General features: G+C 30.3%; 44 protein-coding genes and 1 riboswitch (1 of these 45 only partly in view). Of the genes, 18 read left to right on the top strand and 26 right to left on the bottom strand.

Translation table 11 applies throughout. From position 1 onward, the window contains the following. Positions 1-465: Na+/H+ antiporter NhaC family protein (locus QZ286_RS09045; RefSeq protein WP_291256638.1), on the bottom strand; the 465-nt coding region annotated here is incomplete at its 3' end. Positions 466-563: 98 nt separating this feature from the next. Further along, positions 564-738: riboswitch (Lysine riboswitch) on the bottom strand. 167 nt (positions 739-905) lie between these two features. On the opposite strand from QZ286_RS09045, the gene QZ286_RS09040 reads away from it, so the two are divergent. Further along, the gene (locus QZ286_RS09040; RefSeq protein ID WP_291256637.1) at positions 906-1,592 is read left to right on the top strand and encodes a Crp/Fnr family transcriptional regulator; all 687 of its coding nucleotides are present in this window, start codon (positions 906-908) and stop codon (positions 1,590-1,592) included. A gap of 35 nt (positions 1,593-1,627) precedes the next feature. Here the strand turns inward: QZ286_RS09040 and QZ286_RS09035 are convergent, their stop codons facing one another. From QZ286_RS09035 to hpt, 10 genes are all read right to left on the bottom strand, one after another. After that, on the bottom strand, positions 1,628-1,906 hold the full coding sequence (locus QZ286_RS09035; protein WP_291256636.1) for an HU family DNA-binding protein: 279 nt from the start codon (positions 1,904-1,906) through the stop codon (positions 1,628-1,630). A 100-nt stretch (positions 1,907-2,006) separates the two neighbouring features. Continuing rightward, positions 2,007-6,356: a PolC-type DNA polymerase III gene (locus QZ286_RS09030; RefSeq protein WP_291256635.1), complete on the bottom strand. Its 4,350-nt coding sequence runs from the start codon at positions 6,354-6,356 to the stop codon at positions 2,007-2,009. A gap of 18 nt (positions 6,357-6,374) precedes the next feature. Further along, positions 6,375-6,938, bottom strand: coding sequence for an RNA methyltransferase (locus QZ286_RS09025; protein ID WP_291256634.1), 564 nt, complete (start codon positions 6,936-6,938; stop codon positions 6,375-6,377). Positions 6,939-6,947: 9 nt separating this feature from the next. Then, the gene (locus QZ286_RS09020; protein WP_291256633.1) at positions 6,948-7,466 is read right to left on the bottom strand and encodes a gamma carbonic anhydrase family protein; all 519 of its coding nucleotides are present in this window, start codon (positions 7,464-7,466) and stop codon (positions 6,948-6,950) included. Next, complete coding sequence (gene trmD, locus QZ286_RS09015; RefSeq protein ID WP_291256632.1) at positions 7,466-8,191, bottom strand: tRNA (guanosine(37)-N1)-methyltransferase TrmD; 726 nt, start codon at positions 8,189-8,191, stop codon at positions 7,466-7,468. Before trmD ends, QZ286_RS09020 begins: the two co-directional genes overlap by 1 nt. Before the next feature lies 1 nt (position 8,192). Then, a complete protein-coding gene (gene rimM / locus QZ286_RS09010) occupies positions 8,193-8,744 on the bottom strand; it encodes a ribosome maturation factor RimM (RefSeq protein ID WP_291256631.1) in 552 nt (183 codons plus the stop codon). A gap of 8 nt (positions 8,745-8,752) precedes the next feature. Then, positions 8,753-8,992: a KH domain-containing protein gene (locus QZ286_RS09005; protein ID WP_291256630.1), complete on the bottom strand. Its 240-nt coding sequence runs from the start codon at positions 8,990-8,992 to the stop codon at positions 8,753-8,755. Positions 8,993-9,002: 10 nt separating this feature from the next. Beyond that, positions 9,003-9,263 (bottom strand): DUF4911 domain-containing protein, encoded by a 261-nt coding sequence (locus QZ286_RS09000; protein WP_291256629.1) that lies wholly within the window; start codon positions 9,261-9,263, stop codon positions 9,003-9,005. A gap of 47 nt (positions 9,264-9,310) precedes the next feature. Next, positions 9,311-10,105, bottom strand: a complete 795-nt coding sequence (rsmA, locus tag QZ286_RS08995; RefSeq protein WP_291256628.1) for a 16S rRNA (adenine(1518)-N(6)/adenine(1519)-N(6))-dimethyltransferase RsmA — start codon at positions 10,103-10,105, stop codon at positions 9,311-9,313. A gap of 11 nt (positions 10,106-10,116) precedes the next feature. Next, on the bottom strand, positions 10,117-10,638 hold the full coding sequence (hpt, locus tag QZ286_RS08990) for a hypoxanthine phosphoribosyltransferase (protein ID WP_291256627.1): 522 nt from the start codon (positions 10,636-10,638) through the stop codon (positions 10,117-10,119). Positions 10,639-10,803: 165 nt separating this feature from the next. Here hpt and QZ286_RS08985 point away from each other — a divergent pair, with 165 nt between their 5' ends. From QZ286_RS08985 to QZ286_RS08955, 7 genes are all read left to right on the top strand, one after another. Next, the gene (locus QZ286_RS08985) at positions 10,804-11,514 is read left to right on the top strand and encodes a PASTA domain-containing protein (protein ID WP_291256626.1); all 711 of its coding nucleotides are present in this window, start codon (positions 10,804-10,806) and stop codon (positions 11,512-11,514) included. A 37-nt stretch (positions 11,515-11,551) separates the two neighbouring features. Next, positions 11,552-12,418 carry a ribosome small subunit-dependent GTPase A gene (rsgA, locus tag QZ286_RS08980; protein WP_291256641.1) on the top strand — a complete coding sequence of 289 codons (867 nt, stop codon included), beginning with the start codon at positions 11,552-11,554 and terminating at the stop codon, positions 12,416-12,418. Continuing rightward, on the top strand, positions 12,411-13,049 hold the full coding sequence (gene rpe / locus QZ286_RS08975; protein ID WP_291256625.1) for a ribulose-phosphate 3-epimerase: 639 nt from the start codon (positions 12,411-12,413) through the stop codon (positions 13,047-13,049). The genes rsgA and rpe overlap by 8 nt, the downstream gene beginning before the upstream one ends. A 12-nt stretch (positions 13,050-13,061) precedes the next feature. Then, positions 13,062-13,736 carry a MarR family transcriptional regulator gene (locus tag QZ286_RS08970; RefSeq protein WP_291256640.1) on the top strand — a complete coding sequence of 225 codons (675 nt, stop codon included), beginning with the start codon at positions 13,062-13,064 and terminating at the stop codon, positions 13,734-13,736. A gap of 15 nt (positions 13,737-13,751) precedes the next feature. Continuing rightward, positions 13,752-15,380, top strand: a complete 1,629-nt coding sequence (locus QZ286_RS08965) for an NFACT family protein (protein ID WP_291256624.1) — start codon at positions 13,752-13,754, stop codon at positions 15,378-15,380. Positions 15,381-15,490: 110 nt separating this feature from the next. Then, positions 15,491-16,489, top strand: a complete 999-nt coding sequence (locus QZ286_RS08960; protein WP_291256623.1) for a hypothetical protein — start codon at positions 15,491-15,493, stop codon at positions 16,487-16,489. Between the two features lie 5 nt (positions 16,490-16,494). Continuing rightward, entirely contained in the window at positions 16,495-16,749 is a 255-nt protein-coding gene (locus tag QZ286_RS08955; protein WP_291256622.1) for a hypothetical protein, read from the top strand. 386 nt (positions 16,750-17,135) lie between these two features. On the opposite strand, the gene QZ286_RS08950 is transcribed toward QZ286_RS08955, so the two are convergent. From QZ286_RS08950 to QZ286_RS08905, 10 genes are all read right to left on the bottom strand, one after another. Next, positions 17,136-17,570, bottom strand: a complete 435-nt coding sequence (locus QZ286_RS08950) for a globin domain-containing protein (protein ID WP_291256621.1) — start codon at positions 17,568-17,570, stop codon at positions 17,136-17,138. Between the two features lie 89 nt (positions 17,571-17,659). Beyond that, on the bottom strand, positions 17,660-20,122 hold the full coding sequence (locus QZ286_RS08945) for an AMP-binding protein (protein WP_291256620.1): 2,463 nt from the start codon (positions 20,120-20,122) through the stop codon (positions 17,660-17,662). A gap of 331 nt (positions 20,123-20,453) precedes the next feature. Continuing rightward, complete coding sequence (locus tag QZ286_RS08940; protein WP_291256619.1) at positions 20,454-22,946, bottom strand: AMP-binding protein; 2,493 nt, start codon at positions 22,944-22,946, stop codon at positions 20,454-20,456. A gap of 12 nt (positions 22,947-22,958) precedes the next feature. Beyond that, positions 22,959-23,105: a hypothetical protein gene (locus QZ286_RS08935; protein WP_291256618.1), complete on the bottom strand. Its 147-nt coding sequence runs from the start codon at positions 23,103-23,105 to the stop codon at positions 22,959-22,961. Between the two features lie 16 nt (positions 23,106-23,121). Beyond that, positions 23,122-23,799: a response regulator transcription factor gene (locus tag QZ286_RS08930; RefSeq protein ID WP_291256617.1), complete on the bottom strand. Its 678-nt coding sequence runs from the start codon at positions 23,797-23,799 to the stop codon at positions 23,122-23,124. 79 nt (positions 23,800-23,878) lie between these two features. After that, positions 23,879-24,628, bottom strand: coding sequence for an ATP-binding protein (locus QZ286_RS08925; protein ID WP_291256616.1), 750 nt, complete (start codon positions 24,626-24,628; stop codon positions 23,879-23,881). A gap of 2 nt (positions 24,629-24,630) precedes the next feature. Continuing rightward, positions 24,631-25,428 carry an ATP-binding protein gene (locus QZ286_RS08920; protein WP_291256615.1) on the bottom strand — a complete coding sequence of 266 codons (798 nt, stop codon included), beginning with the start codon at positions 25,426-25,428 and terminating at the stop codon, positions 24,631-24,633. Positions 25,429-25,554: 126 nt separating this feature from the next. Next, on the bottom strand, positions 25,555-26,175 hold the full coding sequence (gene udk / locus QZ286_RS08915) for a uridine kinase (RefSeq protein ID WP_291256614.1): 621 nt from the start codon (positions 26,173-26,175) through the stop codon (positions 25,555-25,557). 248 nt (positions 26,176-26,423) lie between these two features. Then, positions 26,424-29,630 (bottom strand): carbamoyl-phosphate synthase large subunit, encoded by a 3,207-nt coding sequence (gene carB, locus QZ286_RS08910; RefSeq protein WP_291256613.1) that lies wholly within the window; start codon positions 29,628-29,630, stop codon positions 26,424-26,426. A gap of 54 nt (positions 29,631-29,684) precedes the next feature. Next, complete coding sequence (locus tag QZ286_RS08905) at positions 29,685-30,719, bottom strand: carbamoyl phosphate synthase small subunit (protein WP_291256612.1); 1,035 nt, start codon at positions 30,717-30,719, stop codon at positions 29,685-29,687. Positions 30,720-31,079: 360 nt separating this feature from the next. Between QZ286_RS08905 and QZ286_RS08900 the strand changes: the two genes are divergently transcribed. Beyond that, entirely contained in the window at positions 31,080-31,481 is a 402-nt protein-coding gene (locus QZ286_RS08900) for a GrdX family protein (RefSeq protein WP_291256611.1), read from the top strand. 13 nt (positions 31,482-31,494) lie between these two features. After that, entirely contained in the window at positions 31,495-32,130 is a 636-nt protein-coding gene (locus QZ286_RS08895) for a hypothetical protein (RefSeq protein WP_291256610.1), read from the top strand. Positions 32,131-32,238: 108 nt separating this feature from the next. Here the strand turns inward: QZ286_RS08895 and dtd are convergent, their stop codons facing one another. Continuing rightward, on the bottom strand, positions 32,239-32,697 hold the full coding sequence (dtd, locus tag QZ286_RS08890) for a D-aminoacyl-tRNA deacylase (RefSeq protein ID WP_291256609.1): 459 nt from the start codon (positions 32,695-32,697) through the stop codon (positions 32,239-32,241). Positions 32,698-32,833: 136 nt separating this feature from the next. Between dtd and QZ286_RS08885 the strand changes: the two genes are divergently transcribed. The 8 genes from QZ286_RS08885 to lepA all read left to right on the top strand — a co-directional run bounded on the left by QZ286_RS08885 (position 32,834) and on the right by lepA (position 41,227). Continuing rightward, complete coding sequence (locus QZ286_RS08885) at positions 32,834-34,345, top strand: nicotinate phosphoribosyltransferase (RefSeq protein WP_291256608.1); 1,512 nt, start codon at positions 32,834-32,836, stop codon at positions 34,343-34,345. 24 nt (positions 34,346-34,369) lie between these two features. Further along, positions 34,370-35,272, top strand: a complete 903-nt coding sequence (locus QZ286_RS08880) for a phosphatidylserine decarboxylase (protein ID WP_291256607.1) — start codon at positions 34,370-34,372, stop codon at positions 35,270-35,272. 3 nt (positions 35,273-35,275) lie between these two features. After that, on the top strand, positions 35,276-35,671 hold the full coding sequence (locus tag QZ286_RS08875) for a NusG domain II-containing protein (RefSeq protein WP_291256606.1): 396 nt from the start codon (positions 35,276-35,278) through the stop codon (positions 35,669-35,671). 9 nt (positions 35,672-35,680) lie between these two features. Then, positions 35,681-36,775 carry an AI-2E family transporter gene (locus QZ286_RS08870; RefSeq protein ID WP_291256605.1) on the top strand — a complete coding sequence of 365 codons (1,095 nt, stop codon included), beginning with the start codon at positions 35,681-35,683 and terminating at the stop codon, positions 36,773-36,775. Continuing rightward, complete coding sequence (locus QZ286_RS08865; protein ID WP_291256604.1) at positions 36,768-37,922, top strand: class I SAM-dependent RNA methyltransferase; 1,155 nt, start codon at positions 36,768-36,770, stop codon at positions 37,920-37,922. Before QZ286_RS08870 ends, QZ286_RS08865 begins: the two co-directional genes overlap by 8 nt. Next, positions 37,903-38,574, top strand: coding sequence for a hypothetical protein (locus QZ286_RS08860; protein ID WP_291256603.1), 672 nt, complete (start codon positions 37,903-37,905; stop codon positions 38,572-38,574). The genes QZ286_RS08865 and QZ286_RS08860 overlap by 20 nt, the downstream gene beginning before the upstream one ends. Positions 38,575-38,718: 144 nt before the next feature. After that, positions 38,719-39,243, top strand: a complete 525-nt coding sequence (locus QZ286_RS08855; protein ID WP_291256639.1) for a peptidylprolyl isomerase — start codon at positions 38,719-38,721, stop codon at positions 39,241-39,243. A 181-nt stretch (positions 39,244-39,424) separates the two neighbouring features. Beyond that, the gene (lepA, locus tag QZ286_RS08850) at positions 39,425-41,227 is read left to right on the top strand and encodes a translation elongation factor 4 (protein WP_291256602.1); all 1,803 of its coding nucleotides are present in this window, start codon (positions 39,425-39,427) and stop codon (positions 41,225-41,227) included. 33 nt (positions 41,228-41,260) lie between these two features. Here the strand turns inward: lepA and QZ286_RS08845 are convergent, their stop codons facing one another. The 4 genes in view from QZ286_RS08845 to QZ286_RS08830 are tightly spaced (at most 11 nt apart) and all read right to left on the bottom strand, a layout consistent with a single transcriptional unit that may run on beyond the window. Beyond that, on the bottom strand, positions 41,261-42,019 hold the full coding sequence (locus tag QZ286_RS08845; protein WP_291256601.1) for an ABC transporter ATP-binding protein: 759 nt from the start codon (positions 42,017-42,019) through the stop codon (positions 41,261-41,263). Position 42,020: 1 nt separating this feature from the next. Continuing rightward, positions 42,021-43,058, bottom strand: coding sequence for an iron ABC transporter permease (locus QZ286_RS08840; protein ID WP_291256600.1), 1,038 nt, complete (start codon positions 43,056-43,058; stop codon positions 42,021-42,023). Continuing rightward, complete coding sequence (locus QZ286_RS08835; RefSeq protein WP_291256599.1) at positions 43,033-43,932, bottom strand: ABC transporter substrate-binding protein; 900 nt, start codon at positions 43,930-43,932, stop codon at positions 43,033-43,035. The genes QZ286_RS08840 and QZ286_RS08835 overlap by 26 nt, the downstream gene beginning before the upstream one ends. Positions 43,933-43,943: 11 nt before the next feature. Further along, positions 43,944-44,216, bottom strand: the 3' portion of a protein-coding gene (locus tag QZ286_RS08830) for a TonB-dependent receptor (RefSeq protein ID WP_291256598.1). Its footprint extends 1,662 nt past the window's final position; the window shows 273 of its 1,935 coding nt (coding positions 1,663-1,935); its start codon lies beyond the right edge, outside the window; the stop codon is at positions 43,944-43,946.

Below are 44,216 nucleotides of genomic sequence, written 5' to 3'. Positions count from 1 at the left end.
ATCCCCAAAACAAGCTCCTCCAGCTATAGCTCCCATAGTTAACATAATATTTCCCCCAACAATATGATTTAACCATAAGAATATTGGAGCACAAGCAGCAAAAGTACCCCAGCTTGATCCAGTAGCTATTGAAAGAATAGAGGTAACAACAACTCCAACCAAAGCAACTGTTTTTCCTGTAATTCCCAATCTCAAAGCCACATTGATGATAGCAGCTCCAACTCCAGTAGCCATAAATACCTCAGCCATAGCATAAGCCAACATCAGAATAAATAGAGCAACAGTAATCTCCCTCACATTTGCCAATGCTGCATCTACCACCTCTGAAAAGTTTCTTTTTTCTGTTACCATAGCAACTATTGCTGCAGCAACTGTTGCTAGAGGTGTAGCAAGTAAAGCATCAAACCCTGACATCATAAGTGCCGCTAAGATAAAAACCGGCATTAATTTAATAAATTCAACCATTTTAATTTTCCTCCTAAAACTTTTTTGATTTAATAAAAAAAGCACAGTCTTGAAAAGACTGTGCTATAAATTTACAATACAAAAAAACATTGTATAAAAACACAGATAGCTCTCCATTGACTCTTATCAATGACAACAATATGAATATTCTTCATATTGCCAACAGAAAAATTTAGCATTTTTTTCTATTTCGGCAAAATCCCCTTTCTAACTGTTTCATTGCCTGCAAAACTCCACAGTTATAATCTTGTCATTTGCTCCTCTATCATTTTTTATTCGGTTTATTTTACTTCAATTTTTTATTTTTGTAAAATATATATTATATATACTTTTTAAATTTTCCTTATTTTCTATATTCTTTATCTCTTTACTAAAAAATTTATTGTAAAATCTTTTGCTTTCCTATATAATATATTATCAATATGTAAAAGGTGGTGTAAATGAAAAGAGCATTAAATAAAATTGCTTTACTTGACAACTTAGATAAAGAAACAAAAGATAGCTTATCTGCTATCTCAAAAATAAAGGAGTATAAAAAAGGTGATCTTCTATACTCACATAAGGAGAAGATAAATACTATTTATTTTATTTTAGAGGGTGTAGCTGGACTTTATAAAGCTAATGATGATAATTCAAGGAAAGTTATCTTTCTTTTAGGAGAGGGAAATCTTATAAATGAGGTAATCCTTTTTGAAAACGTTACAACTTTAAGCTGTGAGCTATTAGCTCCTACAAAGCTTCTAGAGATACCTAGATTAGAGTTTGTTAAGATTTTAGAGAGCAGTCACTCATTATCTAAGGCTGTTATTGAATCTTTAATCAAAAAAAATAAAAAATTAACTCATCAATTAAAAAATATCTCTAACTCAATCACTGTTGATAGACAGATAGCTTTCAAACTTTGGAAATTGGGAAGAGATTTTGGAAAAGAGACTCCAGAAGGAATTTTAATTGATTTTGATCTTCCAATAACATATTTAGCTGAGATGTTAGGTGCTAAGAGAGAGACTGTTTCAAGACAGGTTAAACTTCTTACTGAATTGGGATTGATAAGTGTTAATAAAAAGAGATTCACTCTTCATAAATACTCTGAATTATTGGATTATTTTCATAAAGATAGTAAATAGATTAAAAAAAACTCCCAAAAGGGAGTTTTTTATTACTATTTATTTACTTTTTCAGATAAAGCTTTTCCTGGTTTGAATTTAACAACTTTTTTAGCCTCAACTTTCATCTCTTCACCAGTTTGAGGGTTTCTACAAGTTCTAGCAGCTCTTTCAGATACTTCAAATTTTCCAAATCCTAAGAATGATACCTCTTCTCCTTTTACTAAAGCCTCTTCTAAAACATTAAGAAATGCCATAGCTTTTTTCTCAGCATCAACTTTAGTTGTAAACTCTCCCTTTTCACAATATAAATCTACAAATTCTTTTTTAGTCATTTGATTATCCTCCTTAATCTTTATAGCAATTACTATAAGTACTCATACTATCTTTTATACCACATCACTGCTAATTTTACAACTATTTTTATTTTTTTTTCTAAAAAAGAGAAATTTGGTTTGTTTCACTCAATGAATCAATAGCCTTTAAACTTTTTAATTTATCAACTATTGTCTGAGAAACCTTTGTTCTTCTCTTTAGATCTTCAAAAGATAAGAATTTACTCTCCTCTCTCTCCTTTATAATATTATCAATAACAGCTCCTCCCAAACCTGCAAGTGCAATTAAAGGAACTCTAATCTTTCCATCTTCAATTGTAAATTTAATACCACCAGATTTATATATATCTATTGGCAAGAACTCCAATCCTCTAGCATACATCTCTACAATAATCTCACAAATAGCCATTTCAGCCTTCTTTTTAACATCCAATTTTGGCTCTTTATTTAAGATCTCTAGATGTGCCTTAGCTGTTTCTGGATTTCCCATAATCTCATAATCAAAATCCTCTGCTTTTCTAGATAGATATGCAGCATAGAAAGCCAACGGATAGTGAACTTTAAAGTATGCTATTCTCATTGCCATCATTACATAAGCCACAGCATGTCCCTTAGGGAACATATATTTTATTCTTCTACAAGATTCTATATACCACTCAGCTACATTATGTTCTTTCATCAAGTCTGAATATGCTTGCCAACCTTCAGGATTTTTTGTAGGTTGTCCCTTTCTTACAAACTCCATTATCTTAAATGATGTTCCTTTCTCTATACCTTGGTCAATAAGATAGTTCATTATGTCATCACGAACTGTTATAACTTGAGAAAGTGTTGCTTGTTTCTGCCTTATAAACTCCTGAGCATTGTTTAACCAAACGTCTGTTCCATGTGATAGCCCTGATATTCTAACTAATTCAGCAAAAGTCTTAGGCATTGTATCTATCAACATCTGACGTACAAATGGAGTTCCGAACTCTGGTACACCAAATGTTCCTACAACTGAATTTATCTGTTCTGGAGTTACACCTAGTGACTCTGTACTTGAGAATATCTTTAGTGTCTCTGGATCTGCAAGTGGAATTGAGTATATATCCACTCCTGTATACTCCTGTAGTAGCTTTATAGTAGTCGGATCGTCATGTCCTAGTATATCTAGTTTTACAAGCTGTTCGTCCATTACGTGATAGTCAAAATGAGTTGTGATTGAGTCATTTTTCTCATCATTAGCTGGTTTTTGTACTGGGCAAAACTCATAGATTGTATGGTCTCTTGGTACTACTACCATTCCTCCTGGGTGCTGTCCTGTTGTCTTTTTAGCTCCCTCACACTTCTTAGCAAGTCTAATTATCTCAGCTCTGTTATTTTTCATATCATGTTCTTCAAAATACTTTTTAACATAACCTTCAGCATTTTTTTCTGCTAGTGTAGAGATTGTTCCTGCTTTAAATACATTCTCTTTTCCAAACATCTGCTCACAATATCTATGTATCTCAGATTGATACTCTCCTGAAAAGTTAAGGTCTATATCTGGAACTTTATCTCCATTAAATCCCATAAATACTTCAAATGGTATTGAGTATCCATCTCTTTTATACATCTGTCCACACTTTGGACATACCTTCTCTGGTAAGTCAATCCCCACTCCCTCTCTCTCTATAAATTCAGAGTGTTTACACTCTGGATTGGTACAGATATAGTGAGGATAAAGGGCATTAACCTCTGTTATTCCCATCATAAAAGCTACAAGTGAAGATCCTACTGATCCTCTTGACCCTACTAGATAACCACTATCTAATGATTTTTTTACCAGCTTTTGTGCAGAGAGATAAAGCACTGAGAATCCATTTCCTATGATGGCATTTAACTCTCTTTCCAACCTTGCTGCAACAATCTCTGGAAGTGGATCGCCATAGATTCTATAAGCTTTTTCATACGTCATCTCTTTTACTATATTCTCAGCATTATCTATCTTAGGAGGATAAAATCCATCTGGAACTGGTTTTATCTTCTCTATTCTATCAGCTATAAGATTAGTATTCTCTATAACTATCTCCTTAGCCACCTCTTCTCCTAAATAACTGAATTCTTGTAACATCTCATCAGTTGTTCTAAAGAAAAATTTATTATCTATCATATATTGATTTTTTCTAAAAACTGTTCCACTACCATATAGTAAAATACTTCTAATCTTGTAATCTTCCTCTTCTAAATAGTGAACATTCGAACTAGCTGTAACCATAATTCCTTTACTCTTTGCCAATTGATAGAAATAGCTGTTCATACTTTCAATAGCTGTAAAAGATGAGATACTTCCCGTTCCATCCTCTTCATATAGTTCAGCATAAGCTCCTTTAGGTAACAGCTCTATATAATCATAAAACTCTATATTTTTTTCTATATTTTCATAATCATATCTCATATAGTAATCAGATAACTCACTATCATTAGAAAAATGTACAGTCAATGAGTTTCCAACTATCAAGCCCTCTCTATATTTTTGAAGATGTGACTTTAAAACTCTTGGTTTTTTATTTCCATAGTTATCTATATGAGCCTCTGAAACAAGCTTATACATATTCTTTAATCCAGCTAAGTTCTCCACTAACACCATTACATTATGTGTATCCTGCTTCTTCAAATTTATTGGAAATGCTCCTGTTATCTCATTTAGATTAGTAACTCCCTTATCCAAATATCTCTCCATAAAGATGATAAACATATTTGCAGTAGCTTGTGAGTCATCTACAGCTCTATGGTGACTCTCTAAAGATAATCCTAAGACCTTATTTAAGTTTTTCAACCCGAAGCTCTTTAAATCTGGATAAAGATCCCTGGCCATCTGAAGTGTATCTATTACTGCAGGAGTATAATCATAGCCTAACAATCTCTTTACATCTCTTCTTATAAATCCCATATCGAAAGCTGCATTGTGAGCTACCATAGTTGCATCTCCAACAAACTCCATAAACTTTGGTAACACCTCTTCTATAGTAGGCATATTGTCTACCATATCCTGAGTTATATTGGTAAGCTCCTGTATCTTTTGTGGTATAGCTTTCTTTGGATTTACTAGCTGTGAAAATCTATCTATAATTCTATTTCCTTGTAATTTCACTGCTCCTATCTCTATTATCTCATGCTCATGTGAGTTAAGTCCCATTGTCTCCAAGTCGAATACAACAAAATATTCCTCCATAATAGGTGAGTCCTTACAACTTCTTACCATCTCTGCCTCATCATCTACCATATACATTTCACAACCAAGTATTGGCTTGATATCCTTTCCTTTAGCTGCTTTATATGCAAATGGAAAAGCATGAACAACAGAGTAATCTGTAATTGCAACTGCTTGGTGTCCATAGGCAATAGCTTGTTTGATTATATCAGATATATCCGCTACCCCTACCATCTCACTCATTTTACTATGAGTGTGTAATTCTACCATTTTTAATTCAGATTTATCTACTCTTGTTTCCTTAACTCTATCCAATTTATTTATAGAGTTTATCATCATTATCTCTTCATTATCTGAAAATCTATCTGTCTGTTTCTTTCCACTTATCTTTACATAGTCACCTATTTTTATCTCAAGAGGTTTATCCTTTTCTAAAAATATCTTTGTAGTTAGAGATGTCTTATTGTCAGTTACTCTAATAGTCATAATTACCCTATCATTTTTTATATCTCTTGACTCCAGTGCAAATATCTCTCCTTCAACTACACAAGTATCATCATCATATAGTTCAAAAAACTCCTCTAATGGTATCGATTTCCCTTTAATCTCCTTTGTCTTATTAGCAGAGAATCCACCTTTTGAGAATCCAGCACTCTTTACAAATACCTCTTGCGATCTATTTTTATTAATATTTTGCTGAGCATTCTTTTGATTTTCCATATCTATTTTAGCTGATAAAGTGATAATCTCATTCTGTTTCTCTTTTTCAATTTTAGAAACCTCTTGAGTAAAATCTCCCAATACAAAATTTACTCTAAAATTATATATTCCAAAGTTCTCTAAAATACTCTCTAACTTCTCATCAATTTGTGAGTTTTTTAATATATCTATAGCACTCTGTTCAGCTAATGTTATATTTATACGTTCATCTTCAATAGTTATTCTATATAGATATAAAAAAGATTTAGAGATAGCATTTCTAGCTTTCAATCTTATGATTGCTCTCTCTACTATCTCTATCAACTGCTCTTTTCTTATATCTTTCTCTAAAAAGCTTACTGTAAAATCAACTTCCAGCTCTTTTCCAAAATTTTTCTTTATATTCTCATAGATGACATCTAATTCATTTAGATCATTAACTGAAGGAACAGAACATTTAAATCTCATTTTTTTATTTCTTTGTGAGAATACAATCTCTGCAACATCTACATTTTTTATTCCCATCTTCCTAAAAATTCCATCTTGTGGTTTTATTCTTATCTCATTTCTATCCATTTGTTCCTCCAAAATAGACTATTTTTCTCCTAATAATCTATCCAATATTATAGCCACAGCAGCTCTAACTGATAGGTGATTATATTTTGTATTTCCTCTAATTGGCTCTAATATATAATCTGACATATCCATTACTTCATCAGTTAAGCCCCAACCTGTTCCAAATAGTAATAAGTATGGTCTATCATCTTCAAATATCTTCTGAGATAACTCTCCATATCCTACTGTATTAGGAAATATTCTTGCTGATGTAGTTATAATTACAGGCTTTTGTCCCTCTTTTGCCTCTATCTCAGCTATTGTATCCTCTATGCTGTTCATCACTCTAGTTATTGAGAAAGCATCCTCTCTATCCTTATTAAATTGTCCTCCTGTACCCTCTTGCCAGTACCCTATAATTCTCTCTGTTAACATTTTTTGAGCATCTACAGGAACTACTAATCTATATCCTGCTAGATCATATGTTCTACAACTTCTAGATATATCATGAATATCAAAATTTGTAACAGATGTACAAACTACACTATTATTTTTATTATAAACAGGATAGTGAACTAATCCTAAATAAACTTTTTCTCTCATTTTTTTCTCCTAAATTTCCTCTAAATTTGACTTGTATTTTTCTATATCTTCAACATAAACCTTATAGGCATATTTTAAATACTCTCTATTCTCCTCTGTGAGAGTTCTAACTACTCTAGCTGGAGAACCAGCTATGAGATCTCCCTCTTTTGCTTGAAGTTTTGGAGTGACAACTGATCCTGCTGCTACTAGACAGTTATTAGGAATTACACTACCATTTAAAATAGTGCTTCCCATTCCTATTACACACTCATCTCCAATAACACATCCATGAATAATACAGTTATGTCCTATAGTTACTCTCTCTCCAATTGTCACTGGATATGGTGTATCTCCATGTACAGTTGAATTATCTTGAATGTTTGAATCTCTTCCTACTGTCACCCTACTCATATCAGCTCTTACCACTGCTCCAAACCATATAGAAACATTCTCTGAAGTAACTACATCACCTATTACAGTGGCATTATGAGCTATATAATTATTTTTTCCCAGTTTAGGGATCTTCTCTCCAAATTTATATATCATTATCTTTCCTTCCCAAGTTCCTTTTTTATCTCAGCTAGGAGCTTTTTCTCTACTTTAGTTAATTCTCTTCCCTCTAGTAAATCTTTTCTTCTGATATATGTTCTCTTCAAACTCTCTTTTAATCTCCAAGTCTCAATATTTTTATGATGCCCTGATAGCAATACAGCTGGAACTTTTAATCCTTCATACTCCGCTGGTCTCGTATACTGTGGATAATCTAGTAGTCCATTGAAGAAAGAATCATTCTCATAGGACTCTTTCTTTATAACTCCAGGAACTAATCTAGCTATACAATCAGCCATCAGCATAGCTGGTAACTCTCCTCCAGTCAAAACAAAATCCCCTATTGAAACTTCTAAATCAACTTTATTCTCCACTACTCTCTCATCTATTCCCTCATAATGTCCTGCTATAATCGTTATCTCCTCTTCCTGTGATAAGGATATAGCTAACTGCTGATTAAATTTAACCCCTTGAGGAGTGGTATATATAACCTTTCCTTTTACTGTTTCTAAAGCTCTAAATAGTGGCTCTATCTTCATAACCATTCCAGCTCCACCACCAAATGGCATATCGTCAGCCTGCTTATGTTTATCATAACAAAAATCTCTAATATCGATTATGTTTATCTCAAGCAATCCTCTCTCTAAAGCTTTACCTATTATACTTTCACTTTTAAATCCTGAAAACATCTCAGGAAAAAGAGTAAGAATATTTATTTTCATACTATTCCTCGTCCATTCCATCATCTTGTTGATATTTTTTACCTTTTTCCTCTTTCATTCCTTCAATTAAATGGATATATATCTCTCTTTTATCAAAGTCTATTCTCTTTACAAACTCATCTATATCTGGAACCATTATCTCTGTCTTCCCTGATTCTATAACAAGAATATCGTGAGCAGCTGTTTCAAAAATATCTACAACTAATCCTAACTCCTCATTGTTATCCACATCTATAGCCTTCATATTCAATAGATCGTTTAAAAGATACTCATCTTCTCCTATTCCTAATAGCTCTCTTCTAACCTTTATAAAACCATTTTTTAACTTTCCAGCCTCTGTTTTATTAGTTATCTCTTCAAACTCTAGAACACACTTATTTCCAACTAAATGTGATGCTGATTTTACTGTAAGGATTCTCTGATTATTAGAGTCGCTCTCTATAACTATTCTATTTCCTAAAAGTATCTCTATATTCTCTATATTTGATACAACTTTTACAGCTCCTTTTAAATGATGAGTTCCTGATATTTTTCCAATTGTTAAAAGTTCCATGCACCCTCCTAATCTAAAAACTCAACGTTTACATTAAGTTTATCTTTTACTCCAGCAGCTTGCATAACTCCTCTTATAGCATTTGCTGTCAATCCATTTTTTCCAATTACTTTTCCCATCTCCCCTTGAGCAACGTTCACTTTAAATACTACAGTATCATCTACCATATCATATGTAATTCTTGTTTCTGAATTATTATCCACTAACTCTTCTATGATGTATCTAATTAATTTTTCTAATTTCTCCATTTTTTCCTCCCTATTTTTTATTTATATAAAGTGATCCCTTCCAGGCTCCCTCTTCAATTATTTTTGCTTCTACTCCATAGTTTTTATCCAAATCTTCAATAATAGTTCTTGCATAATCTTTGAAATCATCAGTTGAGATCACATTTAAAAGTCCTGCATTAGCATCCACTGTTCTCACAACTCCTATTCCCTCATAGGCTTCTATTATCTTATTGATAAAATCTATGTCCTCTTTTCTACTTTGAATTAAAAATTCGTAGCTTGTTAACATAGTTCCTCCAATATTTTAAAATAGAGAGTGATGCCACTCTCTAAATTCTATTTATTTTCAAAAATTGAAATCAAGTTTAAGAAATCATCAATTGATAGATTCTCTGCTCTCTCATTTTCAGCTATTCCAGCTTTTTCTAAAACAACTCTTAACTCATCTTTAGAATATCCTAGACTTGAGAAGTTGTTCAAAAGATTTTTTCTTTTGTTAGCAAAAGCTGCTTTAACATATTTAAAGAAAATTTCCTCTTGAATCTGATTTTCATATCTCTTATCTTTATATAGTTTAATTGACATAAAAGCTGAATCCACTTTAGGAACTGGTGTGAAAAACTCCTTAGGGATAGTGAAAAGATACTCAGCCTCACCATAATATTCAACTGCTAAAGTTAAAACACTTCTCTCTTTTCCTTTTTTAGCACAGATTCTCTCTGCCACTTCCTTTTGAACCATAATATATATCTCATCTATTATCTCTCTATTTTCAATCAACTTATTGATTATAGGTGATGTTATATAATAAGGTATATTGGCAACAACCTTTGTCCCTTCTCCTACACACTCTCTTAAATCAGTCTCTAGTACATCATTCATTACAAGAGTGTACTTAGGATTTCCATCAAATTTTTTTCTTAATATTTTTTCTAAATCTCTATCTATTTCAACAGTTACAACCTTTTTAGCTGTGTCCAAAAGTAGTGCTGTCAATGCTCCTTCACCAGGCCCTATCTCTAAAACAGTATCCTCAGCTTGAACATTTGAAACTTCCATAATCTTTCTCAACACTTCTCTCTGATCAGTTAAAAAGTTCTGTCCAAATTTTTTCTTATGTTTAAAGGACATTTTCCCTCCAATTAATTTTTTACAACTACTCCTATATAAGGTAAATTTCTATAATATTGATCATAGTCTAATCCATATCCTATTACAAATTCGTCAGGGATTTCAAATCCTACATACTCACCTTTCATCTCAACAGTTCTTCTACTAGGCTTATCTAATAGAGTACAAACTTTTAGAGATTTAACTCCTCTATCTTGGAATAATTTTTTTACGTGACTTAAAGTTAATCCAGTATCAATTATATCTTCAACTATTAAGATATCCTTATCTTTTAAATCAATAGTAGTATCTTTTGAAACTTTGATTACACCAGTACTTGTTGTTCCAGAGTAACTAGAAACACTCATAAAATCAATTACAAGAGGTAGGTTTATCTCTTTTATAAGATCACTCATAAAAACTATAGAACCTTTTAATAGTCCAATAACTACTAATTCTTTCCCTTGATAATCCTTTTCAATCTCTTTAGCTAATTCTTTGATTCTTTTTTCAACCTCTTCTCTTGTTAAAAGAGTTTTAATAGTATAATCCACTCCATATCCTCCTTTTAAAATACAACTTTGGGAAGTTATATTTTAATAAAATCAATTACGATATATTTTATCATTTAATCTAGAAATTATCAAGTAGTTATTGATATTTTATGTATCTTATGATATTATCATTATTATAAAGAAATTAAAATTATGGAGGAATTAATGGATAAAAAATTAATCTCTATTTGGGGTGGAATAATTTTAGGATTCATTTTATTGGGGATATTTTTTCTAAATATCTTTCAAATTATCTACTTTAATGAAAAATATTATAAGGTTCCTGACCTAAAAACATACACTTTAGAAAGAGCTCAAGAGATGTTAAAAGGGAGTGAACTTCATATCAGAGAGGTTGGAGAGGAGTTTTCTGATCTCCCAATAGGTGAGATATTTTTGCAAGAGCCTGAAGCTGATGCTATTGTCAAAAAAAATAGAAATATTAAGGTTTGGGTGAGCAAGGGATCTGCTCTTATTGACGTTCCCAATCTAACAGGAATGAACTTTTTAGATGCAAAAGTTATTGCTGAACAAAAAGGACTTATTGTTGATAAAGTTGTATCTATAAAGACTCAAGGTATGTATAATGAGGTGGTGGCAACTGATCCTCCTACTAATACATTGATGACAAAAGGACAAAAAGTATCATTTCTTGTAAATGGCTCAGAACAGGTAGCTGAGATTAGAATGCCTGATATAATCGGTAAGAGTTTTGATTCAGCTTTAGAACTTCTTACCAAAAATGCACTTATAGTTGGAAATGTTGAATTTTCTTCTGTACCTGAAGTTAAGAAAAATGTTATAATAAAGAGTAGTGTAAGTGCTGGAACTAAAATTCCTGCTGGATCATCTATTGATTTAGTTATAAATAATTAAACTACTTTAGGAGGTATTAAAAATTAAAGGAAGAGTGATCAATAAAATACAGGGTTTTTACTATGTTAAGTGTGAAGACAATATTTACGAATGTAAACTAAGAGGTATTTTAAAAAGAAAAGAGAGTAAAGATAACTGTGTCGTTGGAGATATTGTAGAGATTTCTGAAGACAATTCTATTGTAAATATCTATGAAAGAAAGAATTTGGTTGAAAGACCTTTAGTAGCAAATATAGATTATCTTGTGATACAATTTGCTGGAAAGGATCCAGATATTGACTATGAAAGATTAAACATTTTACTTTTGAGAAGTTTTTTCTACAAAATAAAGCCAATAGTTATCATCAATAAGATTGATCTGCTCACTGATGAGGAGTTAGATGAGATAAAAGAGAGATTAAGATTTTTAGAGAAATTAAACATAAGATATTTTTTAATCTCACAGAAAAAAAACATTGGAGTAGATGAGTTAAAACTATTCCTAAAAGATAGAATTACTGCCTTTGGTGGTCCGAGTGGTGTTGGAAAATCAAGTATTATAAATCTCTTGCAAAATGAGAAAAAACTTGAAACAGGTGAAACTAGTAAACGTCTGAGAAGAGGAAAGCATACTACAAAGGATACTAATCTCCTTGAGTTGGAAGATGGTGGTTATATAATTGATACACCTGGTTTCTCTTCAGTAGAACTTCCAGATATAAAAGATGCTCAGGAATTGATAGCTCTTTTCCCAGAGTTTGAAAATAGAGGTGCTTGTAAATTTAACAACTGTCTACATCTGAATGAACCCTCTTGTGGAATAAAAAATGCTGTAGAGAGTGGAGAAATAAGCAAGGAAAGATATGAGTTTTATAAAAAAGTTTATGATAAATTAAAATATGAGAGGTGGAATAGATATGAGTAATATAAAAATAGCTCCTTCTATATTATCTGCTGATTTCAGCAAATTAGGAGAAGAGGTTATAGCAATTGATAAGGCTGGTGCTGATTATGTACACATTGACGTTATGGATGGGATTTTTGTTCCTAACATCACTTTTGGTGCTCCTGTTATAAAAGCTATAAGAAATAAAACTGAATTAGTTTTTGATGTTCATTTAATGATAGATAAACCTGAAAGATATATTGAGGATTTTGTTAAGGCTGGTGCTGATCTAATTACTGTTCATGCTGAGTCAACTACACATCTACACAGAGTTATTCAACAGATTAAATCATTTGGAATTAAAGCTGCTGTTTCTTTAAATCCTGCAACTCCTGTTGATGTTCTTAAATATATAATTGATGAATTAGATATGGTTCTTGTTATGAGTGTTAACCCTGGATTTGGTGGACAAAAATTTATAGAGAGTTCTATACAAAAAATAAAAGATGTTAGAGCTTTGAGCAAAAATATTGATATCCAAGTAGATGGTGGAATTACTGATGCTACAATCGGAAGATGTATAGAAGCTGGTGCCAATATATTTGTAGCTGGTTCTTATGTTTTCTCTGGAGACTATAAAGAAAGAATAGAAAATTTAAAGAGAGGTTAATATATGACTGTGATGACTGAAAATATTAATAAAGTAAATGAGATATTAGAAGACTTTTATAAACTATTTTATAAAACTGAAGATATGGCTCTTAAAAGAGGTATAAAATGCTTAACTCACACTGAGTTACACCTAATTGAAGCAATTGGTGGAGAATCTCTTACTATGAATGAACTTTCTGATAAGATTGGAATAACTATGGGAACTGCTACTGTGGCTGTATCTAAGCTTACAGAGAAGGGATTTATCACTAGAATCCGTTCAAACTCTGATAGAAGAAAGGTATATGTTTCTTTAACTGATAAGGGAAGTAAAGCTTTAACTTATCACAATAACTATCATAAAATGATTATGTCTAGTATAACTGAAAATATAGCTGATAAAGATCTAAGTCATTTTATTGAGATCTTTGAACTAATTCTTGGTGCTTTACAAGAAAAAACTGATTACTTTAAACCACTTACAATCGTTGATTTTGCTGTTGGTGAAAAAGTATCAATAGTAGAGATAAAAGGAACTCCTATTGTTCAGAAATACTTTGCTGGTCACGGAATTGAAAACTTTAGTGTTGTAGAGGTTATGCCTCACTCATCTAAAGAGGTGTTTGTTATAAAATCTCCTACTGGTGAGATTGTTGAATTAGATATTTTAGATGCTAAAAATCTAATTGGTATAAAAGCTGACTAAAGATGGTGATATATAATGTTTTATATTGATGGAGTATCTTTAAATAAGATAAAAGATGAACTAAAAGATAATCTTACTGGAAAAAAAATCAATAAAATTACAAAAAATACAGAGACTTCTCTATCAATATACTTTGGTAAAATGGAGCTTGTATTTTCATGTAATCCAAATTTTCCAATATGTTACATTACAAATTCAAAAGAGGGAGTTCTTGAAAGTAGTGCTGGTTTGGCAGCCAATATGAAGAAACACCTTCTCAATGCTATGCTAACTGATATCGTTCAATTGGGATTTGATAGAATACTTAATTTTAAGTTTTCTAAAATAAATGAACTTGGTGAGATCAAAAACTATAATATATATTTTGAAATTATGGGAAAATACTCAAACTTTATCTTTACAGATGAAAATGATAAGATAATTGATCTTCTTAAAAGATTCTCTCTTGAAGAGAACAGATTGAGAGCACTGTTCCCAGGTATCAGTTATGAACAACCAATTATTGAGAAAAAAATATCTCCTCTTGAACTAGATGAAAAAAGATTTGTAGAGTTTTCAGAAAATGGAACTCTTTTAAAGAGTGTAGAGGGTGTTGGAAAAGTTCTTTTACAAAGTCTCAACAGCTTTCAAGATTTTAAAGATATTTTAAATAGCAACTTAGCTCCAAAAATATTTTTAAACAGTAAAAGAATTGTCCTAGCTACTGTTCTTAATATCACTCCAAAATCTAAATATGATGAGGTTTTAGAGTTTGAATCATTCAGAGAGATCATCAACTATTACATCTCTTCTGAAAATCTTTCAAGTAGTTTTGATTCTTTAAAAAGTCAACTTATGGATAATATCATAAAAAGAGTTAAAAAGGATGAGAAAATACTTAAAGTACTAGCTAAAGAGAAAGAGGATAAAATCGATTATGAAAAATATAAGGAGCAAGGAGATATTCTAGCTTCTTGTATATACTCTGTAAAAAAAGGTATGTCTTCAGTAGATGCCTATGATTTTTATAACGATACTATGATAAAGATACCTCTAGAGCCACAACACACACCTCAAGAGAATCTTGAAAAAATCTATAAAAAATATAATAAATTAAAAAGAGGACTTGAAGCTAACTCTAGAAGAGTAGTTGAGGTTTCTCAAGATTTAGATTATCTAAACAGTATCAAACTTTTTATTGAAACAAGTAATGATATTAGTAATTTAAGGTTGATACATGAGGAACTTATATCTCAAGGATATTTAAAACAAAATAATAAAAAAGGAAAATCTAAAAAACAAAGTAAAGAGATTGGTTATGGAGTAGTTGAAGGGGAAAACTACAAAATTTTATATGGTAGAAACAATATAGAAAATGACAATCTGACTTTTAAAGTCGCTGATAAAAATGACATCTGGTTACATAGTAAAAATATTCCAGGTTCTCATGTCATTATAAAGTGTGAAGAGTTAACTGATGATATACTTTTTAGAGGGGCTGAAATTGCTGCTTTTTATAGTAAGGGCTTCACTGGAGATAAGATAAGTGTTGACTATACTCAAAAAAGATATATCAATAAACCAAAGGGTGGTAAACCTGGTTTTGTTACCTATATCAATGAAAAAAATATCCTTGTTGTAAAACCTGAAAAACTATCAGATTGAAATAATCAAAAATAAAAAACTGCTCTTAACTGAAATGAATAAAATCGTTATAATATAAAAGAGAGGTTGAAAAATGGATATGTTAAATTCAATAAAGTAGGAGGTAGTTTGTGAAAAGTTTATCTAAATTTAAAAAGATAGAGATATATGAATATGAAACTGATGAGAGGACAAGTTTTAAAATTATAAATTTTGATGGAAGTATTTTTTTAGAATTAGATTATAAAGATATTCAAGATATTTCTTTAGATTTGAAATGCGGTACTGTGATATTGAAAGGAAAAATGTTAAGTGTACCAAAAGAATTGGAACTGTCTAAGTGGAAGAATAATAAAAATGAGTTAATAAAGAAACTAGAAATAAAAATAGTTAGAAATGGTTTTGCAAAACATTATATTCTAAATGCTGGTATTCAAAGAGTACAAGAGTTTTATTCTGATTTATCATATATTGCAGTTTTTAAGCATGATTATAATATGTCAAGTCTATATTACACAATGGATTTTTTATCAAGTAATTTAAGATTAGATTATAAGGTACATATTCCAGATATAAGAAATGTTTCAAATGGAACTTTATTAGGTCTTGGATTATCAGGATTGGGGTTAGTGTTATCAACTGGAGGAACAATTACAATTCCAGTAGGAATAAGTATTATTGTAGGTGGAAGTACATTTGGTTCTGTTCTTTATGATTTTATAATGGAATATAATGGTGTCTATGAATTAAAAGGACAAGGAGATATTTTACAAAAAATTGTTGGACAAATTGTAAGTGTTTTTGTGAACAATGAAGAAATGAAAAAAACAATGAGGCAAGAAGGAGAAAACATGTATTCTAGAGTTGTTTTTATATATGGGTTAATTTCTTCTAGAGAAGCAGTTAAAAGGTTATTTAAATTTAAAAATTTTAGTCAACTTTCAAAAAGTTATGAAAATGGATATTTTAAAATTAAGAATATTAAATTAAAATCTTCAACGAATGGAACTGTTATTCAAGGAGCTAAAAGAAATTTTGAATCTAAAGTATTTATTAATGATGTTGCTAATACAATTGGAGCAGGGCAGTCAATATATGATAGAAAAAATTTTATAAAAATAGAGGACTGATTATTATGATTAAGAAGATATTAATTTATTATTTTATTTCTTTTTTATTTACAATATTTGATGTGTTAATTGTTAGAAAAGTAGATTTAGCTTTAAAAAATATGTTGGTATTATCACTGATTCCAGGAATGTTAATTTCGATTTTATTAGTTTATTTTATAAAAAAAATAATTGAGGATATTAAAAATAAAGATTATTTAGTTGTTTTTTTTACAATTATAATTGGAATTATTTTTGCTAAATATTATTTTAAATTATGAGGAGTGCTAATAGAATTTTATAGGAAGAAATATAATAAGAAGAGGTTTTAGTATAAAATGTTTATAGTTACTCTATGTTTGTTTATGTAGTTTATCATGGCTATTTTCTGCTAAAACTTTACTTAATACTAAAAGCTTTAAATAAGTATCAAACCTTGTAACTGCTTAGTTATAAGGTTGTACAAAAAATAAAAAATAGCTAAATAAAGGGAGTTTTCAATATTTTTATTGAAGGCTCCCTTTATGTTCAACTATTGGTAACATAGTTGTACATAAATCAAATATCTTCTTTAGCACTACATATTTTTAACCATACATAAAAAAAGACCCTCTTCAAAATTTTTGAAGAAAGCCTTAAATTTCTACATCAAACCTTAGTAATTACTCTATTTTTTATTATACATATCAGTTTCAACTTTAATAAATATATCTGCTATTACACCATAAGCTTCTCCCCAAGCTGTTAAGATCTCATCTGTTGCTGCATCTCCTAACACCTCTTTAATTGCACCTAACAAATACTTTCCAACTATTGGATAATGCTCTGGTTTAACATTTAAATTTACGTGTGTCTTTCCTATTTTCTCAACAGCAGGCATTAAAACTCCTAAGTTCTCAATGTTTTGAGCAGCTGCTAAAACTGTCATAGCCAGTGCTTTAGGCTGTGATCCATCCTTTTGCTTATCTTGATCAAACATAGCTTTTATCTCTGGATTCTCTCCCAACATATTTTTATAGAAAACTTGAGTTATCTCTACACCTCTTTCCTTCAATACAGGTACTGTTGATTTTATTATATCTATTGTTTTTTGTGATAACATATTAATCCTCCTCTAAATAGTTTACTAATATAGTATACTATATTTTTCAGAAAAAGTCTGTAACATATGTTACCAAATTTCAATTTTTTTTATTTTTCTACCCAGTTTACTAAAACTTCTCTAGTTTCATCTACTATCTCATCATAGCTTTTATCCTTTGGAGATATAGGAGGGAAGAATTTTATCTCAACCTTAGCTGGTTTAGGGAATTTTGAGTTGCTTGGGAAGGCTTCATAAGCTCCTTTTATTCCAAAAGGTAATATATCCACATTCAACTCTTTAGCTAAAATAGCAAAAGATTTCTTAAACTCCAACATCTTTCCATCTCTTGATCTAGCTCCCTCTGGGAAGATAACTATATTTTTTCCATCTTTTAACACTTTTGCCATAGTTTGTAATACTTCACCTAGATTTTTATTTATATCTACTAATATTACATTGGAATGGTTTGCTAAAAATTTCATATGCCCTTTATTAAAGTGCTTTATCTTAGCTAGTGAGTATGAGTTCATCAAGTTTTTAAATGGTGTAGCATAGCCAAATACAAAAGCATCTAAAAAGCTTTGGTGATTTCCAGCAAAAATAACTGGTCTGTCATTCGGGATATTCTCAACACCATATTTTTTTACTCTTACATAGATAGTTAAAGGTAGCCACAATATAGTCTTTATTATATGAATAGCTATACTCGAAGCTGGAAGATTTATCTTTCCTGCTTTATTCAAATACTCTTTCCAGTTTAACTCTTCAAAGTTTCCTGTTCCTCTATTCTCCTTTATATAGAGAGCTAATTTTTCTACAGTTGCATTATTTACTATTATACTCTCTTCACTCTTTATTCCATAGTTAGTCTCTAAATATGTAAGTAACTCTACCATATCAAGTGAATCCAAACCTAAATCTAACTCTAAATGAGCCATTGGAGTTATCTTTTTATTTTTTATCTTTTCAAGATAGGTTTTCAACTCTTTATACTCTACATAATTAGGTTCTTCAATAGTTATATTCTCCTCCTCTTTTTTATTTATTATGGAGTTTAACATAAATCTTCTAATTTTTCCTAATTTAGTTTTTGGTAGTTCCTCTTGAACCACTCTTATATCCAGTATCTTTCTATAGTTTGGAGCTTTTCCATTATATTTGTCTATTACTCCCCACTTCAATGTCTCTTTTATATTACTAATCTTTTCATCTACTATTTTTTGGAAATTTGGGTAAACAATAGCTGTTAATACTGAGTCAACCTCAGCTATAGCTATCTCCTGTATTAAGTTTGTATTAGCCATTACCCATTGTTCAATCTCAACAGGATTGATATTTTTTCCATTGGATAGAACGATCATCTCTTTTTTACGTCCTGTTACATATAGATATCCATCTTTCATCTCTCCTAGATCTCCAGTATGTATCCAACCATCTTTATCTATTGTCTCTGCAGTTGCTTCAGGTCTTTTATAGTAACCTGCCATTACATTTCTACCCTTAGCTAGTATCTCCCCATCATCTGAAATTTTTACCTCTACACCTGGTAGTATCTTTCCAGCTGATCCTGGAACTATCTCATTTATTGGAGTAAAAGCAATCATTGGGGCAGTCTCAGTCATTCCATATCCTTCACATATTTGAATACCAAGTGTTAAAAAATCTTTTGATATTTGTGGATCTAGTTTTGAACCTCCAGATACAAAAAATCTTATACTTCCACCGAATCCTTCGTGAACCTTCTTAAATATTCTCTTTCTTATTGAGATACTATCTATCTTTTCTGCTAATTTAAAGATGCTCTTAGTTAGTTTAGAAGAGTTGATCTTCTCCATAATTTTTTTATGTAACATCTCCCAAAGTCTTGGAACTCCTATCATCATTGTTACCTTATGCTCTTGCATTGCTGTCAACATAGCTTGTGAAGACAGTTCTTTTAAAAATATGATAGTAGCCCCTTCTGATAGAGGTACAACTCCAGCCCCTAGCAATGGAAATATATGGTGCATAGGTAAAAGAGCCAATACTATATCCTCTTGTAAAAACATCTTATACTTATCAATTCCCTCTATATTTACCAAAATATTATCAAATTTTAACATTACTCCCTTAGGATTTCCTGTTGTTCCTGAAGTGTATAGCATCAGAGCTATATCCTCTCTCTCAGGAGCTTTTAGAACATACTCATCTATCTCTATGCTATTACACTCAATCTCATCTACAACCACTATCTCTATCTCTTTGCCACTTAAAGCTATAGCTGACTTAGTAGCTTCTAGATTATTTTTTGAAGTATAGATATACTTAGCATCTGAGTCATTTAGATAGTATACTAACTCCTCGCCACTAAAACTAGCATCTAAACATACACAAGTTCCTCTTCTATCCCAAATTCCTAAAAAACTATATAGTAACTCAGGTCTATTTTCCATAAAGATAATTACCTTATCTTGTACTCCTATATCCACCTTTTTTGAAAAAATCTTACTCTTTTCAATTACCTCTCTATAACTAATTTTATTTCCGTCATAAATAATAGCTGTCTTATTATAATCTTTTACAAAATTCACTAAATCCCCCTTGAGATACTAAATCTCTGTTACTTCAATATTCAATAACATAACTTTGCTAAAAACACTAAATAATCTACTTATCTTAATTCCACAAATCTTGTCTAAATTTAGATACTCAGGGATAAACACTTTTATCCCCTCAATATCTTCTATACTGTATCTAATATTTTTTATATTTAAAACTGAACTATCTTTTATAAATTCACCCTGAATTATATCTCTACAACCAGCTCAGCCAAAAGATTGTATCTCTCTTTTCAAGATAATCCCTTCATAGCTATTTATTTCAATATAATTTCTTACTTTATCATCAATTTTAATTTGCATACTAGCTCTCTTTTAACCAGTCATTTATATCTTTTCTAGCATCATTTACTATCTCATCAACAGTTAGTTCCTCTGGCTCTATCTCATCAAAGAATTTAATATCTATTGGTGACGATTTTGGCATCTTACTTCCATATGGCATAGACTCGTAAGCTCCTCTTATTCCAAAAGGAATAACAGGAATATTTAGCTCTTTTGACAAAATTGCAAATGTCTTCTTAAACTCTTGTAACTCTCCATCTCTAGTTCTAGCTCCCTCTGGGAAGATAACTAAATTTTTACCCTCTCTCAATACTTTAGCTGATATTTGTAGAGTCTCCTTCAGATTTTTATTTATATCTATTATTATAATATTTCCCTTATCAGCTAAATATCTTCTCATAGGTGTATCAAAGTGTGTTGCCACAGCTATAAAATATGTATCTTTCAATTTTTTATTTGGCATAGCTTGGTTAAATATTAAAGCATCTAAGAAACTTTGGTGATTTCCTACATAGATACTTGGTGCTTCTCCAATCTTCTCTGTATCCAATTTACGTAGACGGAAATATAGAGCAAATATTGGTTTTAATATTAACTTTGTAAATCTTGTCATAAAACTTGAACTAGGTAGCTCTAGATCTATATCTTGATTTAGAATGCTCTTCCAATCTATATTTTCCTCGTGGAACTCTCCGCCTTGCTCCTTTATAAATTTAGCTATATCTAAAATATTTTTTAGGTTACTAAACTCCTCTTCATTTATCTTTACACCAAAACTTGATTCTATAAATGAAAGAATCTCAACTATATCTAAAGAATCCAAACCTAAATCTAATTCTAGGTGAAACTGTGGTTCTACCTCAACATTGAAGCTCTCTTCAATATATTTTTTTAGCTTTCCATACTGTAAACTTATATCTTCTGGAATAGTAGCACTCTCTTTCTTTATCTCCTTGTTCTCTTTTACATTTTCATCAGCCTTATTAAGAAAATCTTTTAACATAAATCTTCTAATTTTTCCAAGCTTAGTCTTAGGCAACTCCTCTTTTACTACCTTAACTTCCAAGATTTTTCTATATTTTGGGGCAGTTACATTGTATTTATCAATGATCTCCCATTTTAAAGTCTCTTTGATATTAGCTATCTTTCTCTGCTTTATCAGATCAAAATCTGGGTATACAACAGCCATTAAATGGTTGTTATACTCCATTATAGCTATCTCTTTTACCAAATCTGTTTCCTTTAATATAGAAGATTCTATATCTCCTGGGTTTATATTTTTTCCATTAGATAAAACTATCATCTCTTTCTTTCTTCCAATTATGAATAGAGAATCCTTTTCAAATTTTCCTAAATCTCCTGTGTGGAACCACCCATCACTATCAATAGCCTCAGATGTTGCTTTTGGATTCTTATAGTAACCCTTCATTACATTGGCTCCCTTTACTAATATCTCCTCATCTTCTGCTATTTTAACCTCAATATCTGGAATCAATTGTCCAACAGAGCCGATAACATTGTTATTTGGACGATTAAAAGCTATTATAGGAGATGTTTCAGTAAGTCCATATCCCTCTATTATTGGTAAGCCTAATGCTTTGAAATTAGCTGAAATATCTGCATCAAGCTTTGCTCCACCTGATACTAATACTCTCATTGAGCCACCTAGCTCATCTGAAACCTTTTTAAATACCTTTTTACTCAAAGCTAAACTGTCCACTTTTTTACATAAATTAAATAATTTATTGATTACATAGCTCTTATTTATTTTTCCCATTATCGCCTTATGCAACATCTCCCATACTCTTGGAACACCTATTATTACACTTATCTTGTGTTTCTTCAAAGCTGTTTTTAACGCTTCGGAAGATAACTCCTCCAATATTACCAAGAATGTCCCAAAATACATAGGCATAAGCATTGTCAAGTTCAATGGTAGTATGTGGTGATATGGAAGTATTGCTAGTACTCTATCCTTATCATTTACCAATTCTATCTCTCTTACAGCCTTAATATTTGATTCAATATTATTAAAAGTTAACATTACCCCTTTAGGATTTCCTGTTGTCCCTGAAGTGTATAGCAATAGTGCTATTTTCTCCATATCTGCTATATCCACCTCATAACTATTTGGTTCAAAATCCTCTGGAACAACTATATCATCAACTGTAATTATCTCTATCTCTCTCTTAGAAAGTTCAACTCCCTCTTTAACTCTCTCATATATTTTTTTAGATGTAAATATATAACTAGGTTCAGAGTCTGAAAATGCATAGGCAAACTGTTCACCAGTATATCCTGAATCTAGAACTACTGCTGTATTATCCCTATCCCACACTGCAAAAATAGAACAGATCATCTCTGGTCTATTCTCCATTGTAACTACAACTCTTCCCTCTGTAACATTCAACATTGTTGAGTAATACTTTATTCTACGAATAATATCTCTGTAACTATACTCCTTCTCTCCAAATATTACAGCGGTCTTATTCCTATCATATATAAACTTCATTTTTCCTCCTGATTATAGACTGTCGATTAGCTCCTCTAGCTCTTTTTTATCCTGTGTACTCAAGTCTATTCCCGATTTTAATTTTTTTAGTATCTCGCTATCCTGTGCTGACATACTTTTTTCTAAAACTTTTATTAACATTCTTTCATAAAAACTCATCTCTTTTTCTCCTTAATCACCTTAATACATAGCCAGCTCCTCGAACTGTATGAAAAAGTTTCTCTTCAAAATTTTTATCAATTTTATTTCTTAGGTGAGTTATATATACATCTACTATATTTGTATCTGATATAAAATCTATCCCCCAAATCTTCTCCTTTATCATAGTACGAGTCAAAACTATATTCCTATTTCTCATAAAATACTCTAGTAATATGTACTCTCTGGTTGTCAACTCAATTGTTTTATTCCCTCTTTTAACCTCTCTAGTTAAACAATTTAGAGATAAGTCTTTTACAACTAAAATATTATCTTGAGAATCTCCTGTTCTGTCAGAACTTCTTCTCACAACTGCTCTTATTCTTGCAAGTAGCTCAACAAAAAGAAATGGTTTGACTATATAATCATCAGCTCCGCTATTTAATACTCCTATCTTAGTCTCTATATCTGTATCACTAGATACAAATATCATTCCAATTCTTTTATCTATACCTCTTATATACTTACAAAACTCAATTCCTGAGATATCTGAAATAATAGTATCAGCTATAATAAAATCATAACTTGCTATTGAAAAAAAGTGTTGTGCCTCCTCATAATTACAAGTATAATCTGCACTATACCCTGATTCCTTCAAACCTTTTGCTATATACTCTCCCTGTCTCTCATCTCGTTGAATAATTAGGATATTCATATTTTCTCCCTGTTTTCTTCATAAAAAATAATATTACACTTATAATTATACCATATTCTAAAAAAAATAGTAGTTAATTTTAGTTTAACATATCTTTTATACTATTAAATATTACACTTCTAACATCTTTATTCTCTAATGATAACTCTTTAACTAGGTTTTTAACTCTCAATCTCTTTGAGTTTTCACTAGTTTCATATGGGCAATCAGATTGCACAACTGGTAATTCCTGTTTTTTTACATATCTTATTATATCTTTTTCCTCAACATATGCTAATGGTCTAATAACTCTTACCCCATACTCCTCTGAAATATAACTAGGTTTCATCATCTTCATGTTACCTTGATAGAATACATTCATCAAAAAAGTTTCAATTATATCATCTTTATGGTGTCCTAAAGCAAGTTTATTAATATTTTGCTCCTTCATTATTCTATATAATATTCCTCTTCTAATTCTTCCACATAAAAAGCAAGGATTTTTTACCTCCTTTTCTCCAAATAGTAGATCACTTAGATTAGTAGGCTCTACCTGTAATTTAAGCCCAAGCTCATTACAGTACTTTTCAATTTTTTCATAAGATGATTTATCAGTATTTGGATGTATGTGTATTGGAATTATCTCAAAATCTATCTGAGCTATCTTCTTTATTCTCACTAGAGCATTTAAAGTGGTCAAGCTATCCTTTCCTCCTGAGATTCCAACTGCTATTCTATCTCCCTCTTCAACCATATTATAGGTATGCATAGCTCTACCTATTGGACTCCAGATAGTTTTTCCAAACCCCTTTCCCTCAATATTTTTTAAGATCGAGTTCTTCTTTTCCATTACTATATCTCACCCTTATCTTTATTTCCTTTAGTATATCCCATTACATAATCTATATTTATATTTTTCAGCGAATTGAAAATACTCTGTTTTACATTTGAGTTTGTCTTCTCTAACTCTGCTAATAGGTTTTTTATCTCTCTTCTTTTTGAGTCCACTTTTCCAGACTCAATTGGACATCCACAACTCATTGCCTTTATCTCATTTCTTTGAGTATATGAGATTATATCCTTCTCTTTAATATAGACAAGAGGTCTAATTACAGCCATTTTTCCACTTGTAGAACTAACCTTAGGTATCATAGTTTTCACTGTTCCTGCATAAAACATATTTATCATAGCTGTCTCTACAACATCATCAAAATGGTGTCCTAAAGCCAATTTATTATATCCTAACTCTTCAACCTTGTTATAAAGTACACCTCTTCTCATCTTAGCACATAGGAAACACGGACTATCTGGATCCTCTCTAAAAGCTACCTCCCACACATTTGCATCAAATATTTCACAAGGAATATCCAGCTCCTCTAGATTTTTTTTAAATTGTTCCATATCCATAGAACCAAATCCTGGATTCATAGAGATAAATGCTACCTCAAAATTCTTACTTCTATCCTTTTTTAACTCTTGAAATAACTTACATAACAGTAGACTATCTTTTCCTCCTGACACACCAACTGCTATCTTATCCCCATCTTCTATCAAATTAAAATCTTTTATTCCCTTTATAAATTTACTCCATATTTTCTTTCTATATGTCGTTCTAATACTTTCTAAAACTAATTCTCCTTTATTGCTCATTTGCCCTCCTAAAAATATAGTAAATACAATACATTATAATATTTTTTACTATTTATGTCTACAATTTTAATTTTATACAATATAAAAATAAGAACACTTCAAATAAAGTGTCCTTACTATTATACTCTATTTATTTAGATGTCCTCTTAAAGTGCTTAAAATCATATCAATAGCCACTTTATTCTCTCCACCTCTAGGAATTATTATATCTGCATAACGTTTGCTTGGCTCACAAAACTCTAAATACATTGGTTTTACTGTTGTAAGATATTGATTCTTTACTGATTCAAAACTTCTTCCTCTCTCGTTCATATCTCTCTCTATTCTTCTCAATATCATCTCATCTGCATCTGTATCAACATATATCTTTACGTCAAATAACTCTCTTATTTCAGGTACTGCAAAAATTAGTATCCCTTCAACTATAATTATCTTTGACGGATTGATCTTTACAACACCATCTTTTCTAGAGTGAGTTGTAAAATCATAAATAGGTCTCTCTATAACTTCACCATTTTTTAAAGCTACTAGATGTTTTCTTAATAAATCAAACTCTATTGAATCAGGATGATCAAAATTTACCTTTGCTTTTTCCTCTAAAGTCATATTTGTTAATTCTCTATAGTATGCATCTTGCTCTACTAAAGCTGCATCATCAGCTTTAAAAGCTTTTACTAAATTGTTTGCAACAGTTGTTTTTCCACTTCCACTTCCTCCTGCTACTCCAATTAAAATACAATCTCTCATATTTTATTTCCTCCCATATCAATATACTGTTTTTTTCTTATTTTTATTATTATATCATATTTTTATATAAAAAATAAATAATTATCTTTATTAAGAAAAAAATAATAATTTAAAACCGAGGTAAAGAAAAAGGGAAAAATCACTGTAATCAGTATTGTCTAAACACTAATTTTAAAAGTAACTTTTTCCCTTTTCTAAAGATTATTTCAATAATCTCAATTTAAATTTTTAATATCTACAATCTCAAATTAGATTTTACTTACATCAAATACATCTAATTTATTCTCATCAATATGGCTATCTTGCATTCTTAAGATTGCATTGATTGTATCTAATGAAGTAAGTACATCTACACCATATTCAATAGCAGCTCTTCTCATTTTAAATCCATCTCTTTGAGCGTCATTTGCTTTTGTAGGTGTATTGATTAATAGATCTACTTGTCTATTTTTTAATACATCATCAATGTTAGGTGAAGCCTCTCCCATTCTATTGATTAAAGTTGATTCAACTCCGTGTTCAGCTAGGAATTTTTGTGTTCCCTTAGTTGCAAATAGAGTAGATCCATGTCTTACTAAGCTCTTAGCTATTGGTAAGAACTCCTCTTTATCTTTATCTCTAATAGTTACTAATATCTTTCTATCTTGAATTAAGTGAACTCTCTTAGCTCCTAATAATCCCTTATAGATTGCCTCATCTACATTATTTCCTACTCCTAGTACCTCTCCTGTTGATCTCATCTCTGGTCCTAATGATACCTCAACACTTGATAATTTTTCAGTAGAGAATACAGGTACTTTTACAGCTACTAAGTTAGGTTTCTTATAGATTCCTGTTCCATAACCTATCTCTTCTAATGACTCACCTAAGATTATTCTTGTTGCTATCTCAATTACAGGAAGTCCAGATATTTTTGATATATATGGAACTGTTCTTGAAGATCTTGGGTTAACTTCTATTACATATAACTCATTTTCATAAGCTATAAATTGAATATTCATCATACCCTTTGTTTCTAAAGCTTGAGAAATCTTTTTAGTTATCTCTAATACTTTTTCCTCTGTTCCCTCATATAGATTTTGTTGAGGATAGATAGTGATTGAGTCCCCTGAGTGAACTCCTGCTCTCTCTAAGTGCTCCATTATTCCTGGAATTAATACATCTTTACCATCACAGATAGCATCTACTTCTAATTCTATTCCATTTAAGTATTTATCAATTAATACTGGGTTTTCTGGGTCTCTTTCAAATGATGACTCTAAGTATTTTACTAAGTTGTACTCATCGTGACAGATCTCCATTCCTTGTCCTCCAAGTACGTAAGAAGGTCTTACTAATACTGGATATTTTATCTCGTTAGCTATCTCGATTCCGTGGTTAATATCCCAAACTGCTCTTCCTTTTGGTCTCTTAATATCTAACTCTTCCATCATTGCTTCAAATTTCTCTCTATCTTCTGCCTCATCTATTTTTTCAGCTGAAGTTCCTAATATCTTTATTCCTCTATCAGATAGAGCATTAGCAAGTTTTATAGCAGTTTGTCCTCCAAATTGAAGTACAACTCCTTCTGGTTTCTCTTTTTCAATTATATTTAAAACATCTTCTAAGATTAATGGCTCAAAGTATAATCTATCAGCTGTATTATAGTCAGTTGATACAGTTTCTGGGTTATTGTTTATGATTATGCTCTCTATTCCCATTTTCTTTAGTGTTTTTATTGAGTGAACTGTACAGTAGTCAAACTCTATTCCTTGTCCAATTCTTATTGGTCCTGAACCGATAACTATTATCTTTCTTTTATTTTCTACTTCTACTTCATCATGCTCATCATAAGTTGAGTATAGGTAAGATGTTTGAGCTTTAAACTCAGCAGCACAAGTATCTACTCTCTTATAAGCTGGTATTATGTGGTGCTCTTCTCTTTTTGTTCTGATGTCATCTTCAGTAACATTCATCAATTCAGCAATTCCTCTATCAGAGAATCCTTTTTTCTTTAATTTTCTTAAATACTCTGGATCTAAATCTTTAAATTTAGTTTTCTTCAAGATCTCCTCTTGTCTTACTAACCACTCGATTTTTTCCATAAAGAACTTATCTATACCAGTGATTTTTTGTAATTTTTCTTTGATATATCCTCTTCTTAACATTTCAGCAACTACGAATATTCTCTCATCATCAGGTCTCACAACTGCTTTCTTTAACTCTTCCATAGTTAATTTCTTAACTGAAGGGTGCTCAAGGTTAAATCTTCCTATCTCTAATGATTTTAATCCTTTTAAGAAAGCTGCCTCAAAGTTATCTCCAATTGACATAACCTCTCCAGTTGCCATCATTTTTGTACCTAATACTTTATTTGCATTTTTGAACTTATCAAATGGCCACTTAGGAATTTTTGCAACTATATAGTCTATAGTTGGCTCTGTGCAAGCATATGATTCCCCTGTTACTTCGTTTATTATCTCATCAAGTGTATATCCTAAAGCAAGTTTTGTTGATACTCTTGCTATTGGATAACCAGTTGCTTTAGAAGCTAGTGCTGATGAACGAGAAACTCTCGGGTTAATCTCAATAATAGCATATTTCATTGATTTTGGGTGTAGAGCAAACTGAACGTTACATCCTCCAATTACTCCTACCTCATCTAATATTTTTAAAGCTGATTTTTTTAACATTACAGCTTCTTTATGAGATAAAGTTTGTGTTGGAGCTACAACTATTGAATCTCCAGTATGGATTCCAACTGGGTCAACGTTTTCCATATTACATATTGTAATACAGTTTCCATTCTTATCTCTCATTACCTCATACTCTATCTCTTTCCAACCTAAGATAGATTTTTCTATTAACACTTGTCCAACTCTTGATAATTTTAGTCCTTTTAATAGTATCTCTTCTAATTCCTTTTGAGTGTAGGCAATTCCTCCACCAGTTCCTCCCATTGTGTAAGCTGGTCTTACTACAACTGGATAACCGATCTGTGCAGCAACTTTAATTCCATCTTCTAAACTCTCTACTATCTCACTCTCAATACAAGGCTCTCCAATTCTCTCCATTGTTTCTCTGAAGATCTCTCTGTCCTCACCTTTTTTTATTGATTCAACAGAAGTTCCTATTACTCTTACTCCATATTTTTCTAATATACCCTTCTCTGTTAATTCAACAGCAAGGTTTAATGCAGTTTGTCCTCCCATTCCAGCAAGAAGTGAATCTGGTCTCTCTTTAGCTATTACTTTCTCTACAAACTCTGCTGTGATTGGTTCTATATATATTCTATCTGCAACAGCTTTATCTGTCATTATTGTTGCAGGGTTAGAGTTTATTAATACAACTTCTATTCCCTCGTTTTTTAATGTTTCACAAGCTTGTGTTCCTGAGTAGTCAAACTCTGCTGCTTGTCCTATGATAATTGGTCCTGAACCTATTACTAATACTTTTTTTATTGATTTATCTAACATCATTTCCTCCTAAAATTTTGTTAAATTCTATACCTTAAATAACCTAAAAATTTATTACACAAGTTTTAAAAAATTTTCGAAAACATCATTTGAATCTCTATATAAATCTGGCATATATTGAACTCCACAGATTTTTAAAGCTTCATTTTTTATTCCTTCGATTGTTTTTACGTTAACTCCTTGATGAGTTACCTCAAATCCTTCAGGAGCCTCACTTACTACATATCCTGTATTTTGAGAAGTGATTATTACCTTTCCAGTCTCTAGATTTTTTACTGGATATCCACCTCTATGACCATATTTTAATTTTTCTACTTTTCCACCAAAGGCAAGTGCTATTACCTGCTCTCCTAATACTTCTCCAAATATTGCTATCTTACCAGCTAATTTTTTTACCTCTTCTATTGTCTCGCTTAAATTCTCTGGATTTCCAGGTCCATTTGAAATTACTAATGCATCTAAGTTTTGAGCTAGTATCTCTTCAGCTTTTGTATTATATGGGAATACTACTACGTTAAATCCCTTCTCTTTCATATAGTTAAGAGTACTATTTTTTACTCCTAAATCAAGAACTCCAACTCTTTTTCCTTCATTAGCTATCTCATAGATCTCTTTTGTACTTACTTCAGCTACTGCTTCCTTAGTTGAAAATCTATCAAATCTCTCTTGGATCTCTTTTTTTGTTAAATCTTCAGCTGTTATTATAGCTTTCATAGCACCATTGTCTCTAATTATTTGAGTAAGGTATCTTGTATCAATTCCTTTAAATCCAGTTACATTATATTGTCTTAAGAAACCATCTAAAGTCATTTCACATCTAAAGTTATTTGGTAGCTTTGCATCTTCCTTTATTATTAAAGCTCTTACTTGAACTTTATTAGATTCCATATCCTCTATGTTTATTCCATAGTTTCCTATCATAGGGTATGTCATCACTACCATTTGTCCGCAATTTGAAGGATCAGTTAAAATCTCTTGGTAACCAGTCATTCCTGTGTTGAATCCTATCTCACCAACTGTTTCTCCTAACTCACCAAAAATTTTCCCTTCAAAACTCATACCATTTTCAAGAATAAGTTTTCCTCTCACTTTGACCTCCTACATTTCTTAACATACTAAAATTTTCCCAAAAAAAATGATATAACATCAAATGTCATATCACTATCTTTAAATAATAATTAATAAATTTTAAAATAAATATATTTTTAAAAGAAAAATCGAAAGAAATATTAAGAAAATAATCATTAAACTTAGAATTTCTAATACTTAATAAGCTCTTCATACTACTCCCTCCAATTTGTACCTTTTTTTTTACTAAAAGTAATTATATCTACTTTTTTAATTTCTGTCAACACTTTTTTTATTTATTTTTATTTTTAATATTTTTTTCTTTCCTCTTGACTATTCTCTGTTTATGTGTTAATAAAATAACGGGGAGGTTGAATACTCATGGATTATATTATAATAACTAACAATAGCAAAGTATATAACATTTATAAAGAGAGCAATGAAGTGCTTTTTTTTCAAAAAAAAGATCTATTAGAGTTACTTGAAATAATTAGAGATAAGATTTATGAAGGTCATATTTTACTCTCAGATCCTATACTTAGTAATCTTAACAACTTTGACAATCCTTATAAATCAATTGCTATTTCAAAGGATAATTTTTTAGGAGATCTTTTTATTAAAGATGATTCACAGCAAAAATTTATAGATACCTCTATAAATATTGCTAAAAAATTGCCATTTAGAGAGAAAATAAATGAATTAAATGAAGAGAAATTAGAAGAGTACAGATTTATTGATTTAAACTTATTGGTTACATTCATTAAAAAATTTGATAATTTTTAACTGAGGTGAATACATGAAATACTTTGAAAGAGTTTTAGACAGGATGAAATTCAAATTTATACCTGTTATTTCAACAAGGGACAATCTAATATTTGGTTATAAGGTTATGAAAGATTTTTCCACTCTGGGATTCAATGATAAGGAGTATATGTATCAAATGGCTTGTGAAGAGAAGATATTTGACAATTTTGCTCTTAATATGTTTGAAAAAGCTTGTAGGGAGATTCTCGAAAAAAACTTTATAAAAACTTATTTTTTCTACACTATTAGATTTAATCTACTACAAGATTATAAAGATTTCTTTAAAAAGATAGATGAAATCATAAAAGATTTAAATCTTGATCCTGAACTTTTTATATTTGATATAAAAGGTGTAATTGATTGGCATAATTTTCATAAAACTTTTTCTAATAAGTTTAAATATAAAGTTGTGATAAAAGAGGAGCGAAACTTTGCTTTTAACTTCTCTATAATAGAGAGTTCTAAAGCTAAATTTGTAGAACCTCGTACTCTAGAAACACTAATTTTTATGAAAGAAAATGTAGAAATAGAACAACCTCTCATTTTCAATTTTTTCTATAGTCAAGGCTTAGATTCTATATTTTTAAAAAATCTTGGAATTGATTATTACTATGATTCCAATAGTTAATCTACGCGTTTTTTATAAAAAATCTAAAGAATTGTTAATACGGTAAAAGTTTGATCATTCAATCAACCTTAAAATGTATAACAATTCTTTATTTTTTCTAATTTAATTTTATTTTAGATTAGCTACATCTGCTGTATCAATAACTAATGTCACAGGTCCATCATTTAAAAGTTCAACTTTCATATCAGCACCAAAAATTCCACACTCAGTTTTTATTCCAAAACTTCTGCATTTCTCTAAAAACTTTTCATATAAAGGATTAGCTAAATCTGGTTTAGCTGCCTCTGTAAACCCTGGACGACGTCCCTTTATGCAATTTCCATATAGAGTAAATTGAGATATTACTAGTAACTCTCCCTTTATATCCTCTAAACCTAAGTTCATTTTTCCCTCTGCGTCCTCAAAAATTCTCAAGTCTTTTATCTTATTTGCTAACCAATTTACTTCCTTTTCTCCATCAGTATGTGTCACACCTAACAGTACCATTAGCCCTTTTTCTATTTTTCCAACTATCTCTCCATCTACAGTGACAGATGCATATTTTACCCTTTGTATTACTGCTCTCATATTTTTCACCTCAATACATTTTACTTAATATCATAACATTATTTTTCACAAAAGAGAAGATGATTCTAGAAATATTGTGAAAATAGTGATATAATTACATAGAAATATCTTTAAAATTTATAAGGAGAAGAGTTTTATGGCGAGAAAAAAAACATTAACGGAATTTGCAAAAGTTATAAATTCAGATAGATATCAATATACAGAGAGTGATATTTTTCTAATGGAGCACATGGAGGAAAAAATAGCTATTTTTGATGTTTTTTTCAGAAAAACTGAAGATGGTGGTTTTGCTGTAATAGCAGGGATTCAAGAAGTTATCAACCTAATCGAGATTCTAAATAACACATCTACTGAGGAGAAGAGAATGTATTTTTCTGAGATAATTGAAGAGCAACACTTAGTAGATTATCTTTCTAATATGAAATTTACTGGTGATATTTATGCTATGAGAGATGGAGAGATAGCTTATCCTAATGAGCCTGTATTAACAATAAAAGCTCCTCTAATTCAGGCAAAAATCTTAGAAACTCCTATACTTAATATTCTTAATATGCAGATGGCTATTGCTACTAAGGCATCTAGAGTCACTAGAGCTGCCTATCCAGTTCCGGTTTCATCTTTTGGAAGTAGAAGAGCTCATGGATTTGACAGTGCTGTTGCTGGAAATAAAGCTGCTGTTATAGGTGGGTGTGTTAACCACTCTAATTTGGTTACTGAGTATAAATATGGTATCCCTAGTATAGGTACTATGGCTCACTCATATGTACAGACTTTCGGTGTTGGAAGTGAAGCTGAGAGAACTGCTTTTGAAACTTTTATAAAACATAGACAAAATAGAGAGAAAAATGCTTTAATCCTCCTAATTGATACTTATAATACTTTAGGAATGGGAATTAAAAATGCAATTGAAGCTTTTAAAAATTGTGGGATAGATGATTCATACAAGGGAATTTATGGAATTAGAATAGATTCTGGAGACTTGGCATATCTTTCTAAAAAGTGTAGAGCAATTCTAGATGAAGCTGGATTTAAGAAAGCTAAAATTGTACTAACTAACTCACTGAACGAGGAGTTAATAAGATCTCTTAGAGAGCAGGGTGTTTGTGCTGATATCTATGGTGTTGGTGATGAAATTGCTGTAAGTAAGTCTAATCCTTGTTTTGGTGGAGTATATAAAATTGTTCAGATTGATAATAATCCTGTTATTAAACTTTCTGAAGATGTTGTTAAAATTTCCAATCCTGGATTTAAAGAGGTATATAGAGTCTATGATAATCATGGATTTGCCTATGCTGATCTGATTACTCTTATGAATGGTGACTCTGATAGAGAGCTACTTATTCAAGGAAAAAATCTTACTATTAGAGATGAAAAATATGATTTTAAATTTAGTGACTTAAAAGAGGGAGAGTATACAATTAAAAGACTTACTAATGATTATATAATCAATGGTGAGATTAATACTGCTGAATATGAGAGATTATTTGATATAATGGGTTGTCAAAAATACTATCTAGACAGTCTAAAAAAAGTCTCTCCTGAAAGAAAAAGACTTGAAAATCCACATAAATATAAAGTTGACCTTTCAGCTGATCTACTTGAATTAAAATACAAACTAATAAAAAATATCAAAGCTGAAATTAGATAGACATTATTTTAGAAAGGTGTAATTATGGAGTTTAATAAAATTAAGTATATTGAGAGAAAAACAGGGGAGATTAAGATTGAAAAGGTGCCAGGAGAGAAATATTTAAAGTTTCTATACTACAATCCTTTTGGAGAACTTCCTCTAAACCTTGTGGTAAAAAAGAAATTTCTTACTGATTACTATGGTAAACAGATGGATAAGAAGGAGTCTACTAAAAAGATCCCTAGTTTTATAAAGGAAGCGGATATCAATATTGAAGAAGCTAAAAAAACTATTGATCAATTTACCTCTTTTAATGATTTTTTCTATAGAGAATTAAAAGATGGTGCTAGAAGTATTGACTTTGATGAAAATGTCCTAACTTCACCAGCAGACGGAAAAATCCTTGTATTTGAAAATTTGGAAAAAGAGAAAGAGCTCTTTATAAAAGGGGATAAATTTACTTTGGAGGAGTTCTTTGAAGATAGTGAACTAGCTAAAAAATATGAAGGTGGAGTTTTTCTAATTGTGAGATTAGCTCCTATAGATTATCATAGATTTCATTTTCCTTGTGATGGAAAAATAAGTGCAAGTAAACTTATCAATGGTGATTACTTCTCTGTTTCTACCCATGCAATCAAGAAAAATTTTAGAATTTTTTGTGAAAATAAGAGAGAGTTTTCCATTCTACAAACTAAAAATTTTGGTGATATAGCTATGTTTGAGGTTGGAGCTACTATGGTCGGTGGAATAAAACAGAGCTACACTCCAGATAGTTTTGTAAAAAAAGGAGAAGAGAAGGGATACTTCTATTTTGGTGGCTCTACTTGTATTCTTGTGTTTGAAAAAGATAAGATAAAAATAGATAAAGACCTAATAGAGAATACAAAAAATGGAATTGAAACAAAAGTTTATATGGGAGAAAAAATAGGAGTTGCTTTCAATTAATATATGAAAAACAAAAAAAAATACTTTAGAATTGGGGATTTGGTTATATATCTATTTTTTATAGCTTTTTTTTCTATCTTAGGAAGTAGAATCCTCAAACTGGGAGAGGAGAAACCTTCAAAAGTTGAGATCTATGTTGATGGAAATTTAAAATATGTCTACCCTTTACAAAAAGAGGAGAGGGATATTTTTGTTGATACAGTTTTAGGCGGAGTTACTATTAAGTTTAAAGATAACAAAGTTAGATGTACCACATCTAACTCACCTAGAAAAATCAATGTTAAAAGAGGTTGGATAAGTTCACCTGGTGAAGCTATAATTGGTATTCCTGATAAATTATTTATCAAAATTGTGGGGGAAAAAAATAATAGTGATGATCTAGATTATATTATTAAATAGAGGTGAAAAATGTCTAAAGAAAAATCTTTAAAATTCTTAGGAATTGGTATTATTTTAGTAGTTATTCAAAGCTTTTTTCAAGAACATGAAGCTTTTATAGCTATATATAGTAAGTATGTTGGGTATTTAACCCCGCTTATCTACGCTTTTTTTATAACTATATTTTTAGATCCTGTAGTTTCTTTAATAGAAGAAAAATTCAATATGAAGAGGATTTTAGCTGTAATATCTACAATTATCTTAGTTGGTTTCATCATTTTTATTGGAATAGCCATAATCGTTCCTCAAGTTGGTAAAAGTTTGAGAGAGCTATATGATAAACTTCCTGTGATGCAGGAGCAAATCGAAAAATATGCAACTTTAGGAATTGATTTTCTAAAAGAAAAAAATATTCTAACTATTGGTGATGCCGAGATCAGAGAGAGTATCAATAGTTTCATAAGAGATAATATGACATCTATACAGGATTTTGGACTATCTGCTTTCTGGAATATTGTTTGGTGGGGGGTTGCCCTTACAAAATTTTTTATTGGATTCTTTCTAGCCTTCCTAATTTTAATTGATAAAGAGTATTTTATTGGTTTTTTGAGAAATATTTTTTCAATTATTTTTGGAGCAGAAAAAAGTTCAGCTACTATTAACTTTTTAGAAAAATCTAGGAAAATTCTAATGAGCTATATCTGGGGTAGAATTATTGTTTCTACTGCAGTTGGTTTTATTACCTTTGCTGTAATGTTTGTGACAAAAACACCATATGCTGTAATCAGTGGTATTATGATTGGGTTAGGAAATATGATCCCATATGTTGGTTCTATTGTAGCTGGAATTATTGCTGTTTTCTTGGTAGCACTTGCCAACCCATACAAGTTAATCTTCTTAGCCTTAGCAATTACAATTGCACAGCTTGTAGATGGTTGGATAATTGGTCCTAAAATTGTCAGTGAAACAGTTGGTATGAGAACATTTTGGATTGTGCTTTCTGTATTGATTGGTGGTAGCCTTTTTGGTCCAGTGGGTATGTTCTTTGGGGTCCCTATATTTGGAATGTTAAAATTAATTTACTTAAAACTTTTAAGAAAAGAGGAGAAACAAATAGATGAATGATAAGATAACTTTAATTGCCTCTACTACTATGGGAGTAGAGAGTGTTGTAAGAGATGAGTGTATAGCTCTAGGCTTTGATAATGTTAAAGCTTTTAACGGAAGAGTTGAGTTTGATGGGACTATAAGTGACATTATCAAAGCTAATCTTCACTTAAGATGTGCTGATAGAGTATTTATTAAGATGGGGGAGTTTAAAGCTGTCACTTTTGAGGAACTTTTTACTAATATAAAAAGATTACCTTGGGGAGATATTATTGAAGAGAATGGAGAATTCCCTGTAAGTTGGGTAAGTTCTGTTAAATCTAAGCTTTTTTCTAAATCTGATATACAGAAAATAACTAAAAAAGCTATTGTAGAAAAATTAAAAGAGAAGTATGGAAAAAGTTATTTCTATGAAGATGGAGCTAAATTTGCTATAAAAATTCAAGCTCATAATGATATATTTCTTGTGATGATTGACACCAGTGGAGATCCTTTACATAAAAGAGGTTATAGAGCTATTAAAAATGAAGCTCCTATAAAAGAGACTATGGCTGCTGCTCTTGTTCTACTATCAAGATGGAAAGGTGGAGAACTACCTCTAGTAGATCCAATGTGTGGTACAGGAACTTTACTTATTGAAGCTGCTATGATAGCTAGGAATATAGCCCCAGGTGCTAATAGAAATTTTGCTTGTGAAGATTGGAAACTTATCCCTGAAGATCAATGGATAGATGCAAGAGATGAAGCATTTTCTATGGAAGATTATGATAAAGAGGTAAAAATCTATGGTTCTGATATTGATCCAGATACTGTTGAAATTGCAAGAAAAAATATGCAAAAAGCTGGAGTTGAAGATGATATAGTTCTTGAGTGTCAAAACTTTTTGGATATGGAAAGAGATGAAGAGTATGGAGCACTTATTACAAATCCACCATATGGAGATAGACTTTTAGATGAGGAAGCTGTTGAAAGATTGTATGGCTTACTTGGAGATATTTGTAGAATGAGAATACCAAAATGGTCTTACTATATTATCACATCTCACAAAGGTTTTGAGAAAGCTTTTGGTAAAAAATCTACAAAAAATAGAAAATTATATAATGGTGGTATAGAGTGTCACTACTATCAATATTATGGAGAGAGAAATGGAAAGAAAAGAGTATAATGAGATTCTAAAATTTTCTATTGAGGTTATACTTCAAATTTTTATAAAAATTAACAGAAGATTAGATGAATTAAATAATAACGGAGAAATCTCAGCTATTGAGATTTTAGAAAATGAAGTTATTCCAAAATATGAGAAACTTTTAAAGGGATTAAAAGCTGAAATTATTGAGGATGATCAAGAAAAATCAATAGATAGTGAAAAAATCGAAAATATAAAAAAATATATTTTTGATATTATGAAAGAGAACAATCTAACTAAGGAATTTATAGATTCACAAATAAAAATTAGAGAAGAACTAAAAGATAATTCAGGTGCTGAAGTTGTAAAAAAACTTTTTGAATATGAAAAGAAACAGCTGGAAAATACTAAGTACAATCTTCTGGATAAGGTTAATTCAGTATTAGATCGTGAAGATAAACTTGCTATGGATCTTAAAAATGCTATACAGGAAGAGGAGCAAATCGAATGTATTTACAGATTGCAGCCTGTTCGTGAAGAGTATAGAGCCTTGGAAGAAAAGATACTAAGAGTTCAAAAAAATATAGATAATATCAATAAAAAGCTGGATTCTCAATGGGCCTATGAGATATATGGTACTATTTCTAAAGATGATATGCTAAACACATATAATCAAACTATGAAAAATTAAAAAAATATGTTAGAATATGGAGGAACTATGAAATTTTTAAAAATAGTTATTCTTCTGCTAATAATAGCTGGAGGATTTTATTATCAAGCTCATAAAAAAGCTGGTAAACCGTTGAATATTAAGGAGGGAAATCACGTGGAAAATATAGTATTAAATGCTAAAATAAAAACTACTAAGGGAGATATCAATTTAAAATTATTCCCAGAAGTTGCACCAATGACAGTTACAAACTTTGTACACCTATCTAAAAGAGGTTATTATGATGGATTAAAATTCCATAGAGTAATTGCTGATTTCATGATTCAAGGTGGAGATCCTACTGGTACAGGTGCTGGTGGACCTGGTTACCAATTTGGTGATGAATTTAAAGAGGGAGTAGTATTTGATAGAAAAGGATTATTAGCTATGGCTAATGCTGGACCTAATACAAATGGTTCTCAATTCTTTATAACTCATGTACCTACTGATTGGTTAAACTATAAACACACAATATTTGGTGAGGTTGTTTCTGAAGATGACCAAAAAATAGTTGATAATGTTGCTCAAGGAGATATTATAGAAACTATTGAGATCAGTGGAGATGTAGATGCTTTCTTAGCAGCTCAAGCTGAACTTGTAAAAAACATAGATGATATATTAGTTCAAACTATGCCTAACTTAAAAAAATAGTGTATTTTTAAGTTAAAATTAAATAGCTAATCTATTAAAAGGAAAAAGTTACTTCTAGTGGCTGATGCTTATTAGAATAATCTTTTTCCTTTTTTCATCTCTAAGTAAAAAAATATTGTATTTTTTTGTATTATCTTTTATAATATTATGTGAATAAATAGATTTAGATTAGGAGGTAATAATGTTACAAAAACATAAAAGAAACTTCTCTATCATTGCACATATAGATCATGGAAAGTCAACTATTGCAGATAGACTACTTGAATATACTGGTGCTGTTTCTAAAAGAGAGATGAAAGAGCAACTTCTTGACTCTATGGATTTGGAGAGAGAGAAGGGAATAACTATAAAAGCTCAAGCAGTAACTCTATACTACAAAGCAAAAGATGGAATAGAGTATGAGTTAAACTTAATTGATACTCCAGGACACGTGGACTTTATCTATGAGGTTTCAAGATCTCTATCAGCTTGTGAAGGAGCTCTACTTGTTGTAGATGCTGCTCAAGGAGTAGAGGCACAAACTCTTGCCAATGTGTATTTAGCAATTGAAAATAACCTTGAGATTGTTCCTGTTATCAATAAAATAGATCTTCCTGCTGCTGATCCAGATAAGGTAAAGTTAGAGATAGAAGATGTAATCGGTCTACCTGCTGATGATGCTGTTATGTGTTCAGGTAAAACTGGAATTGGTATTGAAGAGCTATTAGAAGCAATAGTTCAAAGAGTTCCTGCTCCTGAGTATGATGAGGAAGCTCCTCTAAAAGCTTTAATATTCGACTCTAAATTTGACGATTATAGAGGGGTAATTACATATGTTAAAGTTTTAGATGGTTGTATTAAAAAAGGAGATAAAATTAGAATTTGGTCAACTGAAAAAGATTTTGATGTCTTAGAAGTTGGAGTATTCTCTCCTACTATGAAACCTCAAAACGAACTTACTTCTGGTTCAGTTGGTTATATAATCACAGGAGTTAAAACTATTCATGATACTAGAGTTGGAGATACTATCACACATACTAATAGACCTTGTATCTTCCCATTAGAAGGATTTAAACCTGCTCAATCAATGGTATTTGCTGGAGTTTATCCACTATTTACTGATGATTATGAAGATTTGAGAGAAGCTTTAGAAAAATTACAACTTAATGATGCTTCACTTACATTTGTTCCTGAAACTTCAATAGCTCTAGGATTTGGATTCAGATGTGGATTCTTAGGATTATTACATATGGAAATTATTGTTGAAAGACTTAGAAGAGAGTACAATATAGATCTTATCTCTACTACACCTTCAGTTGAATATAGAGTAAATATGGAAAATCAAGAGGTCTTAGTTATTGATAACCCTTGTGAATTCCCAGATGGTGGAAGAGGTAGAATGTCTGTTGAAGAGCCATTTATAAGAGGTAAGGTAATTGTTCCTAAAGATTATGTTGGTAACGTAATGGAACTATGTCAAGAGAAGAGAGGTATATTTATCGGTATGGATTTCATTGATGAAAATAGATCAATGTTAACTTATGAACTTCCTCTTGCTGAGATCGTTATAGATTTCTATGATAAACTTAAGTCAAGAACTAAGGGTTATGCTTCATTCGAATATGAGTTGGTTGGATATAAAGAATCTGATCTTGTAAAAGTTGATATACTTGTTTCTGGTAAACCTGTAGATGCCTTCTCATTTATAGCTCACAAAGATGGTGCTTATAGTAGAGGTAGAGCAATATGTGAAAAGTTAAAAGAGGTTATTCCTAGACAACAATTTGAAATCCCTATCCAAGCTGCTCTAGGAGCAAAGGTTATAGCTAGAGAAACTATAAAAGCTTATAGAAAGAACGTTATAGCTAAATGTTATGGTGGAGATATTACAAGAAAGAAAAAACTTCTTGAAAAACAAAAAGAAGGAAAGAAAAGAATGAAGAGCATAGGAAACGTTGAAATTCCTCAAGAGGCTTTCGTTTCTGTATTAAAATTAAATGATTAATATTTTAGGGACTGTAGATTTACAGTCCCTATTTTAAAAAATAATTAATGGTAACTTAGTTTTAGGATGTGGTATCACTTCACATTCTACATCAAATATATTCTTTATATTTTCTTTTGTTAAAACTTCTCTTGGTGTTCCACAACATATAATACTTCCGTTTTTTAAAGCATATATATAATCACAATAATTACTAGCTATATTTATATCATGTATCACAGTTAAAATAGTCTTATTCAATTGTTTTATTATATTCATTATTTGAATTTTGTATTTTATATCTAAATGATTAGTTGGTTCATCTAAAATTATAATCTCACTCTCTTGAGATAAGCATTTTGCTACTAATACTCTTTGTCTCTCTCCTCCCGAAAGCTCTAAAAAACTTCGATCTTTAAATTCATACATTCCTACAGCTTTTAATGACATATTAACTATATTATCAGTTTTTAATGAATCAAAAATTGATTTTTTATGAATAAACCTTCCCATTTCTACTAATTCTTCTACTGTGAAATCAAAATTTATATTCTGATTTTGTAATAATACTGTTATTTTTTTGGCTAGCTCTTCTACTTTATAGTTATCAATTAAAATGGAATCTATCTCTATTTTTCCCGAATCTCTACTTAAATACTTATAAATATTTTTCAATAAAGTACTTTTTCCACAGCCATTTGCACCTATAATTCCCACTATTTGTCTTTTTTTCACCTTTAATGAGATATCTTTTAATATTTTTTTATTATCTATCGAATAAGATAATTTTTCTATAGTTATTATTGAATCCATTTTATTCCCCTCTAAATTTATACCCTCTTTTTCTTAGCATTTGAAGAAAAAATGGTACTCCTATTATTGAAGTTATTACTCCTATTGGAATTTCTTGTGAAGAAAATATTACTCTTGTTACTGTATCAGTCAACATTAAAAATAATCCCCCTAAAAGTATTGCTAAAGGTATAACTTTTTTATGATTCCCCCCTACTAATACTCTTGTTATATGTGGAATAATTAATCCTACGAATCCTATTATTCCTGTATTTGAAACTATTATTCCTGTTACAAGTGTCGAAATTAACATTAGAAATATTCTTATTTTTTTTACATTTACTCCTAAAGTTAAAGCATTTTCATCCCCTGTTACTAAAATATTCATTTCTCTATATCTAGGATAAATTAATATAGTTGCCACAATTAGAACAATCCCTATTATCGGAATATTTTCCCATTCTATTCCACTTAAACTTCCTGACATCCAAAATAATGCATCTCTAACATCATTTTCTTTAGGTGCAATTGTTATTATCAAGGTTGTTAATCCTGAAAATAGAGATGAAATAGCTACTCCCGTAAGTACTAATTTTGTATTTGAAAATCCATCTTTTTCACTAAAGAAAAATACTATAAAAGCTGTTAAACTTCCAAGTATAAAAGCACCTAGAGGAACTGAAAACATAATATTATTAAAAAATATTATAGCTAATACTGCTCCTGTACTTGCTCCTGATGAAATTCCTAAAATATAAGGACTTGCTAATGGATTTTTAGTTAAACATTGCATCAATATTCCAACTAAAGTTAATGCCCCTCCTGATAATAATGATGCAATTATTCTCGGTATTCTTATATTCCACACTATTATTTCAATACTATTTTTCCAGTCTTTAACAAGAACTTCTTCTCCTAAAATTTTATTAATTATTATTTTCCAAACAGTACTTCCTTTTATTGAAACAGATCCTATTGTTACAATAAAAGTAAATAGCAAAACTATCATTATTAGTAAAAGTATTAAAAATATTTTATAATTTTTTATCTTGTTTTCCATTATTTCCTCGTTCTAATATTTCTTCTGCTCTCTTTAATTCTTTTTTATTTAATTTTATTACTAAGTCACCTAACTCTAAATTTGGTGCTGTATACATATAATTTAAATAAAATACATTTTTATTTTTCATTGCATTTTTTTCCACAAAATATTTATTTCTTAGAATTTTTTTATATTTCTTTATAAATTCTTTTTCATTCGAAGCTAAAATTACTACATTATCTATTTCAGCATCAACTATATTTTCCCAATTAGAATTAAAATAGTTCCTTTTTACATCTTTAAAAATATTAATATATCCTGATTTTTCTATTAAAAATTCTAATAATCCACCTCCTCCAATAACACTTGGAGTTTGGTCTACATTACTTAAAAAAATTATTGTTTCGGCTTTCTTTTTTTCTAGAGATTCTATTTTTTTATTTATTTCTGTTATTTTTTTCTCTATCTTATCTTGAATATTTAAAATATTGCCCAATTTTCTTAGATCTTCATAAAATGTTTCAATATTTCCATTACTTGAAGCTGATTCAAAATAAAATATTTCTATTCCATTTTTTGCTAACTGTTCTTTTGTTCCCAAATTTGTAGATGTAAAGGCACTTTTCCAACCAATAAGCAAAGTTGGTGAATAAGAATAAATATTTTCTTTTGTTGGAACTCCATCAGATATTTTTGGAATATCTTTTAATTTAATTTGTATTTCTTCAGAAAAATCATTCCCTCTTTCCCAACCTCTTGCTACTATTTTATCTTCTTGACCTAATTCCACTAAGATTGCTGTTGTAAAATGAGATAAAGATATAATTCTCTCTTCTCCAAATAATAAAACTATTTGAAAAAAAAATAATAAACTTGTTAATAATTTTTTCATAGCTAAAATCCTTATATAGCTCTATATTCAAATCCTACAAAATATCTTCTTTCCATAGCGGGATAATATTTTCTTGAGTTTGAATTTGAATTATCTTCTATTCTATCACAGTATTTTTCATTTCCTATATTTTTTATTCCTCCATATATCTTGAAATCATCATTGATTTCATAGCTTGTATTAACATCAAAAATTATATATGGATCAATTTTAGGTTTTATATTTTTATCATCTGCCCAAGCATAGGCACTTCCATAATAAGTTCCTGTCATATTCATATTTAA

Origin of the sequence: Fusobacterium sp. (assembly GCF_019012925.1) — a bacterium.
GTDB lineage: Bacteria > Fusobacteriota > Fusobacteriia > Fusobacteriales > Fusobacteriaceae > Fusobacterium_A.
The sequence above is the reverse complement of the archived record's forward strand: the minus strand, read 5'-3'. Positions and strand labels throughout refer to the sequence as shown.

Excerpts from the sequence above, each read along its gene's own strand:
- QZ286_RS09040 (WP_291256637.1), top strand. The coding sequence starts at position 906 with ATGAAAAGAGCATTAAATAAAATTGCTTTACTTGACAACTTAGATAAA.
- QZ286_RS09035 (WP_291256636.1), bottom strand. The coding sequence starts at position 1,906 with ATGACTAAAAAAGAATTTGTAGATTTATATTGTGAAAAGGGAGAGTTT.
- QZ286_RS09030 (WP_291256635.1), bottom strand. The coding sequence starts at position 6,356 with ATGGATAGAAATGAGATAAGAATAAAACCACAAGATGGAATTTTTAGG.
- QZ286_RS09025 (WP_291256634.1), bottom strand. The coding sequence starts at position 6,938 with ATGAGAGAAAAAGTTTATTTAGGATTAGTTCACTATCCTGTTTATAAT.
- QZ286_RS09020 (WP_291256633.1), bottom strand. The coding sequence starts at position 7,466 with ATGATATATAAATTTGGAGAGAAGATCCCTAAACTGGGAAAAAATAAT.
- trmD (WP_291256632.1), bottom strand. The coding sequence starts at position 8,191 with ATGAAAATAAATATTCTTACTCTTTTTCCTGAGATGTTTTCAGGATTT.
- rimM (WP_291256631.1), bottom strand. The coding sequence starts at position 8,744 with ATGGAACTTTTAACAATTGGAAAAATATCAGGAACTCATCATTTAAAA.
- QZ286_RS09005 (WP_291256630.1), bottom strand. The coding sequence starts at position 8,992 with ATGGAGAAATTAGAAAAATTAATTAGATACATCATAGAAGAGTTAGTG.
- QZ286_RS09000 (WP_291256629.1), bottom strand. The coding sequence starts at position 9,263 with ATGTTAACAAGCTACGAATTTTTAATTCAAAGTAGAAAAGAGGACATA.
- rsmA (WP_291256628.1), bottom strand. The coding sequence starts at position 10,105 with ATGTCCTTTAAACATAAGAAAAAATTTGGACAGAACTTTTTAACTGAT.
- QZ286_RS08985 (WP_291256626.1), top strand. The coding sequence starts at position 10,804 with ATGGATAAAAAATTAATCTCTATTTGGGGTGGAATAATTTTAGGATTC.
- rpe (WP_291256625.1), top strand. The coding sequence starts at position 12,411 with ATGAGTAATATAAAAATAGCTCCTTCTATATTATCTGCTGATTTCAGC.
- QZ286_RS08970 (WP_291256640.1), top strand. The coding sequence starts at position 13,062 with ATGACTGAAAATATTAATAAAGTAAATGAGATATTAGAAGACTTTTAT.
- QZ286_RS08965 (WP_291256624.1), top strand. The coding sequence starts at position 13,752 with ATGTTTTATATTGATGGAGTATCTTTAAATAAGATAAAAGATGAACTA.
- QZ286_RS08955 (WP_291256622.1), top strand. The coding sequence starts at position 16,495 with ATGATTAAGAAGATATTAATTTATTATTTTATTTCTTTTTTATTTACA.
- QZ286_RS08950 (WP_291256621.1), bottom strand. The coding sequence starts at position 17,570 with ATGTTATCACAAAAAACAATAGATATAATAAAATCAACAGTACCTGTA.
- QZ286_RS08940 (WP_291256619.1), bottom strand. The coding sequence starts at position 22,946 with ATGAAGTTTATATATGATAGGAATAAGACCGCTGTAATATTTGGAGAG.
- QZ286_RS08935 (WP_291256618.1), bottom strand. The coding sequence starts at position 23,105 with ATGAGTTTTTATGAAAGAATGTTAATAAAAGTTTTAGAAAAAAGTATG.
- QZ286_RS08930 (WP_291256617.1), bottom strand. The coding sequence starts at position 23,799 with ATGAATATCCTAATTATTCAACGAGATGAGAGACAGGGAGAGTATATA.
- QZ286_RS08925 (WP_291256616.1), bottom strand. The coding sequence starts at position 24,628 with ATGGAAAAGAAGAACTCGATCTTAAAAAATATTGAGGGAAAGGGGTTT.
- QZ286_RS08920 (WP_291256615.1), bottom strand. The coding sequence starts at position 25,428 with ATGAGCAATAAAGGAGAATTAGTTTTAGAAAGTATTAGAACGACATAT.
- udk (WP_291256614.1), bottom strand. The coding sequence starts at position 26,175 with ATGAGAGATTGTATTTTAATTGGAGTAGCAGGAGGAAGTGGAAGTGGA.
- carB (WP_291256613.1), bottom strand. The coding sequence starts at position 29,630 with ATGTTAGATAAATCAATAAAAAAAGTATTAGTAATAGGTTCAGGACCA.
- QZ286_RS08900 (WP_291256611.1), top strand. The coding sequence starts at position 31,080 with ATGGATTATATTATAATAACTAACAATAGCAAAGTATATAACATTTAT.
- QZ286_RS08895 (WP_291256610.1), top strand. The coding sequence starts at position 31,495 with ATGAAATACTTTGAAAGAGTTTTAGACAGGATGAAATTCAAATTTATA.
- dtd (WP_291256609.1), bottom strand. The coding sequence starts at position 32,697 with ATGAGAGCAGTAATACAAAGGGTAAAATATGCATCTGTCACTGTAGAT.
- QZ286_RS08885 (WP_291256608.1), top strand. The coding sequence starts at position 32,834 with ATGGCGAGAAAAAAAACATTAACGGAATTTGCAAAAGTTATAAATTCA.
- QZ286_RS08880 (WP_291256607.1), top strand. The coding sequence starts at position 34,370 with ATGGAGTTTAATAAAATTAAGTATATTGAGAGAAAAACAGGGGAGATT.
- QZ286_RS08875 (WP_291256606.1), top strand. The coding sequence starts at position 35,276 with ATGAAAAACAAAAAAAAATACTTTAGAATTGGGGATTTGGTTATATAT.
- QZ286_RS08870 (WP_291256605.1), top strand. The coding sequence starts at position 35,681 with ATGTCTAAAGAAAAATCTTTAAAATTCTTAGGAATTGGTATTATTTTA.
- QZ286_RS08865 (WP_291256604.1), top strand. The coding sequence starts at position 36,768 with ATGAATGATAAGATAACTTTAATTGCCTCTACTACTATGGGAGTAGAG.
- QZ286_RS08860 (WP_291256603.1), top strand. The coding sequence starts at position 37,903 with ATGGAAAGAAAAGAGTATAATGAGATTCTAAAATTTTCTATTGAGGTT.
- lepA (WP_291256602.1), top strand. The coding sequence starts at position 39,425 with ATGTTACAAAAACATAAAAGAAACTTCTCTATCATTGCACATATAGAT.
- QZ286_RS08845 (WP_291256601.1), bottom strand. The coding sequence starts at position 42,019 with ATGGATTCAATAATAACTATAGAAAAATTATCTTATTCGATAGATAAT.
- QZ286_RS08840 (WP_291256600.1), bottom strand. The coding sequence starts at position 43,058 with ATGGAAAACAAGATAAAAAATTATAAAATATTTTTAATACTTTTACTA.
- QZ286_RS08835 (WP_291256599.1), bottom strand. The coding sequence starts at position 43,932 with ATGAAAAAATTATTAACAAGTTTATTATTTTTTTTTCAAATAGTTTTA.